The following is a 57,671-nucleotide window of genomic DNA, read 5'->3' as shown; positions in this document are numbered from 1 at the left end:
TAACATTGGATATTTCTGTAAAATATAAATGTGTCTTTTGTGATGATATTTTATAGGGTTTTTATTAAAGGCTAATCCACGAAGATTTATTTTTTTATAAAGCAATAGTGTTCTGGATTACGAATCTTAATTTCTAGATATACTATTTAAGATAATATAAGAAAAATGAAGAAATTTGTAGAAATTTGTAGAAAATTAAGGGGATAATGGTAAAAAGGAGTAAATATTAAATTTTTCTTTCTTATTTTTGTCCTTTATAATGAGCTATGAATACGACATACGAGGGAAATAATGTATATTTCCTCTCCCTAACTTTGATATACACCTTTTTCCAACCTCCGTGTTAATTGCTATTATTTTGTTATGCCGATTAGCGAAGGGAAAAGGGTGTATCTTTTTTGTATGAATAGTCCTAATAGATATTTTGGGTAGAAAGCATTTCTTGTTTTTCGTGACAAAAACAATGGAGAATGGGATAATAAGGACAGTGCGTTGGTGGTATGACCAATTTGGTATATAAGGAGAGAATGATATGCTAGATATTCAACAGATTAAAGAAATTATTCCACATCGTTATCCATTTCTACTAGTCGATCAAATTTTAGAAGTAGAAGAAGGAAAGCGTGCGGTTGGGATTAAAAATGTAACGGCAAATGAGGAATACTTTAATGGACACTTTCCAGATTATCCTGTGATGCCAGGTGTTCTAATTGTAGAAGCATTAGCGCAGGTGGGTGCTGTTGCGGTACTGAAGAAGGAAGAAAATCGCGGTCGCCTTGCATTCTTTGCTGGCATTGATAACTGCCGCTTCAAACGTCAAGTTCGCCCAGGTGATCAACTTCGCCTAGAAGTCGAAATGACACGTGTCCGTGGACCGATTGGAAAAGGAAAAGCAGTAGCAACTGTAAATGGTGAAATCGCTTGTGAAGCTGAAATCACATTTGCAATTGGTGATAAGAAAGAATAAAGATTTGTTAACATAACTTTACGTTGGAAGATGAATGAAGAGAGTATAGTCATTCATCTTTTTTATTGTTATTGAAGCGAATTATGAAGAAATGGACGAAAGGTAAGAGGATTTGTCGATAGGTAAGTTCTCTTACTTTTAAACAAACGTTTGATTAAAAAAATAGGGGACTTTCGAAAAAAGTTTATCAACTAAAGTCTGAAAAAGATATCAAAATATTAAGAAAAAACAAAATAAAAATCAACAATGGTAAGATTTTTATAAATAAGATAGTATAAATACACAGATCAATCAATGGTATATTCACTAGTAATACTAATAATCCCCATATATCGACAGTATATAGCAAATGAAAATCTATACATTAAAAACTGTGTCGAAATTCGTCAGATTCGGTAGTATAGTATTTGTCAATTTCTCCAACAATTTTCTCAACCATTCTTGCTATACTAATGTAAGTTATGTAATATGTTAAATAGTTATCTATCGCTAAACAACTTTAGGACTAGATACCAGATTTTTGTTGTCAGCTTAAAACCTGACAAATTATTTATTTTCGGAAGTTTTTATAACAAATTATTGAAAGCTGGAGGAAGGCATGGAAGAAACAATAAGTTTGAAAGAGTTATTTGCTATTTTAAGAAAACGATTAGTTATGATCCTTGTAATTACGATTGGTGCAGCACTTGTAAGCGCGATTGTAAGTTTCTACTTTATAACGCCGATTTATCAGACTTCGACGCAAATTCTTGTTAACCAAAAGAAACAAGATGAGAAAATCATTCAGTATAACGAAGTGCAAACCAATGTGCAATTAACTAATACATATAAGATCATTGTAAAAAGCCCTGTAATTTTGGATAAGGTGAAGAGTGAATTAAAGTTAGGCATGTCTACTCAAGAGTTAAATGGAAAAATTAATGTAGAAAATGAGAAAGATTCACAAGTAATAGCAGTTACAGTTCAAGATAAAGATGTAAAACTAGCTCGTGATATCGCAAATACAACAGCGGAAATATTCAAAAGTGAAATTGCAAAAATTATGAGTATTGATAATGTAACGATTTTATCAAAAGCAGAAGTAGCAGAAGGTCAGTCACCAATCAAACCAAATAAAAAGTTAAATATAGCAATTGCATTTGTTGTTGGATTAATGACTTCTGTTGGAATTGCATTCTTACTAGAGTACTTAGATAACACGATGAAAAAAGAAGAAGATATTGAAAAACAACTTGGTGTACCAGTTCTTGGCGTCGTTTCTCATATGGAGGAAGATGGCACAAAGAGCGGTAGTTTATTAGCAACGAAGAGAGTAGGGGGGCATACAATTGGTTCTTAAGAAAAAAATATTACGTGCTCGCCGTCAGCTGATTGCATATGAACAACCAAAATCATCTGTGTCAGAGCAATACCGAAATATACGAACAAATATTGAATTTGCATCTGTTGATAAGAAGATTCGTTCTCTTATCGTAACATCTGCGAATCAAAGTGAAGGAAAGACAACAACGGCTGCTAATATTGCAATTGTTTTCGCACAACAAGGTAAGAAAGTATTACTTATCGATGCAGACTTACGTAGACCAGCATTACATCAAATGATGCAAGTGGATAATATATTTGGCTTAACAAACGTATTAACACGTAGTAAAACACTAGAAACATGTGTGACACAAACGAAAATCGGTAATTTAACATTTTTACCATGTGGTCCAATCCCACCAAATCCAGCGGAATTACTGGGTGCAAGCTCGATGAAAGATTTACTTTCAGAAGCTTATGGCACGTATGACCTTGTCATTTTTGACACATCACCAATCTTACCGGTTACAGATGCACAAATTATGGCAAATCAATGTGATGCTTCTGTACTTGTTATTCGAAGTGGTGCAACAGAAAAAGAGGCGGCGCTTAAAGCAAAACAATCATTAGATAGCGCAAAAGGTACATTACTTGGCGTTGTCTTAAACGATAAAGAACAAAATGGATCCGAATATTACTATTACGGTTCTAACTAAATGCAAAAGAAGGAAAGGTGAACATTCATCTTTTCTTCTTATATTCAGTATGTGAAGAATATGTGGAGAGGGGATGAAATAGAATGATTGATGTACATTGTCATATCTTGCCTAATGTCGATGATGGAGCACAATCAATCGAAGACAGCATTGCAATGGCAAAGGCAGCATGCGAAGAAGGAATTCATACAATCGTTGCTACTCCTCATCACCAAAATGGGGTTTATATGAATCTAGCAGAAAGCATTCTTCATCAGGTAAAGCAGTTAAATGAAAGATTAAAAGAAGAGGATATCAATTTAACCATTTTACCTGGTCAAGAAATCAGGTTGTACGGAGAGTTATTAGAGGACTATGATTTGGGACGTATTGTTACACTGAATCGTACCGATAAATATATATTAATTGAATTTCCAGCAAACCATGTCCCGCGCTATGCAGAAAAAATGTTATATGAATTACGTGTGAAAGGGATCACGCCGGTTATTGTTCATCCAGAACGGAATATGGAAATTATTGAACGCCCCGATGTGTTATATAAGTTCGTCAATCAAGGGGCACTAACACAAATTACCGCAGGAAGCGTGACAGGGAAGTTCGGAAAGAAAATCAAGAAGTTTTCATTGCAACTTATTGAGCATCATTTAACACATGTCATATCATCAGATGCTCATAACACAACAACGCGGTCCTTTCACTTGCAAGCTGCGTATGAAACAGTAGAGAAAACATTTGGGAGTTCTACATTGTACAACTTCAAGGAAAATACGTATGAACTAATAAGTGGAAAAATGATTTATCGAGAAGAGCCTGAGAAAATAAGACGAAAAAAAATATTCGGTCTCTTTTAAAGAGAAAACAACTTGGTGATGCCTCCTAACCAATATCAATGGAGACACTCGGCTATGCTGTGGGTAGAGTAAATTTCTACCTTAGACGCGTTTGTTGTCAAAAGCATGATGTGAGGTAGGGTTAGATGCCCATAATTTATTTATGATAGAAACTCTACCTATGGAGTTATAAATATGACTCTATAGATAGGGTTTTTGTTATCGCTACATACATATATGCGGAAAAAATGTTTGGGGGTACTGATTTGAAAAAAGTAAGGAAAGCAATTATTCCAGCTGCTGGACTGGGGACAAGGTTTTTACCAGCTACGAAAGCAATGCCGAAAGAGATGTTACCTATCGTTGATAAACCTACGATTCAGTACATTATAGAGGAAGCAATTGAATCTGGAATTGAAGATATTATTATCGTTACTGGAAAAGGAAAACGTGCAATTGAAGATCATTTTGATCATTCTTTTGAGCTAGAACAAAACCTTTTAGAAAAAGGGAAATATGAAATGCTTGAAAAAGTACAAGCGTCTTCAAAAATTAACATTCATTACATAAGGCAAAAAGAGCCAAAAGGATTAGGTCATGCAGTATGGTGTGCACGCAAATTTATTGGAAATGAACCATTTGCAGTATTACTTGGTGATGATATTGTACAAGCTGAAACACCATGTTTACGCCAATTAATGAACCAGTATGAAGTTACACGATCTTCCGTTATCGGTGTGCAAACAGTGCCAGAAAATGAGACGCATCGTTACGGCATTATTGATCCAATTGAACAAAATGATCGTTGTTATCAAGTACGTCAATTTGTAGAGAAGCCAGCAGACGGTACAGCACCATCGAATTTGGCAATTATGGGACGTTACGTATTAACACCAGAAATCTTCATGTTCCTTGAAGACCAACAAACAGGTGCTGGTGGAGAGATTCAGTTGACAGATGCGATTCAACGTTTAAATGAAATTCAGCGTGTGTTTGCATATGACTTTGAAGGTAAACGTTATGATGTTGGAGAGAAGTTTGGATTTATTAAGACGACAATTGAAATGGCATTGCAACATAAAGAATTAAAAGAACAGCTCATGGAATATATGGATGAACTAGTACATAAAGAAGCAATCAAATAATTGTAGGGGAGAGGGAATATGAAGACTAGTGAAAATGTAGCGAGGGAGTATCGAATTGCATCTGATTCTCAAACTATTCAAGTGGAAAGTAATCAATCTAAAATCTATTTAGGAGTTAAGTATTTATTAGATGTTATGTTTTCTTTAGTAGGATTAATAGCATTGATGCCCGTTATATTGATATTTAGTATACTTATTTTTTTAGAATCCCCGGGGTCTCCTTTTTACCTACAAGAAAGATTAGGATTGAATGGGAAGAGATTTAAAGTTATTAAATTACGCTCCATGCGTAATGATGCAGAAAAAAATGGGGCAAAATGGGCAGAAAAGAATGATCCACGTGTTACAAAAATAGGATTATTTATTCGTAAAACAAGAATTGATGAACTACCGCAATTATTTAATATTTTAAAAGGTGATATGTCTCTTGTAGGACCGAGACCAGAAAGACCGATATTTACGGAGCAATTCGAAAAAAATATACCTGGATTTAAGAAAAGATTAGAAGTCAAACCTGGATTGACAGGATGGGCACAAGTAAATGGTGGATATGAAATTACACCAAAAGAAAAGTTGGAATTGGACATTTACTATATTAACCATGCTAGTATTTTGTTAGATCTAAAGATTATTACAAAAACTGTTAAAGTTGTAGTTACTGGTGATGGAGCTAGGTAAAAAAGGAGGTAATATAATTGATAAGAATGTTTATTTCTGAATATGAAAGGACATTAAGGCTTTCTTCTTATCTTATATTAATTATTTTAGTTGGCTTATTATCTCAACAGATAATTTGGAGCGGTATATTTATATTACTTTGTATTTTACCAATCGTTGCACTTATATTTTTTAGAAATCCCTTTTTGGTATTGGGGTTACTGCTTCCTTTGGAATCTATTTATATAATTCCTATAGGCATAACTAAAGCAGTTAAAGTACTTGTATTAATAGCCTTTATTCTTACTATACTTTATAAATATAGGGAACGGTTGAAAGGTATAAAAGAGTATCAACAATCTAGTTACAGCTATGTTATGTGGCTATTTTCTTTATTGGGTATATTGAGTTCTTTACTAAGTGATTCTATATTCCAAAGCTTGTTAAAAGTATTTCAATATATGCTCGTTTTTTTATGTTATTTTATTTTATTACAAATAAAATTTAATAAGAAAGAGATTAAAGCAATATGCAACTATTTTATTTTAGGGATGGTTTTTTCTTCCTTTATTGGTTTGTTACAAAAATTCACTAATATTCCTTGGTTATGGTCTCAATCTGTAATAAATTCTTCAACTGGTACAGGACGAATTACAGCCTTTTTTAATAATACTAATGGGTATGGCGGATACTTATGTATGGGTTTAATAATACTGTTAGGTAATTTACTATTAGAAAAAAATAAAATGAAAAGCGCTTTGTTTCAAATTTCTATTTTTCTTCTCCTTCTGGCAAATCTTATATTTACAGATTCAGCAGGATCTATAATTTCATTCGTAATATCTACATTTATTATATTGCTTTATAAAATCATAGATGTAAGAAAGGTCTTCCTTATAGTATTGCCAAGTATAATATTTATGCTGCTATTAAGTTTTAATATTATTAATACTAATTTTTCGCAATTACTAGTTAATGTATTGGTAGAACAAGAAAGATGGGTTTTGTGGGAGGGTGCTACTAGGATTTTTCTGGATAATCCATTTTACGGGATAGGGTTTTATCAATTTCCAGAGGTCTTAAAAGAGTATGGAATATATTCTAAATACGGGGCCGCTTGGCCACATCCACATAATTTATTCCTAGATTTAATTGTTACAGTAGGGATATTAGGAAGTGTAATTTTTATAATGTTATTAGTTTGCATTATAAAGCATGTACTAACGATGAAGAAGGATATTTGGTTTAATAATCATTTTAAATTGATTTCTTTAGCGATTATAATAGGTGCTTTTATACATGATTTGATAGACGGCGGATTTTTATGGGGAACTAGTTCCTGTGCTACATTATTATGGATAATAGTTGGGATTATTGAAGAATAGATAAAATAATGAAAGAAGGCCAGGAATGAAGTTAATGTCTACATCTTTAATTATGTTATTGATTTCTGTATTTAGTGCTATCTTAGGACTCTTAAGAGAGACCTTATTAGCTAAGTACTTTGGTATATCAAGGGAAATGGAAGCTTTCGTTATTGCTTCCTTTCTTCCACTTGTAGTTTTACCGGCAATTGGAAAGGCGCTTACAACATCTTTTATACCCGTTTATCTAAACTTAAAAGAGGAATCAGAATCAAAGGCTTTAAAGTTTTATGAACAAGTTAAAAAATGCATATCATTTTTAGGTATAGTATCGATGATTGTATTAGGTATTGGATCAATCTTATATGTATATGGAATAGGTGAATTTCAAAATTCAAGTATGAATGATTTGCTATTATATATGATATTAATATTATTACCTACAATATTAATGTTTAATATACATGGCATTGAAAGAGGGAGACATCAAGCAGAAAATAGTTATTTGTTTCCCTCTATTTCTAATTTATTTATTAATGTATTTTTTATAGTATCTATTATTTTTGGGGCCTATTTTAATGATATACGCTACTTGTGTTATGGATTATTAGTAGCAAGTTTTTCTCAAATGTATCTTCTTTTAAAAACAAAGAGAACTAGACTGCATACTACAGTTAGAGAGAAATGGTGGAGATCCCAGGGGGTTAGGAGGTTTTGGGGTTTTTTCTTCCCAGCTATTCTTTCGAGTATAGCGCCAACAATACCAATGTTATTGGCAAGATTTTTGACAGGGAATTTTAGAGAAGGAGCTTTAGTTAGTCTAAATTATGCCTTTACAATAGCTAGTTTACCTATCTTGTTGTTAGCGATGTCATCTTTTTCGATATTATATACATTATTCAGTAAAAGTTTTGTATCTAAAGAATTTAAAAAAATTGGAATTCAACTTAATAATAGTATAAGTTTCTTAACAATAGTATTAATTCCCTCAACTGTTTTTGTGATCTATTTTAGTGAAGAAATAATAAGGGTTTTGTTTGAACGTGGAGCCTTTGACGAACGAGCAACGTTGTTAACGGCAGCATCTTTAAATATTTTTATATTGGGACTATATCCGACAGCGATTCGTGAGTTATTATTACGATTTTGTTTTGCTACATCTAATAAAAGAACGCCGTTTATATCAAGTGTTATATTACTAATAACGAGTATGGCTTTTACAGTGCTCTTTTGTTTAGAATTTAATCAATATGGTGTACCATGGGCTATTTTTATAGCCAATATAATTACGGTAGTTTATATGTTTACAAAGAATAAAGAATATATGAGTTATAGTTTGATATGGACATTAATAAAAAAATTAATATTTATTTTGATAATTTCTATAGTGAATATTTTGCTAGTTAAAAATTTAATAGAGAATAGTTGGCTTTTAAAGTCTGGACCAATAGTCATTTTAATATGCTCAACGCTTCTATATTTCACTTTTTATATAGTCAGTCTTTGTATATTTAAAAATAAGGAGATTATGTTAGTATTAAAAACCCTCCGATCAAAAATTAAGAAAAATTAATATTTTTAGGGGAATAGATGGTCTATAACAAAGATGTAGATAATTTTTATAGAGAAGGTGTTCCGGATTGGAAAATATATTACTTGAATATAAAAGAGGTAAAATTAAAACGAATTTAAAGATTGAGAATGTAGAGAGATTTTTTATTTTTCCATCAAGGATAGACAGTCAACAATTGTATACAACTTCTTCTGATAAATTTTTTAAGAGTGAGGATATCCAATTTATTAATTATGATTTAAAAAAACAGAGAATAATAATAAACAATAGTTGGTATGGAGAGTATCCTTTATTTTATTATTATGATAAGGTTATGGACCTAATATTAATTGATTATAATTTAATAGAGCTTGTAAAAGCAATTCAGAAAAATCATATTAAGCTAGAACTCGACCGAACTGCATTTTTTGAAGAATGTATAATAGATAATCCGTTAAGAAATCGAACTTTATTTAAGAATGTATATAAATGTATGGCTGGTGAAGAAATTTCTTTTGACTTAAAAAAATTTGAAGTTAAGAAAGAAAGAGTATTCAAATTGCAATTTAATGGTAATCACTCTGAAAAAAATGAAGAGTTATATTTAAGGGATGCAAAAGATATATTAGGAAGTTTATTTGATAAATATGAAGAAGAGCTATTACATTGTCAAGAGGAAGATATCTTAATCCCCTTAAGCGGAGGGTATGATTCAAGACTATTAGCTAGTCTTGCTAATAGAAAAGGATTTAAATTTAATAGCTTAGTATTTGGGCCGAGTCATTCTAATGAGATAACGGTAGCGAGAAAAGTAGCTGAAGAGTTGAATTTAAACTTAAATGTTGAGGAGCTCCTCAATAGTTATTATGAAAAATATGGGGAAGAAGTTGTTGGATTAACAGGTGGATTAAGTAGTCCGATGCATTGTCATTTATATTCTGTCATGCAAGAAAAACAAATTTCACCTAAGTATATTATTCATGGATTTTTAGGTGGAGAGTTTGCTGGCGCAAATCAAACTAAAATTGCGGAAAACTTTTCTATGACAAAAGAAGAAGCCATAGAGGATGTAATAAATAGGAGATTTAAAGGTCATACACTTTGGGCTCAAATTGATACAAAAGAAAAAGAAGAAATAATTAATGACGTAAAGAAATTAGCTGAAGATTGTTGTCAGGTTAATTTACCTTGCCATTTAGATGAATATATTAGGAATGTAGACAGACAAAATTCTTTGATAGCTAATATTTTTGCACCATTAGAGAGGGAATCTAGAATAATTAGACCATTTGCGTCTAAGGATTATGCAAAATTCTTTAATGGACTACCATATGAATTAAGAGAAAATAGATATCTTTATAAAAAAGCCTCATTAAGTTTATTTCCTGAAACTTTTGAGATTCCTGATCAGAAACTCCCTTCGAATATACCGATACCTAAAAAACTTCAGCCTAAGGTCAGAAAACTGTTTTTAGGCGCTTTTGTTTTAAGTTATTTAGTATCTAAGGGGAAAATACAAATAGGAAAATCTATGGTATATGAGAAGCACCACGAGTTACTAGATAATGAACTAAAAGATGTTTTAAATAAGTCTATAGAATTTTCAACAGAGTATACAGGAATAGATTTTTATAAGTATGCAAAACCTTCATATGTTCGTTTTAAAGAAACGTTGGTACCTTTTCGATTGATTACATTATATTATTTACAGGAGTATTTTAGGGCTTAAAATACATTTATAGGGTATAGTGTTAAAAATATTGATGAATTTATTAGAGGAGAATTTATATGGAAAATAATAAATTTGAAATAGTTGATAACTCACTAATATCAATAATCATTCCTACTTATAATGCAGAAAAATTTATATTACATACGATTAATTCTGTAAAAGCACAAACATATAAAGAATGGGAAATCATTGTAATTGATGATTGTTCTTCTGACAATACAATGAAAATAGTTGAAAAACAGGAAGAGATTGATAAAAGGATTAGAATAATAAAACTAGAAAACAATAGCGGGGCTGCAATTGCTAGAAATACTGGCATTAATCATGCAAAGGGAAGATATGTAGCTTTCCTAGATAGTGATGATTTATGGCTACCAGAAAAACTAGAAAAACAATTAGCTTTTATGCAGAATAATGATATAGCTTTTTCATTTACTAGTTATCAAATTATGAATCAAGAGGGTACGCTCACTGATAAGGTTGTACATGTGCCAGAGAAAATTAACTATAATGGATTATTAAAAAACACAATAATTGGCTGTTTAACAGTTATGTTGGATATTGAGAAGTTAGGGAAAGTACAAATGCCTAATATTAGAACCCGTCAGGATACTGCAACATGGCTGAAAATATTAAGACAAGGTCATTATGCTTATGGCTTAGATGAAGTTTTATCTAAATATAGAAAAGTTGAAAACTCTATTTCTAGTAAAAAATTCAAAATGGCTAAAATGAATTGGAAATTATATAGAGAAATTGAAGGATTGAGTGTTTTAAAATCTGCTTGGTGTTTTGGAAATTATGCGCTAAATGGAGTTATAAAGCACTTTGTTAAATAAGTTTTTAAAAGCCTTTTTCTCAAAAAGGCTTTTTTTGTTAATAACTAAGGAGGATTTAAAATGAATATTGCTATTTTTGGTACAGGTTATGTAGGGTTAGTAACAGGAGTGTGTTTATCGGATATTGGGCATCGTGTAACATGTATTGATATCGATGGAAATAAAGTGGCAAAAATGAAAGAAGGTATTTCGCCAATATATGAACCTGGTTTAGATGAATTGATGAGTAAAAATATTAAAGAAAATAGATTGCTATTTACAACGGATTGTCGTCAAGGGCTTGAAGAAGCGGATGTTATTTATATAGCAGTAGGTACACCACAGCAAGCAGATGGTTCAGCTAATTTACAATATATTGAGCAAGTTGCGTTGGATATTGCTAATAATCTAAAAAAAGATTCGATTGTAGTAATTAAAAGTACAGTTCCAGTTGGTACAAATGATCATGTTAAAAATTTAATTCAACAAAATTTAAAAGCAGATGTGAAAATTAGCATGGTATCGAATCCAGAATTTTTAAGAGAGGGTTCTGCAATTCACGATAGTTTCTATGGAGATCGTATAGTTGTTGGGGCTGATGATGCCAAAACTGCAGATGTTATGGAAGAAGTGAATAAATCTTTTAATGTTCCTGTTTTTAAAACAACAATTAGAAGTTCAGAAATGATTAAATATGCAGCAAATGCTTTCTTAGCTACAAAAATTAGTTTTATTAATGAAATTGCTAATATTTGTGAGAAGTTGGGCGCAGATGTTGAGCATGTGGCCAATGGTATGGGGTTAGATAAAAGAATTGGTACACAATTTTTAAAGGCAGGGATTGGATATGGTGGCTCTTGTTTCCCAAAAGATACACATGCTTTAATACAAATTGCTGGTAATGTAGAACATGATTTTGATTTATTAAAATCGGTTATTACAGTAAATAATAATCAACAGGCGTCTCTAGTTGAAAAAGTGAAAAGTGTATTGGGTGATATGAAAGGAAAACATGTTGCCATGCTTGGATTAGCTTTTAAACCAAATACAGATGATATGAGAGAGGCAGCATCTATTGTTATTGCTGAAGAATTGGTAGGATTGGGGGCTAAGGTGGTTGCTTATGATCCTATTGCAATTGAAAATGCTAAGAAGTTATTACCAGGTGAAGTAGAATATGTATACTCAGTAGAAGATGCTATTCAACAAGCAGATATTACTCTTATTGTAACTGAATGGGATGATATAAAAACATTTCCAATTGAGAAGTACATAGAATTAATGAAAGAACCTATTATTTTTGATGGACGTAATTGTCACGGATTGGAATATATTCAACAATTTGACATAGATTATTATTCAATAGGAAGACCAGCAATAATTCGTGAGACGGTTGTTTTATAAGAATATTTCAAACGAAGAGATTATTTGTTATAAACTCAACTATTTTAAAGAATAGTTGGGTTTATTTATATATTTTCACAAGAGGAGTTTGAATTTCTGGGTGCTAACAAATATGCAAATTTGGTGTAATATATCAGAGAGTAATTTGTAGTTGAATCATGATTGGAATTTAGGAAGATAATTATTAATTTTATATTAACAATGAAGCTTTTCTGGAGTGGAATTTAAGTATCAATATCATTCGGAAATTATGTTATATCGATAATAAAGAGTGGGGATAATTATGGAAATACTTGTAACAGGTGGAGCAGGATATATTGGTAGTCATACATGCATAGAGTTATTGAATAATGGTTATGAAATTATAGTAGTGGATAATTTGTCAAACAGCTCGGTGGAGTCTTTAAATCGAGTAAAAAAAATAACAGGGAAACAATTTAAGTTTTATAAAGAAGATGTATTAAATCATGAAGCGCTTGATACGATTTTTGAAGAAAATACAATCGAAGCTGTTATTCATTTTGCGGGCTTTAAAGCCGTGGGGGAATCAGTAGCAATCCCATTAACATACTATCATAACAACATTACAAGTACATTAGTACTATGTGAAGTGATGGAGAAGCATAATGTGAAGAAGATGATCTTCAGTTCATCTGCAACGGTATATGGTATCCCAGAAACATCACCAATCACGGAGGAGTTTCCATTAAGTGCAACAAATCCGTATGGTCAAACGAAATTAATGATTGAACAAATTATGCGTGATGTAGCATTTGCGGATGCAGAATGGAGTATCGCATTACTTCGTTATTTCAACCCGTTTGGTGCGCATGAGAGTGGACGTATTGGAGAAGATCCAAATGGAATTCCAAATAACTTAATGCCATATGTAACACAAGTAGCGGTAGGTAAGCTAAAGGAATTAAGTGTATTTGGAAATGACTACCGAACAAAAGATGGCACGGGTGTACGCGACTATATTCATGTTGTAGACTTAGCAAACGGTCACGTAAAAGCACTTGAGAAGGTCCTTGATACAACGGGAATAGATGCCTATAACCTAGGTACCGGTACTGGTTATAGTGTATTAGAAATGGTTGAAGCGTTTGAAAAAGTTTCGGGAAAGAAAGTTCCATATAAAATTACGGAGCGACGTCCTGGTGACGTGGCAGTATGTTTTGCGGATGCATCGAAAGCGAAGCGTGAATTAGGCTGGGAAGCAACACGTGGATTAGAAGAGATGTGTGCAGATTCTTGGAGATGGCAATCTAAAAATAAGGATGGATATCAATAAGTAAGGCAAGTATGTTAACTTTAATTTTCGAGAAGGAGAATTAAAAGAAATTCATTAAGTTATAATATAGTTTGGCTACATTATCTTATTGCATGTATAATGGATTTAAAATTTTGTTGTGAAATTAATTTGATAGTGATACACGAAGAAAGAAGGGTAAGATAATGAAAAAGAAAATCCTATTTTGGATATTAGGAATCATAGGAGTATTAATTATAGGTGGAGGAGTCTATGCTTATAATATATATTCTTCTGTTTCAAAAACATTAGATGAAGTTCATAAACCTTTAAAGCGTGATCAAAATAATAAACAAGAAGAAAAAATCAATAAATCTGAACCTGTTTCAATCCTATTACTTGGTGCAGATGAACGCGGTGAAGATAAAGGACGTTCTGACTCTTTAATGGTTATTACTTTAAACCCGAAGAACAATTCTATGAAGACGTTAAGTATCCCTCGTGATACGTATACGGAAATTGTCGGTAAAGGAAAAAGTGATAAAATTAACCACGCTTATGCATTTGGTGGAGTAGATATGTCTGTCGCAACGGTCGAAAAATTCTTAGGTGTGCCTATCAATTACTACATAGAAGTTAATATGGAAGGATTTAAGGATATTGTTGATGCTGTGGGCGGTGTTGATGTAAATAATGATTTAGAATTCTCTCTTGAAGGAAAGCACTTCCAAAAAGGGAATATTCATTTAACAGGTGATCAAGCTTTAGCGTATACTCGTATGCGTAAGGAAGATCCACGTGGTGACTTCGGTCGTCAAATGCGTCAACGCCAAGTGATGCAAGCAGTAATTAAAAAAGGTGCAAACTTATCTTCTTTAGCAAATTATGGAGATGTACTTACAGCAATCCAAAAGAACGTGAAAACAAACTTAACACAAGATCAAATGTTTGATATGCAAAAAAATTATAAGAATTGCTTGCAAAATAGTGAAGATATTCAAATCCCAGGTGACGGACATAAAGCAGCTGACGGTATTTGGTATTACTATGTTCCAGACGCAGCGAAGCAAGATTTAACAAATAAATTAAAAGCAAATCTTGAGCTAAAATAAGTAATAATACGGATAAACCTAACTCTTTTGGAAATAGTTGGGTTTATTTTTGTTTTTATATTAGTAATATATGATGTAAGACTATTAGACGAAGTGAATCGATGAGCAAGAAAGCAATAACGGTCCTTGTTATGTTAGTATTGTTTGTAGCTGCTATTGTAAGTGGTAAGATACACTGGAGTAAGAAAGTTGCGAATGCAACAGCACAAACAAATGAGGTAAAAACGACAAAGACTAAAGTAGAGAACAATAAGACGAACAAAGAAGAGAAACAAGATGCAAAGGCATCTTTTAATGAAGCATACGCAAAGAATTTACCAGATGCAGTGAAAGAGAAGTTAAAGAAAGCTGCTGAAGATAAAAAGGCAGTAAATCTTGTTATTGTTGGTGATGAGGCTTCTTCACCTGCAAAAGACGCTTTGGTATCTAAGTTTGTATCTAACTTGGATGCAAGTTACGGTAAAGGTTTATGGAATGTGACTGTTAAGGAATATAAGAATGAAAGCACCGAGGAGCTAATTGCAAATAAACATGCTCAATATATTGCGAAAGCAAAACCAGATGTTATTTTATTTGAAGTACCGTTCATTACAGACAATAATAAAATGGGTAATGGAAACTCTGTTGCTAATGCACAAAAGTTTGTTGGAGAACTTTCGAGCAGTGCGAAAGATGCTACGATTATGATCCAACCACCAAACCCAGTATATGGTGCGAAAAATTATCCGAAAGCAGTTGAAGCATTAAAGCAATTTGCAAAGCAAAATGGTTATGCATATGTTGACCATTGGGAAGCATGGCCAAATGCAACTACGAAAGAGATTTTACCGTATTTACAAGAGGAATTCAGTTTCCCAAATGCTAAAGGATATGACGTTTGGGCGCAATATGTGACAAATTATTTTGTAGCTAAGTAATTTGTTTATGTAAAAGGTATGCGATTAATCGCATACCCTTTATATTAGGGAGATAATATGTAGGAGGAAGAAAGATGAATTCAATTTTAATCTGTGGTGGAGCTGGCTACATCGGTTCTCATGCTGTAAAAAAATTAATAGATGAAGGCCTATCTGTAGTAGTAGTTGATAATTTACAAACTGGTCATGAAGATGCGATTACAGCGGGGGCAAAGTTTTATAAAGGGGACCTTCGTGATAAAGGTTTTCTAAGAGATGTTTTTAAACAAGAAAATATTGAAGCGGTTATGCATTTTGCTGCTGATTCTTTAGTCGGCGTTAGTATGGAGAAGCCTCTTCAATATTATAACAATAATGTGTACGGCGCACTTTGTTTGCTAGAAGTAATGGATGAGTTCAAAGTAGATAAGTTTATCTTCTCTTCTACTGCAGCAACTTACGGTGAGGTAGATGTTGATCTTATTACTGAAGAGACGGTAACAGATCCAACGAATACGTATGGAGAGACGAAGTTAGCGATTGAAAAGATGCTCCATTGGTATAGCCAAGCTTCTAATTTGAAATATAAGATTTTCAGATACTTTAACGTAGCTGGTGCAACTCCAAGTGGCATTATTGGTGAGGATCATCGCCCTGAGACACACTTAATACCTCTTGTTTTACAAGTTGCATTAGGTCAACGTGAGAAGATTATGATGTTTGGTGATGATTATAATACGCCAGACGGTACTTGTATCCGTGATTATATTCATGTTGATGATTTAGTGGAAGCACACTTCCTTGGACTTAAGGATCTACAAAATGGCGGGGAAAGTGATTTCTATAACTTAGGGAATGGTAATGGCTTCAGTGTGAAAGAAATCGTTGATGCAGTTCGTGAAGTTACGAATCATGAAATTCCAGCAGAGATTGCACCAAGACGGGCAGGAGATCCAGCGCGTTTAGTAGCTTCTTCTCAAAAGGCGAAAGAGAAATTAGGGTGGAATCCTGAGCATGTAAATGTGAAGACAATTATTGAGCATGCTTGGAATTGGCATCAGAAGAAACCTCATGGCTATGAGAAGTAAGTAGAAATGGAAAAGAGAGGGTATCGTCGTTCAACATATGTTCGACAATACCCTCTCTTTTTTTGTATGATTTTTGCTATACTAAACTGTACTATAATACGGGATGGAAGGAGGATGATGATGAAAATACTTGTAGTTGATGATGAATCGAGTATCCGCAATTTAATTCGGATGCAGTTAGAGATGGAAGGATATGAAGTATTGACGGCAGCTGATGGGAGAGAAGCTTTAGAGAGATGGAATGAGCAGCCGGATGTACTCATTTTAGATGTGATGCTTCCTGATACGGATGGGTATGAGTTATTACGTTTATTCCGAGAGAAGGATCGTGATATTCCAGTGCTTATGCTGACAGCGAAGAGTCAGATGAATGATAAATTGCTTGGCTTGCAGCTTGGTGCGGACGATTATGTGACGAAGCCTTTTAATTATGCGGAGCTTATTCTTCGTGTGAAAAATATGAGTCGGCGTGTGAGGAAGGAGGAAGTGTCTTCTACTTATGAGGTGATCCGAGCAGGGGAATTGGTAATTTGTCCAAAGGAAAGAAAGGTACATGTGAGTGGGCAAGAAATTCAGTTAACGTATCGAGAGTTTAATTTATGTCAGTTGTTTGTTTCGAATCCTCAGCGTGTGTTCATGAGAGATGAGTTGCTTGAGAAAGTATGGGGATTTGAGTATATCGGAAATACGAGAGCGGTTGATATTATGGTGCAAAGACTTCGAAAGAAACTCGGGAATAGTGGGGAGCATATTAAGACGATTTATGGTGTTGGATATAAGCTTGATTGCTAAAAGGTGATGATATGTCTTTAAAACGAAATATGGTGTTTGGAATAGTTGGATTGTTGATTCCAATTCTTGTTCTTTTGTATGCGGTTGTTTATATTGCACTGGAGAAGAATGTGTATCATAATGCGGCAGATTCCTTAGAAAAGTTAAGTGTGGAAGCGCAAATTTATACGATGAATTATTTAGAGAAGGAAGCAGAAGTAGAGACGCTAGGTCCTAATTCACTTTTAATCGCTTCTTATTTAGCGAGGCGAATGGATGTCCGGGTACAGATGATTGGGAAGAATGGAGATGTTGTTGCAGATACACAAAAGGGAGCATTACTTCATCGAAATATCGACATTGAGAGTTCTTTGAAGGGAAAGAAGTCTTATGTTTTTGAGGAGGGAGACCCCGCTCCAATTCTTTTGTTTTCAAGTCCGGTTTATTATGGAAACGATGTCATTGGAAGCATTCGTTTCATAAATGAGCTAACGGATGAGAAGGAAGTTTTAACGAATGTGAGTTGGACGTTTTTAATGACATCTCTTTGCTTAGTGGCCGCCGGTATTTTCTTTGCGATTCGTTTGGCGAAGTCTCTTCATAAACCAATTGATCAGTTAAGGCAAATGGCGCATCGGCTTGCGAATGGAGATTATGAAAGTAAGATTGAGTTAAATGAGTATGTGGAAATTGCGCAGCTTTCAGCGTCCTTTAATGCGATGGCTGACGGAATTGAACTACATATTAAACAGTTGAAGGAAGAGAAAGAGAAGCAGAAAGATTTCTTAGATCGAATTACGCATGAGTTGAAAACACCGTTAACAGCGATTATCGGTTATGTAGATTTAATTCCGAAGTTACAATCTAAGGAGGATGTGCAGGAGAGTCTCCGTTATGTGGCTGTAGAAAGTGAGCGTCTATTATCACTTGTAGAGGAATTACTTAAGTCTTCAAAGTACGGGAAGAGTACGTTTGAAGTGTCACCTACAGTCGTGAATATAAAGGAATTGGCGGAAGAAGCAGTTTCGATTGTGAAACTCAGGTTGCGGCAGTTTGAAATTGAAGTTATGAATGAGTTAATGGAAGTACACGTCGTTGCGGATTTTGATAAGACGAAGCAAATTTTCTTGAATGTGCTTGATAATGCGATTAAATATAGTGATGCTACGCGAGTTCGTATGAATGTAATTATAAATGAGCAGGAAGCAAAGGTTTTTGTTCATGATGATGGTATTGGTATGGATGAAGGTGTGCTTGCAGAGTGGAATGGGTCTCCGGATGGTAAGGTGCTTCCTTCTAGTTACGGGAATGGCTATGGTTTATACATTTGTCAGGAGATTATGAAGAAGCAAGGCGGGAGTATGCGAATTGAGAGTAGTGAAGAAATGGGAACTACAATATGTATGACATTTTTACTCCCAAGACGGATGGAAGACATAAAAAACTTGAAAGCGGTTAAATGATACATTTATGAAACAATTATGCGGTATTTTCGAAACAACGTTTTTTTATCTTGGAGGTAGGCAGAAATGAAAAGGCTATCATTTCAAATTCTTGTGTTTGTCTTTTGTATGATCGTTTCTCTTATTTTGTTTTATGTTATTGAGAAGCAAATATATAATCGAATCACGATTGTGGATGACAAACAAGCCGTTTTACAAAGAGTGAATGAATCCCTTCCTACTGAAGTGAAAGTAAGGCATGAGAAGTGGGGAGAAATTGTTGTAACGGATGAAGTTCGTTTGCATACGATTGTTTCATTCTTTGACCGAATTCGAGTAGAACCGAGAGAAGCGAGGAATCAAGAACAAGTATTTACTGGAGAAGTAACGTACTTGAATGGACATAAACGTACTTTTGCAGTAGGTGACTTGTTCCAGTATGAGGCTAATGTATACGGAAAGAATGGTAAGGATCCGATGATCTCAGCATTGCAAACGTATTTGTTAAGTCTGTATTATACACCAGAGCGCATTAGTAATTTCTTTGCGGAGGCAAAGGAAGTTGTAGTGAGGCAAGGGGATGTAATACGTACTATAGATCTTACGCAAATATTTGATTCTATTCGATACGCAAAGCAAATTACAGATTACGGAGAAATTCAGAAATTATTACAATCACAGAATGAGCCGATTGCTTATATTACTGCCTATAAAACAGGCAAGCGTGTAAAGAATGAGCGGGAGGATATTCTAACTATTTCTGTGTATCCATCGTACTTTGTTGTGCAATATCTCGGTGATAATAACGGGAATGTCATGTATATGAAAGGCTCTCTAGCAGAGTTATTCGTAAAGGAGAATGCGTCATGAGAAAGATAGCCTTTTTCTTCTTTTTGCTAGTAATTGGAGGAGCGATGTCTAGTTGCTCTCGAGATACAACCTCTATTAAATATAATAAAAGTGGTCTCCCTATTTTGGATGATCGTCATCTTGTTGCGTATGTAGCGGCCCGCGAGGAAGTTGGTGAAGCTTTGCTTTCATCATTTTGTAAACAACGCGGGTGTACATATGAATTTATTCGTCTATCGACAGAAGAACTTCTTCGGAGAGTAGAAGAGGAAGCTGGAAATCCGAAGGCGGATATTATTATTGGCGGTACAGTAGATGCGCATCAAATGATGAAGCAAAAGAACCTTTCTATTCCTGTTATGAGCCAGCATGCGAACCGTATTTCAAAGTCTGTTAAAGATAAAGATGGTTATTGGTACGGTTATGAAGTGGAGAAACTAGCAATCGCGATTAATAAAGAGCGGTGGAATGAAGAAATAGCGCCGCTCGGTCTTCCATATCCATCAAGGTGGCAAGATTTATTAGATCCGGTATATACGGGGAAGATTGCAATGCCTGATCCAAATGTTTCCGGCACAGCATATACTTTGTTTCAAGCACTTATTGATACTTTAGGTGAAGAAGAAGCGAAAGAGTATGTTAAGAATCTTGCACGGCAAGTTGGTGAAGTAACGGTGAATGGCTATATGCCTGTAGAACTAGTTGCAAGCGGTGAATATATGATAGGCATCAATTTTGCGGGAGATCAGAGAATGCTTCAGAAACAAGGCTTTCCTATTTTAAGTAAGGAACCTGAGCAAACAGGTTTGTCTGTCAATGCGATTTCAAAACTAAAACGTGCACCGAGTGGTATTATTGCGGATTTATTTATTGATTATTGTTTATCAGAAGAAGCGGGTCACATTTTAGAAAAAGTTTCGTTTGGCGTACCGACGATGTTTGCGAAGAATGAGAAAGAAATAGAAGGACAGCCGGTTAGAAGGACGAACCAAAATATATCAAGTAGTGGAATAATCGAGATATGGAATAGACAGCGTCTCTCTCAGAAGTGAGAAAAGGAGACGAGAGTATATGTTTAAATGGCTTAAGCCAGCACCTGCAATTGAGAGATTACCAGCGGATATGATCGCGAAAGTATATACATTACTACGTATTCGTGTGCTAATCGGAATCTCAGTTGGATATGCTGCTTATTATTTAGTGCGCAGTAACTTTACGTTATCAAGTACGTATTTAGTACAAGAATATGGTTTTAGTACAGCTGAAATTGGACTACTAGGTTCAGTAATGGCGATTGTTTATGGATTTAGTAAGTTCTTTATGGGGAATTTATCAGATAAAGCTTTTGCCCAGCGCTTTATCGCAGTCGGATTATTCTTATCAGGGCTTGTAAATATTTGTTTCGGGTTTGCATCTTCATTTGGGATGATCGTTACATTACTTGTCCTGAATGGTATTGTACAAGGTATGGGAGCACCACCTTGTAGTATCGTTATGACGAAATGGTTCTCAAAGAAAGAACGTGGTACGAAAACAGGCATTTGGAATATTTCACATAACGTTGGCGGAATGCTTGTGCCACCACTTGTCGGAATTGGTGTAGGTATTTTCGGTGAAAGTCATTGGCAAGGCGGCGTGTTTATTTTTCCAGCGATTATCGCAATGGTAATTTCAGTTCTTGTTTGGATCAATGCGAAGGATACACCAGAGTCTGAAGGTCTTCCTCCAATTGATGAGTATCGTAATGACTATGAAAATCTTGAAAAAGCAGATAATGCTAACAAGATGTCGCCAAAAGAAATTTTAATGAAATACGTAGTGAAAAATAAATTTGTATGGTTCTTATGTATTGCGAATGCATTTGTTTATTTAATTCGTTTCGGTGTTATTAACTGGGTTCCACTTTATTTAACGACAGTTAAAGGTTTTTCAAAAAATGAAGCACATGCAGCATACGCAATCTTTGAAGGTATGGCAATTCCAAGTTCATTAATCGTTGGTCTTTTAAGTGATAAATTATTTAAAGGGAAACGTATGCCATTGTGTATTATTAGTATGGTTGGAGTTGTTATTGGTACGTTTGTATATTGGCAAGCAACTAGCGTACTTGTTGTAAGTATTGCAGTTTCTATTATCGGTTGTTTAATTTACGTACCACAGTTTTTAATCGGTTTAAGTGCGATGGAATTAGTACCGAAATTTGCAGTAGGTACGACAGTTGGTATGTGTGGTCTGTTCGGTTATGTAGGCGGAAGTCTTGTAGCAAACGCAGCAATTGGTGTTATTGTTGATCGTTCTGGCTGGGATGGTTGCTTTATCTTACTATTAACAGGTGCAATTTTATCAACAGTCTTCTTGTTCATCGTTCAACGTGGGCATGAGAGAAAAGATCCTAAAGCGGCGTAATATTTAATATAGAAAAGCTATCCAATTATCATTTTGGATGGCTTTTTCTATATAATATAATCTTTCCTTAAAACTATCTTAAAAGATAGGATGTCATATTTCTAATCATTGGAATTTTTGTTACAATATAAATGAATGTGTAAAACTTTGTAAAAAAAATGTAATAATATGTAATTTGTTTTCAGAAAGTTTTATACAATTTGAGTGTTTATTAAACTATTAATTTATAAAGGGAGAGAGAATATGGTACCAAATACGGTTCGTACTCCAAACAAGAAGAAGAAATGGATCATTATGGGTGTTATCGCACTAATTGTTATTGTGGCAGCAGTTAATATTTTTATTATGCAAGGCAAGAAGAAGGGTGCATCAACAACGGCTGATGCTGTAAGTTTTGAGAAAGTAACAGAGCGTAAGCTGAATAATACGAAGTTAATTTCTGGTCAGGTGAAGCCGGGTAATATTGAAAGTTTCTATGCGGATCCGACCAAAGGAAAAGTGAAAGATATTGCGGTAAAAGAAGGGCAAGAGGTAGAGAAAGGTACGAAGTTATTCTCTTATGATAATGAAGAGATTAATTTGCAAATGAAGCAAGCTGAGCTTGATCAAAAGATGGCAGATATGCGTTACGATCAAGGGAAGAAGAAGATTGATTCGTTGAAGAAAGAAATTAAGAAGGTGAAAGATAGCGGAGCTGGGAAAGAAGTAACAGATCCGATGGAAGAGCAAGTAAGTGAGTTAGAGATGACGCAGAAAACAACTGATCTTGAGAAAGAAAAAGGGAAGTTGCAAAAAGAAGAGTTAAGTAAAAAGCAGAAAGAACTTACGATTTATAGTAACTTTACGGGTGTTGTTCAAAAGTTAGATAAAGATGCAGCACAAAGTTCATCACAAGCATTAGGTGGTCAAGGAAAAGCATTCTTACAAGTAGCTTCTAAAGATCCGTTCCAAGTTCAAGGGACTTTAACAGAGCTTCAGAAGTCACAAATTCAAAAAGATCAAACATTCACTGTAACTGCGAAAGCAAATAATAAGAAGAAGTGGACAGGTAAGATTACAGAGGTAAGTGAATTCCCAACGAGTGCAGAGATGGCTCAAGCTGGTGGTGTAGGCGAAGCGACTCAAAATATGTCTCAATATACATATAAGGCAAGCCTGGATAGCCAAGATGGTTTATCTCCAGGGTACCATGTTTCATTGCAAGTAAATTTAGAGAATAAGACGATGATTGCTGTCCCAAGTAAGAGCATTGTAGAAAAAGGCGATGATGCATTTGTTTATGTTGAGGATAAAGGAAAGCTTCGTAAACAAAATGTGAAAAAAGGTTCTACTGATGGAGATTGGACAGAGATTACTGAAGGCGCAAAAGTGGGGCAAAAGGTGGTTAAAAATCCTTCCGACGACGTGTATGACGGAATGGAAGTGAAAGAGAAATGATTACGTTAAATAATATTGCTAAAACGTATTATCAAGGGAAATTGGCAGTGCCGATTTTGCACGGTATTAGTTTAACGATTCAGAGCGGTGAATTTGTTTCGATTATGGGGCCGTCTGGTTCTGGTAAATCAACGCTTATGAATATTATCGGTTGTTTAGATCGTCCAACAGAAGGTGAATATATGCTGAATGATGTGAATATCTTAACAGCAGACGAGTCAAAGCTTGCTTTAATTCGTAATGAATATATCGGTTTTGTGTTCCAGCATTTTAATTTGCTGCCGCGTCTTTCAGCAGTAGAAAATGTTGAACTTCCGCTCGTATACGGTGGCGTGAAGAAAGCAGAGCGACGTCAAAGAGCTCTGGAAGCGCTTAGTAAAGTTGGTTTGTCCGACAGAGTTCATCATTTGCCGAATGAGTTATCAGGTGGACAGAAGCAGCGTGTCGCTATTGCGAGGTCGATTGCGAATAATCCAACGTTCATTATGGCCGATGAGCCGACAGGTGCGCTTGATACGAAGTCTGGTGAGCAAGTTATGGATATTTTCACGAAGCTCAATGCAGAAGGTACGACGATTGTTATGGTTACGCATGAAGAAGAGGTTGCAGCTTATTCATCCCGCCGTATTGTACTGCGAGATGGGAAAATTACAGAAGATAGAAGGTGTGCGGTATGAGTTTACTAGATAGTATGAAAATCGCCTTATCTTCTATTCTAGCTCATAAACTGCGTTCTGCCCTTACGATGCTCGGCATTATTATCGGTGTAGGTTCTATTATTACTGTCGTTGCGATTGGGCAAGGCGGGGAAGCGATGCTGAAGTCGAAATTCGCAGGTTCTGGCGGTAATAACCTTATGCCAATTCAATTTAAACCAGATATTAATGATGAGTTTGCTATGGGTGGATTTGAAATACCAAAGTTAACTGAAGAGGATATTTTGGAAGTAAAACAAGTGAAAGATGTTTCACACGTTATTACGACAAACCAGAATTCAGAGGTGCTTGATGTAAATGATAAAAAAGCAAATCTGAATGTTATTGGTCTTGATAATGAATATTTTGCAGTTAATAAAGTAAAGGTCGTAAAGGGACGTACTTTAAATGAATCAGATATTTCTCATGCAAATAACGTTGTGATGATTAGTACAAAAACAGAAGAGACGTTATTTAAGGATGTAAACCCAGTTGGACAAATTATTGAGATGAAGGGGCAGCCAATGCAAATTATTGGTGTGTATAGATCCGATAATGAGTTTATGGGCTTTGAAATGGAAGAAGCGTTAATCCCCCTTACGTTATGGCCTGTTTTATACGGAACCGATGATATTCAAAATATCGCAATTCAGGCTAAAAATGTAGACGATTTAGAGGTAGCTGGGAAAAAAGCTATCGATGTATTAAATAGTCGTAAGCCAAGTGAAATTCCAGGTAAATATGAACTGGTGAATTTAAAAGAATTCCAAGAAAATGTTTCTAAAGTAACTGGTATCATGACGATGATCATCGGCGGTATCGCTGGTATTTCATTAGTCGTTGGTGGTATCGGTGTTATGAACATCATGCTCGTATCTGTAACGGAGCGTACGCGCGAAATTGGAATACGTAAAGCACTTGGGGCAACGCGTAGTAAAATTTTATTACAGTTTTTAATTGAAGCCGTTATGTTAACGCTTCTAGGTGGTTTAATCGGAATTGGTCTTGGATATGGTGGGGCATATATCGTTTCTACATTCGCAAAATGGCCACCGCTCGTTTCATGGGAAGTTGTCGTTGGAGGCGTACTGTTCTCTATGACACTAGGTATTATTTTCGGATTAATTCCAGCAAACAAAGCTGCGAAGTTAGATCCGATTGAAGCACTGCGTTATGAATAAGTTGTAGTAGAGAGGGACTCTCTACTACACATTACCGTTCTAGTGGGCGGTTCGTAGCCTCTAAATGAGGATGTGAACCGCCCGTTAGAACGGGATATATAAATAGAAGGAGGCGTTATAATGGAAATGAATATTAATACGCAAGATGAAGGTGCGAAGAAGCCGTCATTATTTGGAATGGTTACTTCTCCAGGCTTACAGTTTGAGAGAATGAAGACGAAAAGCCCAGTCTGGGGAGGATTTTTCTTATTTCTTTTAATGGGGACAATCTTATCAGCAGCGGTAGCTTATTTAGGGTTACTTAATACTCCGGAGCTAGCGAAGCTGGTTAAGGATGATACCACGGGGATAATGAAATGGACTACACTTGGATTTGGAGCTATTGGAGGTCTAGTTGGAACAGCTGTTGGTCTTTTTGTGGTAGCAGGATTTTATAAAGTTATTATGATGTTTATGAGCAATGATACTCCATATATGAAGATATTATCTATTTATATATATGCCAATGTTGTCTTTTATGTTGGTAGTCTTCTCAATGTAGCTTTAGGATATATTCTTGGTGGGAATGGCGCTGATAAATATACAAGTTTAGGGCCTTTATTTGAACAAGGAACAATTGCATATGGCATTGGTTCTGCATTTGAAGTCTTTAACATTTGGAGCTTAATTTTAACTGGCTTAGGCTTGCATATCGTTGCTGGTTTAAGTAAAAAACAAGCAATAATTTTAATTTCTATATTCTTTATCCTTACAATTGGGTTTAGTATATTGGTCGGTATGTTCTCTGATTTTGGCGCATAATATGTTATTTTGAAAAGGTGGCTCTTCCTAGAGTCACCTTTTTTGTTTTTACCCCTATTTCAAGTTAACCCCATTCAAATTTCAATATAAAATGATTTGGATTATTAATGATACATTTAACCTAACGGCTTTTTCTACGACTGTAAACCCTTATACTTACAAGCTCGTCGACATTCTATCCATATTTTTTTATGTTAGATGGATACACATATTAGTTTGATTGATCAAAAGAAATCTAAGAATATTTTTGAAATTATTGGTATCAGCTTTGACTAACAAAGGGTAAGTTCTGACTAAGTTGATATCAGCCTTATCTAACAAAGCGTAAGCTCTGACTAAGTTAATATCAGCTTTATCTAACAAAGGGTAAGTTCTGACTAAGTTGATATCAGCCCTATCTAACAAAGGGTAAGTTCTGACTAAGTTGATATCAGCTTTGTCTAACAAAGGGTAAGTTCTGACTAAGTTGATATCAGCCTTATCTAACAAAGGGTAAGTTCTGACTAAGTTGATATCAGCTTTATCTAACAAAGCATTAGTTCTGACTAAGGTAATATCAGTTTTATCTAACAAAGTGTCATTTTTAAAAAGATGGAGGAATTTATTACACCATAAGAGCTGTGTTTTTATTCACTGATTATCATGAAAAAGTTTTTTGTTTGTAAAATAGGTGGACTATTGTCTCGTTATTTTTGAGGTATTTTATGGACATGTATAAGTTCGTTTTTTTTAAAACGGCTATAAATCAACTTCTTTTATGCAAAAATGATAGAGTCTCGTAAAAAGTGTGTCAAAAAAGTACACACTTTTTACGAGACTTTTGTCTACTTGTCTGTGCTACCTTAAAACAGTTTCGATAGATATGGTGACCTCTATGAGGTTAGTTTGCAGTGTTCTCTTTTATATGGAAAAGCGTAATAAACGTTGATACATCAATATTTTTGTTGCTTTTTGTATATTGATGGCGTGAAAATAAAAGTAACTTAATACGAACGGAAAATAAAAAAGGATGTTATCTATACCTAGAAGTCTTGTAAACGTATAGGGCATTTGGGTATACCTTTTAAAAACGGGTATTGTGTGAAGCCAGGGGCTTTTGTAGATACGGTTGTTTTGTAAGAAGGTATGATTGCAAATCAAATAAAGAGGTTAAATATTTATCAAGATTATGAAGAGTATTATCACTGTGGTTTAATTGGTCTTTGGTATGCAAAGGGAGTTTTCCTGCTTATGCTGTCGTAACGGTGCGTGGTTATATATTAGAAAGGTTGAAGAAAGAACGTGTAGTACAAGAGAGGTACATTATTTCAGAACGATTTTTTGCAGGTAAAAAGATGGGAGAGATAGCCATTGAAATGGGGATGACGTACTATCAAACGAGATGGTTATATCGACAAGCGCTTGAGAAAATGCGAGATAGTGTAAGGGGATAAGAATAATAAATAGAATGGAAGGCAAGGAAAATATTGCTTTCCATTCTATTAATTTTAAGGCAGTAAATGTAGCATGAGTTTTTTTTAGTGTAGTGAATCTTGCATGTTCATCCGTGATAATACATATCCAGCTTTCAATACTTGCCGTCTTAACTTATGGGAACTTATTCGTATTGTTACGGTAGTTCGGTTTGAAAAATGAATTTTAGCTTTTTTAGTTTTTTTGAAAAACTCTATATCATTTATATGGTTATAGAACAACCAAATACAGTTTGGAGACGAAGGAGATTCTGTTGGGAAAGTAAAAATATATTCCCTATGATTAATTGGAATCGGAACATTCTGTTTGAAATTAAATTTTGCTTGGACTGCAGCACGTCTACCTTGATAAGTAGAATGAACACTTGTTAGACAAGATTCCTTTATGAGTTGGAGAGCTGTTTGGCATGAGTACAGGTGGTTTTCCCACTACTGTCGATAATTTTTGTACGTTAATAAGAGCGTTTGTATGGCTCAAGCATTATTGTAGAACTAGAAATAAAAATATTACTTTCATTATCCATAATTCTAAATCCTCCCTTATATAAAAGTTATTATTAATCTTCTGTTGTGTATTGTAAATTTTTACTGTTCGTTTACAATCAATAGATGATAGTCTTTCTAATTTGCATCGCTTGTACATATATATGAAAATAGAAAAGAGTAGGCGGTGAGATAGTATGAAGAAAAAGTATATTATTATGGCTCTTGTTGTTGTTCTCCTAGTTTATTTAGCAAACAGTAACCCAAGTAAAGGGGAATATACGGATTGGGCAGCGAAGCAGTTTATGAAACGTAATGATGCAAGTAAGAAGCTAAATGAGATTGAAAAAGAAAACCAGGATGGTCTCCTTGGTGATTTAGCATCTGCTGGTAAGAAGTTGGCGAAAAAGTATGTTGAGCCACAAGTTGGGCTATTAATCGATCATTATACAAAGCGAAATGATTATATTTTCTTCTCAACATATAAGACAGAGTTTGATTTAGGTGGGGAAAATTATAAATATGTTTGCGTTGGTTTTTCAAAGATCTTTATCCCGATTGAAATGCCGAAGAAAAAAGACGAATCTGCAAAATGATGCAGATTCGTCTTTTTGATTTACGGAGTAATATGAACTTCAGATACAGTTTTTTCGGTTCTGGTGCAAACGCTCCAAAACGCTTGTAAGAAATCTCCTAAACTTGGACATACTGATACTGGTACTCTAAAAAAGGATGTGATTGGTATGGAAGAACAAAATCCATTCAAGTGGAAACATTATCAACCGGATATTATTTTATTAACCGTGAGATGGTACCTACGGTACAACCTTAGTTTTCGTGATTTAGTCGAAATGATGGAAGAACGAGGGCTATCCCTTCCTCAAAACAATTTGACCTCTCGTCAAACGAAACTACCCTTTCGCTAGACTAAGCTGATACTTCGCTAAACTGAGCTGATTTTCGTTAAACTGTGGACAAAAATTAAAACCTTATGATAAAACAAAACTATAACTACATTGAATTGAATAAAAAACGAAATTTATGGTATAATAATTCCGTCAAAAAAATAAAAAAATCCTCTCGGTGTTGGTCGCACCAAAAGGATTGAATAAATCTAATCTACATATAATTTAGATACTTAAATCAAAAGTTATTATTTAAAGACAAGTTCTTGGAAGGAACTTGTCTTTTTTATTTTTATCAAATTTATACTCAGACACAACACTCACACCGAAAAACAAGGAGGTGAATTACATGAACGATAGCAAAGAATTTTGTCCTCATTGCAACGCTAATTTGCAAGGTGATCCGATCCCTAAAGAATCACAAAAATCCTATAACGCAACTCATTTCACTAGAAAAATAGGAATCACACACATCGCAATTGATAGAATCATGCAATGGCAATGCCCTGACTGTCTCAAAAAGTGGGAGGTTTAATTCTCCCTTTCTTTTTGTAATAAGGTTTTACTACTTGCTCGATATAGGCTTCTACAATTTCATAACTAGCAATAAGCTGTCTTTCCTTTTTTAACATTCCGTATATCTTCTGTGGCGATTGCTCGCGGTCATAACGTGATCATATCGCTCTTATGATAACTGGCGGTAACGCTTCAGGATTTCGAATATTTTTCAGTTTCCTTGCCCAACTACCACTATTTCTTGTGTGAGCCATTATTTATCACCTCTGACTATTCGCTTTTGGATTCGTTTATTTTATTTCTCATTGTTTTTTGGACTGCTAATCCGATGATGACTGAATCATCTATCTTTAGTTTCCCTTTTGCTTTTAGATTTGCATGATATTCTCTTAATGCATCCCTTAAAGAAACATGGGAACCATCATATCCGTAATTTTCTTGCATGTATCTGAATGTTTTCATGTAATTAACTTTGCGTTTATTATCTTTTGTTTCTTTTGCATTAGCCATTAAATATTTATGTGCAATTTCTAATGTTTTTTCGTCTGTAACCTTAGGCCTACCAACACCTTCTTGTTGGTATTCTTCGAATTTACTCCAACGCTCTTTCAAAGCATCTAACTCATTTTGTAACTCTTCATTTTTCTTTTTTTCTTTTTCGTATAAGGTCCTATTTTTTTTTCGTTGATTATCAAGAATTAATAATATTTTTTCGATTTCATTTGCTAATACATTGTGAAGATAAAAACCATTTTCGATTTGTACTACAGGAAACGAAATATCAATTTCTTCTAACTCTATTTTTTTAGGTTCCACTTTTTTCGATAGATCAAATAAATTTAAACAACGCTTTTCTTTAATTTTTCTATCGTTGTTTTTTTGCATTTCCCAATACCTTCTTTCGTAATTCATAATGAAATTTTAAACTATTGTATCATTGTTTAAAAAAAATTATAAAGATGGTTTAGCTAAAAATAATTCGGTTTGGGAAATTCATTGAAGGAAATACAGGTAAAAAAACAGATGAAGAAAGAATTGTATCCATTACTTGATTTACTACTTGTACATTTATGGGTGTGATGGGATTATCGATAAAAAAACAAGTGTTTTTCCATCTTCCTTCACGAAAATTAACTCTAGTACTTGCGTGCGTTATTCCCTCCTTTTTATTTATAGGTTATATAGATCTGACGTGCTAACAAGTTGTACAGCATGAAGTGGTGATCCTTGTAATGAAGCAAGAGCACGTGCTACAGCATGTACTTTCCATAAATCTGCATTTGTTTTAACATGTTTGAATTGCTTGTTCTTAAAAACTGTTTTTCCGTTCTTGTCTAATCCACCGTTTAATACGAGACGTAAAGTTAAGTCCATAACGATCGTTTCAACTGCCATGTTTATCACCCACTTTCACTTTATAAATAGGGAGTAAATGTCATGTTTTGGCGTGAAATTTTTTCTTTTTTTTGGTACTCTTAATAGAGCAAGAGAGGGGCTTACGGAAGAATGAATCGTAAATGGTTATTTTGGATTCCTGTATTAGTATGGATGGGGATTATTTTCTATTCCTCAGCACAGCCATATAAAAAACAGGATATGCGCTCGGATATTGAGCAATCCGCAAATGTTGAGTTTGTGAAAGAGCATTTTTCAGGGGTATCTATCGATTATGGTGGAGGTACACCTGTTAGTATCGCAAATAAAGGTGTAGGTGGTTTTATCGAGTTTTTCCTTCGTAAAGGTGCTCATTTTACGGTGTTCTTTATACTCGGCTCATTGACGTATTATGCTTTTTATAAATCTGGTTACTCGAGAAAAAGGTGCTTTATATATGCACTTCTTTTCGTTGCGGGATATGCAATATTTGATGAAATTCATCAAGGGTTAACAGGAGGCCGTACACCGATGTGGCAGGATTCATTGCTCGATACGTGCGGCGGGTTAACAGGAATTATAATAAGTAATTGGTTTTGGCATAGAAAAAGGAGCTAATCTCATTTCGAGATCTGCTCCTTTTTTGTTTATCCCGCTATTTGTGGGAGCCTTGCTGCCCGTAAAAAAACAGATTGGTGAGGACTAATAATCAGTGGGGGATGGAACCCCCCACTGATTAAAGTTTCAATTTATACGCCAAGTAATTCTTTTAGTTCGTCTGTTGATAGTTCGGTCATCCAACTGTCGCTTGTAATGACGGCGTTGTTTAATGATTGTTTTCTTTCTAACATTTCATCAATTTTCTCTTCAAGCGTTCCTGTTGTAATGAGTTTATGAACGTGAACGAAGCGTTTTTGACCGATGCGATATGCACGGTCTGTTGCTTGGTTTTCTACAGCTGGATTCCACCAGCGGTCATAGTGAATGACATGGTTGGCAGCAGTTAAGTTCAATCCTGTTCCGCCGGCCTTTAATGATAAGATGAAGATGTCATACGTTCCGTTTTGGAACTGCTCGATCATCTTGTCACGTTCTTTCTTCGGTACACTACCGTTTAAGAAGAGGACACGCTGACCGAAATGTTCTTCTAGCACATGTTTTAGCATGTTCCCCATACCAATGTATTGAGTGAAGATTAGGCAACTTTCATTTTGCTCTTTTATATTTTCGATGAGCTCCATTACCGTTTTTGTTTTCATAGAGCGTTCGATGATATCTTGTGGTTCTTCTTCTTTTAAATAAAGGGCCGGATGGTTACAAATTTGTTTTAGCTTGTTCAGCATAAGTAATATAAATCCGCGTCTTTCAATTCCGCTTAATCCTTCTACATTTTGTAATGTATCTTGAACAAGTTGTTCATATAAGGAAGCCTGTTCACCAGTTAGTGGACAATAAGCTTTCTGTTCTTGTTTATCTGGTAAGTTTAATGCGACTGTTTGATCTTTCTTCGTACGACGCAGTAAAAATGGCGAGATAAATCGTTGTACTTGCTGGATTTTTCCTTCATCACGGTCCTTTTCAATCGGTGTGACGAAGCGGCGCTGGAATTGTCCTAAGCTTCCGAGATACCCATGATTGATAAAGTCGAAAATAGACCAAAGCTCAGCAAGTCGGTTTTCCATTGGTGTACCGGTTAAAGCAATTTTGTGATTTGCTTGTAGGTTCCTTACTGCTTTCGACTGTTTCGTATGTGGGTTTTTTATATTTTGAGCTTCATCTAAAATAACGGCATCCCAGCATAAGGTACTAAGTTCTTCTTCATCAAGCTGAGCTAATGCATAAGAAGTTAATACAACATCTGCTGATTGAAGGAAGTCTTTAAATGACTCATCCTTAGCTCGGTTACCCCCGTAATGTAATTGAACACGTAAATTTGGTGCGAAACGCTCAAATTCTTTTTGCCAATTTCCAAGGACTGATGTTGGTGCAACAATTAATGCAGGTCCTGTTTGGAGATTGTTTTCTTTAGCGTATAGTAAGTAAGTTATCGTTTGAATACTTTTTCCAAGTCCCATATCATCGGCTAATAATGCTCCAAATCCAAGCTTTCGTAAGTATAGCAACCATTCAATGCCGTGTTGTTGATATGGACGGAGTGTTGCTTGTAGCGAAGAGGGTACATCTACTTTTGGAATATCTCCAATGTGCAGAAGTTTTTGGAAAAGCTCTTCATAATATCCATCTAGTTCGATTTCAATATCGGTAAACGGACTATCGTCTTCTACAATTTCTGTTTCCGCGGTGCTAGATAAATGTTGCTGCAACACGTCTTTCATTTCTAGTCCATATTTATCTGCACGGTTCATTAGTTTTTTTACTTCTTCAATAAAAGCAGGATCAAGTCTCATCCATTGACCATTTAAATTGAAAAGGCGTTTGTTCTGCTCAACAAGTTCAAAAAATTCGCTTTCTGATAAATCAATTCCGTCCGTTGAAATGCGCCAGTCGAAATTAACGAGCGTATTCATGCCGAAGAAAGATTGTGTTTGTGCTGTACTTTGCTTCAGCTGTACACGTAACTTCGGTTTTGTTGCTTTTAAATTTTGCCACCATGATGGTAGTAAAATTGTAATACCTGCTGCGAGTAATTCATTACTTGCTTCGGTTAAGAAGTTCCAAGCTTCTGTTTCAAAGAGTTCTTCCCTGAACTTGTCGTCCTCTTTTAGCCACGGTACGAGCTTACTGAATCCTTCTTGTGTTTCATGAATACGTTCTTCGTAATCGTGCCATCTTTTTGGCAAGGAATCGATATTCTCATATACATATATGCGATGCGCACCACGTTTTGGCGTAACGATTGTTTCGAGCTTCCACATTTCAAATTCTTCTTGTGGTTCTTGAAGTCTTAATCCAACTATAAATGGAAGATCATCTTCAATGTAACCAATTTTTCGAAGCCAATCTTCTTCATGTAGTGCTGCTTCCAATTGTCTTTTCGTAAAGTCGTAATGTTCATATAGTCTCTTTGCATCTTCCCAGCCATCATTTGAGCGACTATCTTGCAAAATACTTTCGTTCACCGCTGAAGTGAAAAGTGATGCTAACGTGTCATCTTCAATTGGGGTATTCTGCACTTTCCAAGATGGCTGCTGCGACCAACGCCCCATATCGGGTACGAAGCTTCCACTTACGAAAGCGTCCCATAATTCATTTGCATCCTTTGTAAGTGCTGTAATAGGACCATTCATTTGCATATTTGCAAATGAGTTCATCGGTTTATTTGCGATGTATTCAAATGCTTGCACATTCGTTAGCATAACGCCTTGTTTACCTTCATACGTTGCTTCTTTTAGAAAAGTGCCGTAGAAGGAAGTAGAGTGCCATGTGAATGCATTTTGTTTCCAAATTGCTACGGATAAGGGAGCACCGCTATCATCTTCTCCCCAAAGGAACCAACCTTGACTAACGTGCTGGAGCCTAATTGTTACTTCAGTTTGTATGATCATCGATTAATTTTCCTTTCCGTAATTCCTCTTGTAGTGCGCGCAGACGTGAATGTAAATTAGCAATGTGAATAATGAAGGTATCCCATTCATCAGTTCGTTTCAGTCGTTTATAAAGCATACGTAATTTCTTTAAGTAACGAACGGCACGTCTGTATGATTTGCGATTCCGTTCTTCAATTGCTTCTGTTGCGGCAAGGTGATAAAGAGGAAGTGCTGCTTCAGGCGCTTCTTTTTCAATATCTTTCAATGGTTCTTTCAAAAGTTCGATTGCCTCAAATCCAAATAAGAGGTGAAGTTCTGCCCATGCACGGTATTGTTTCTTCGCTAGTACGTATTGTTCGTAATTTGCGAAACTATACGGCAGGAGTTCTTGTAAAATCATTTCTAATCCAGCTTGTTCATTCGTGTGTGTTGCATACGTTTCATACATCATTACAAATAACCGAACGATATCTTGTATGAAGACGGTATTTTCTTGTTCGAGTATTGTTTTCTTTACTTGTTTATACGTAAAGGAAAGCCAGTTTTTCCCGCGATCCCACTGCATTGCACCTAATAACTCTTCTAACCAATAAAAATAAAGGCTTACGACAGAAGCAGGCTGTTTTTCGAGTAATTCCATTGCCAATAAATCTTCATTATTTAAAAAGAGCAGATGAGAAGAGGCTAATGCTTTGGAAAGTGGATTAATTTTAGTATCGATCCGTGTTTCTTCTTCTTTTAGCTGTGCCTCTGTTCTTAACAATTCACCCCATATGTGACGATAAATGAAGAATCGCTCTTGTGTATAGGCATCGATAGAGAAGAATACTTCATGCGTGAGTCGAGCTGTTTCTTGTAAAATCGGTTCGGATTCCGCCGGAAGCGCTTCTGTTTTTAAGTCCCTAACGATAGATTCAACTTTATCAACGAATAGACGAACGACGTTAACTGGTTGGTGATAAGAATATAGTTTGTTTGCTTCAAATTCTTGAATTTCTTCTAATAATTTTTGAAAGCAATAAAGTGCCGCGTGCAATTTAAATAATTCATGAATAGCAATGACGCGTGGAGCTTTCCGTTCTAATTTTGTATAGAAGTCTGTAAAAAGACTCATAAGAAAATACATTTGTTTATAAGTGAGCCGAGCCTGTTCCTTTTTAAATGATTCAAATTCATTTTCAAAGTATGTGTGCCAGCTTTTATAATCCATTTCTTCAAAAGCTGATGATTGCAATACTTGTCTTGCAGTTCGAATAGGAGGAAGGGAAGGTTTCGTATTATTTTTAAATAAAGTTAATACGTCTCCTACCTGCCCAAAACTTGAAGCTGCAGATAGTAACACAGCAAGCATATGCTCACATTGCGTTGGCGCAAAGCAATCGCAATAGCTTTCAGCGACATTACGAATCGGGATGTGAATGCTATATACACTACCTTCAGCATCTACAGTTCCTGATAGCGTATAGCCATCAAAGTCAACGTTATAGACAACACCACTACGATATAGGTGCCGAGCTGTAGCGACATGCTCCTGATCAGCAACTTGCTGCGGATCAAGCCCTTGAACGAACTCATTCGCAATCATCATAATTTCATCTTTCGTAATTGAGTGTTGTAGCATAATATTCCTCCGTACACAGATTTCTTTCCTTTACCATTATAAACAAAAAATACTCAAAACAGAAAAAATGAAATTCTAATTACACAATTAGAAAATCATGGTAATATATATGAAGTTAATTTTGCATATTACTATATATTTATAGGGAGAGAGTTAGCTTGTCAGATTTACAGACGAAATTAGGTAGTGGAATGAATAAGTTACAAGAGGGAATAGAACAAGGAAAGCAGAAGTTGCAAATTGCACAAGAAATTGCTCAATTGAAAACGGGAATGCAAGTGCAAATGCAGATATCGCAGAGGTTGATGAAGTAAATGATGGATTCCATTATGGTTTATTATTACTTGTGATTCCGTTATTCCTTATGTTTAGCGCAGGTAGAAAGTTAGCAGAATTACCGACTACTAATATGTATATTACACTAGCGGTATGCAGTGGCTCTTACGCAATTATGATGATTGTAATGAACATAATTTCTAAGTTCCGAATTGATGTATCTGGAAATGTAATGAATTTATTCGAGGCAAGTGGCACGGTGCTATCTATGCAAAATTCATTTATATATTTAACTTTGTTTAGTTTCATTGTGACATATGTAGCGGCGTTCGCTGGAATGAAATTAGCTAAGAAATAGGGGGAGAGCATATTGAAGTTTTGTGGAACTTGTAAAAATCAGGTTGCAGACCATTTGAACTTTTGTCCTGAGTGTGGAAGTAAAATAGAAGAAATTGCTGATCAAACAGCTTCTTCTCATTCAGAAATGCGGAGAGAAACAAAGCGAGTGAAAAGTAAGAAAAACATGTTTTTACTTATAGGTTTTGTCATCGTTGTTGCTATTTTGTTTGGCGCATATAAATTCGGTGCAAGCAAGTTTTCGAAGGAAAAGCAAGTAAATGCAATGATCGAAGCATTCCAAAAGAAAGATGTGAATGCAATCGATGAGTTTTTGAAAGTAGACGATCCAAGCTTAAAAGTGAAGACAGAAGATATTAAAGCTTACATACGTTATTTAAAAGATAATCCTTCGTACAATAAAGCATTACTGTCTTATTTACAAAAAGAAACAGTAAATCAAAAGTTAGCAAGTGATAATGCATCTTTTAAAGATGGGCAAATTATAGAAGACGAGAAAGAGTGGTTCTTATATCCGAAGTATAAGTTCAGCATGAAATCTTATTACATGAGTGTTAGCACAACTGCAAAGAATGCTGAAATATATGTAAATGATAAAAAAGAAACAGAGCTTTCTAGTGATAAAACCTCAAAAGAATTGGGTCCATACTTCCCAGGTACTTATGTTGTAAAGGCGAAGGTGAAGACAGAACTTACTGAATTGGAGACAGAAAAAGAAGTAGATCTAGCAGACGAAAAGAATGGGACAGTAGAAGTGAATTTGTCACTTGAAGGAAATTATGTAACCATTTCTTCCGATGAAAGCGACGCAACTGTTTTTGTTAATGGTAAGAAACGTGGAAAATTAAGTTACGGTAGCTATAAACTTGGTCCTGTACCGACAGATGAAACGGTAGAAGTACATTTAGAGAAAAACACTGATTTTGGTGTCATTAAATCTGAAAGGATCAAAGTTGGAGACCAAAGCACATATTATTTAAGGTTCCCGAAAGAAGCTTCAAGCTCAGCGGTTGGTGACTTTGTACAAAATCATATTTATAATAACGTGCGTGCAATTGCATTAAATGATTTTAGCTTAATTGAAAATGATTATGATAAGAGCGGGAAATCGTATAAGGAAGACCGTGATTACTTGCAATATCTACACAAAAAAGGAATTACAGAAGATTTATTAACAATGGAAATTCGTAATGTAGAGCGTCAAAGTGAAACGAAATATAAAGTAACGACATATGAAGAATATCATATTCGTTATGGTGATGGCTCTGTAAAATTCAAAAGCTTTAATAATGACCATATCGTTACTGTTAATGGAAATGGAAAGATATTGTACCAGTCTCTTGGAGCGAATAATACGCTGAAGTCAGAGGAAGTATCTGGTCCGACTCGTTAATATAAGAGAGCGACTGTTCAATTTTGAACAGTCTATTTTTTATGTAGCGCCGCTATTTTCAATCTTTGTCGGTAAATCGATATTTCATGTCGAACCGTTGATATATTGTAAGTTATGATAGATATATTCGAAAAAATCATTGATATAATTTTCTCTACTCGTGTTTACTAAGGAAAAATAAAAAGGATATCACTTAGTCGGAAAATTCTACCAGTTGATACCCTTTTTTGCAATTAGGATCGTGTTTGCTTTAATATCGCTTGTACATATGGATCCTGTAATATTTGTTCTATAAGCGGTAGCATTCCTTGCTCGAATGGAATATCAATAGGAAATGGCTTTTGAGAGCCTGGCTTTATTCCATATTGTACGATTTTGTAATGTGTATTTTCTTCAGACTTGAGCACAATTAATTTATAGCGATTGTCATCATTTGCGAGTGAGAAGTCAATTGCGATAGCATCATAGGTTATATCATCTTTATATATGTACGGTTTTGGTGTACCGACCCAGTCTACCTTAGCTTGTAAATTCATGGACGTCACCTCCTTATATGTATTATATAAAAAATAAAAGCCAGCTCTCAACAAAGAGAACCGGCTGTAATTTAGCAGTCATTGGTTATTTTAAAATTTTCACTTTAACAGTTTTGCGTCCCCATTTTTGAGCAGCGCTATCTGATCCAAGTAGAATGTCGATACGGTTACCTTTAATTGCACCGCCAGTATCTCCAGCGATAGCTTCTCCATAACCTTCAACCCATACTTTAGATCCTAATGGGATTACTTTCGGGTCAACAGCGATCATTTTCATGTTTGGGTTCGCTGTTAGGTCATGACCCATTGCAGTTAATACACGGCCGCCATATGTGCCACCGTTTTCGCTCGGATGAGCTGTATATGCTGTCGCTACAACTGTTAACTCACGACCATTAGAAGGTTCGTGAGTTTCAGCAGCTTTCACAGCAGGCTTAACAGCTGTTTTTACTGGCGCAGGTGCTTGAGCCTTAGCTGGTGCTTGAGCTTTAGCAGGAGCAGGTGTTTCTTGTTTCTCAATAACAGGTGCTGTACCTGTTAAGAAAGGAACATGAACGTAAGCCGTTTTCCCGTTATATTCAAATTGTAACCACTCATTTTGTACTTGGTTCGTTGTTTCGATCATATCGTCTTTCTTAAGCGTTCCAAGAATTTCTGAGTTTGTGTTCGCTTCAGCACGTACATTTAATACGTTAGCTGTTACATAGTAAGAGTTCTTTGTAAACTCTGTACTTACGAATGCGTCTTTACCATCTAATTTGATTTGTGACCATCCGTTTTCTGTATTTAGAACATCTAATTTATGACCATTCTGTAATTTACCGACAACTTTTGATTCAGTAGTAGGGTTTTCTCGTACGTTTAGTACGTCTGTTTTTACAACAGTTTCTGCATTAGCAGATGCGGTGAAAATCCCAAGACCAAAAACTGCTGCTGTTGCTATACCAATTAATTTTTTCATGATAGCCTCCATTGCGTTTGTTTTCGTGTCCTCATTATAGCAACAGATTTTTTCGGATTTGGGGAAAACACACAATTACAAACCATTCGTAATAAGTCGTTAACACTTTGTAATATAGCTAGAATGAGAGGAAAGCGTTTTTCATTCTATATAATTAGTAGGTTTCTAGTTATATTCAAAATATTTAATACAACATATTTTTTCGGCGTAAATAAAAATGTTACAGGGTTGTTGCAAAATGATTACTATACAGTTACATTCCTTGAGTATTTTACCGTTTTATGGGTAATATAGTTATATAAACATAAACATCTCGTTTGTGAAGTTATAAACACGCGCTATATACTAGCAAAAAACCGCATAATTGTTACAAGAAGAAAGGGTTGTAAAGAATAAATCTGCCCTTTTTTAAAAACTGTAACACATCCTTTTTTGGGAAAATCTCTTCCCATCCGCATTTTTCTCACACAATTTGACAGTAGGATTCCAATCTCGTAGCTCTTGCAGAGTGAAAAGGTTGTACGGAAGGTAAGGCTGTCCATAAGAACTCTAATTGGTGAAGGCAAAACTAAGAGAGCCGAAAGAAAATCATCACAAAAAACTATGGTTTTCTATCCGATTTAACATATCGGAATTTATGTTATTTACAAGAAATGAAACATACGAAGGGGGATTTGATGAGGAAACTGACGAAAACATTTATTGTCTCATTAACATTATGTATTGCATTTACACTTTGGGGGATTATTCCCGAATCTATTATTGGAAAAGGTAGCTTAGGAAATGTAACGACTGCAATTCAAGCTGCGTTAGTTAGTAAGTTTGGATGGTTCTATATTATTTCCGTTTCTATTTTCTTAGGAATTGCTATTTTCTTAATTGTTTCTAAGTACGGTTCGATTCGTTTAGGTAAAGATGATGATGAACCTGATTATAGTTATATGACATGGTTTGCTATGTTATTTAGTGCCGGCATGGGAATCGGTTTGGTTTTCTGGGGCGTTGCAGAACCGTTGAATCATTTATACACACCTCCGTTTGGAGAGGGTGCGACTGAAGAGAGTGCACGTCTTGCACTTCGTTTCTCATTTTTCCATTGGGGATTACATCCGTGGGGATTATATGCACTTGTAGCATTATGTATTGCGTATTTTACATTTAGAAAAGGAAGAGCGAGTACAATTAGTGCGACAGTGGGTCCACTATTTAAAGGCGGTGAACATGGCCGTATTGCACATACGTTTGATGTTCTAGCTGTATTTGCGACAGTATTTGGTGTGGCAACATCATTAGGACTTGGGGCGAAGCAAATTGCAGGTGGTGTTAGTTATTTAACATCCATTCCGAACTCATTACCGACACAGCTAGTAATCATAGGAATCGTAACTGTTCTTTATATGTTATCTGCACAAACAGGGCTCGATAAAGGAATTAAATATTTAAGTAATGCGAATATTATTTTAGCGTTTGCACTTATGATAATTGTATTATTTGCAGGTCCAACAAACTTTATTATGAATTACTTTACTTCAACAATTGGTTCATACATTCAAGAATTGCCAAGTATGAGTTTCCGTTTAAGTCCATTAAATGAAGGCGGAAATCAATGGATTCAGTCATGGACAATTTTCTACTGGGCATGGTGGATTGCATGGTCACCATTCGTAGGTACGTTTATTGCTCGTGTGTCACGCGGACGTACAATTCGTGAGTTTGTAGTTGGTGTGTTACTTGTACCAACAGTAATCGGTGCACTCTGGTTCTCAGTTTTCGGAGGAACGGGTATTCATATGGAGCTATTTGATGGTGCGAATATATATGGACAAATTAAAGAGATGGGCACAGAAGTAGGATTGTTTGCTATGTTAGACCAAATGGGTAGTATGGGACCGGCTTTATGTGTGTTAGCTATTCTACTTATTTCAACATTCTTTATTACATCAGCAGACTCTGCTACGTTCGTTCTAGCGATGTTAACGACACATGGTAGTTTAAACCCACCAAATCGCATTAAAATGGTTTGGGGCATTGTTCTAGCGGCATTAGCTTCGATCTTATTGTATGTTGGTGGATTAGAGGCGCTGCAAACTGCGTCGATTATTGCGGCATTCCCATTTGTATTTGTTATTTTCTTTATGATTGCAGCACTATTTAAAGAGTTGCAAAAAGAAGGGCGTATGAAGCAACATAAATAATAGAAGGAAAGGGGCTGATTTTATATTAGCTCCTTTTTAATGCACCTATTAGGAAAAGGGTGATATCAGCAGTTCGAAAAGGAAAATCGATATGTTTCGACAATATTCGATATTATGCAAATTATGTTCATATTTTTGACAAAAATATGTCGGAAATGTGTTGTCACTTTTATGTATATGTGCTATATTATTTCCTGTAAGCGATTTCAAATAGTTTTAAATCGCATTCAAGGGGGACATCTAGAATAATGAAACGTTACGAAAGAAAGTGGAAGCATATTTGTTTGAAACGTGTGGCACATCGCAATGTCCAAGAAAGCACGGAACCTAAGACTGAAACGCGCAAAGAGCAGCAAGAAAAGCAACTGGTTCTACAAAAATAGCAATCACTTTTTCGTATATAAATGAAGGTCGATCGTTCGTTGGGGGATGGACGTGAAATTACTTTCAGCTAAGGGGTATTGTCTGATATATAGTATTACGGTAAAAAATAAGCACAGAGCTTACGGCGCTCTGTGCTTATTTTTTATTCCGTAAAAGCCCGATTGATGAGGGCTAATAATCAGTAGGAAATGAATAACCCCCACTGATTAAAGTTTCACTTTATTTTTCCTTTTTAAATCGTACTGTTTTATCCCAGCCAATTACTTGTTTCTTGCTCTTTGCACGTAAGTAAAGAATGAGACTGCGAATAAACAAATACGTAAAGAGCTGTGCGTACGTAAAGTACATAATGACGCTTATGAAAATGTTGATTGGTGTAAAGGTTCGTTCGACGCTCTGGGCACTAAATAATTGAGAAACATATGTAATATATGCGACATACCACATAAATAGTAATGGAATGCTGTATTGAATTTGGAATATCCCGAGCAGTCCAATTACAAACCAAACGTTTGAAATAATTAAGAATAGCCAAAATACGACATATACTAAAACTTGCTGTAAGGAATGGACGAGTAGTTTTCCTTTAAAGAAGCTTAGCGAAGAAAACATTTTTTCTAAAATATATAAGTTTCCTTGAAGCCAACGTGTACGCTGTTTAATAAGAATTTTTAAATGTTCAGGTTCTTGTTCCCATGTAATCGATTCCGGGACGATTGGTAAGAGATAGCCTTTTTGGGTAATTCTCAATGTTAATTCGGCATCCTCTGCAATTGCATAAGGATCATAGCCGCCAAGTTCTTCTAATGCGGAACGACGAAGAAGCATGTTTGTTCCGGTCAGTGAGCCTGTTTGGAATAATAGCCAGCGTCCAGATTGCATAAGGAGCTGGAAAATCTGAAATTCTAATGAAATCATTCGTGTAAGCCAATTTCTCTTTTCATTTACTGTACGAACGTGTCCAACTGCTCCAACGGCATCCTGGATGGTTTCAGCATGTTCTACGAGCATTCGCAGTGCATGTGGTTCAGGTTGATTATCTGCATCGTAAACACAGAAGTATTCACCATCTGAAATGCTAAGACCGTAGTTTAATACACGCGATTTTCCTTTCGGTTCGCCAGGTGGTACACGAATGTGATGAATATGAGCATAAGCTTTGTCGAAATCATCGCCAATTTCAGGTGTTTCATCTTGAGAGTTATCGTTTAATAAATAAACGTTTAATTTGCCCGGGTATTCAATCTTTGCCATCGCTTCTAATGTATCTTTAATAACGACACCCTCATTATGGGCAGGTATTAAAATATCTACACTTGGATAATGTTCTAGCGTACGATCTTTTCGTTTACTATTTCGATGAATTAAGCCCGCGAGTGTTAAGAGAGAGTAGTAAACGAGTAGGCCTGAGAATAGAAAGGCAGTAAAAATAAGTACATATTTGATTGAAAATGTGATGCTAATCCAAAATACGAGTACGCAGAACAGAAGGAATAAAAGGAGTATAACGAGTGTCATCATAATAATGTCTGTCCTTTTGTGTTGATTTGTTCTCGTTTTATTTTAATGTCTTGAATTGCTTCAGCAGCAAGCCATTGCTCCATTTTTGGTTGTAGGCGGTTCATTACAAGATTAGCGCCTGCATCATTTGTGTTTTGCAGTAGAATGACCAGTGTATTGCTATCGTATTCAGCAGCAAGGTCAAAGTTAGCTCTTACTGTATCAACTAATAATGAAGCTACACAATCCATGACACTTTCCTTCGTATATTTACTAAAGGAAGTGAAATCAAAGAAAATAATAATGCCTGTTTCATTGCGACGATTCATCGCAGTCTTTAATAATGCTTGTCGTCTTTCGAATTCTTGTCTTGTTAATAATTTGGATTCTCCAATGTATTGCTCAAGCACCCGCACTCGTTCAGTTAGCTCTCTATTTTTAAGGATAACCTTTTTTAATAAGTGGGTTGAAATATAAACAAGGAAGAAGTTAGCTACCATCAGGAAGTGGGTAATGATATATTCCCATTGATCTGATGTACTCCATAAGTGAAGCCACGCTTCATAAAATAAATAGAATACTGAAATAATGGTTCCCAGTATAAAGAAAATAAATGCTGTTTTATCAGCTAAAAATAGGAATAGTACATTTATGATGACATATATAATTGTAAATATGAGCGCGTGCTCATATTTCGTCACATGTACAGTAGTAAAATAAAATAAAATTTGTAAAATCCACATAGAAAGGACTTTATAGGATTTATCTTTCACGAAACGTTCCTCCTTAAAGATAATTCATGCAGGATATTTGTAGTATGCACAATTATTATTAAATGGACCGTGTAGCTGGAATTCTTTTTTAGCCTACGACATCAAATAGTATCCCTTTTTTTGCAAGAAAAAATAAACAGACATACGAATTATTGTAATATATCATCTAGATATCTAGACATGTGGTGTTTAGTATATACGAAAATTATATTTATAGTATACAAAAAAGTCTCCTCTTTTAAAGAGGAGACTTTATATTAAATTATAGGAACATCATACCTGCAACTGCTGCGTTTAAGAAGTTCGCTAGTGTACCAGCGATAACTGCTTTAATCCCTAATTGTGCAATTTGTTTACGGCGAGTAGGAGCTAATGTTCCTGTTACACCTAATTGAATTGCGATAGAAGAGAAGTTTGCAAAACCACAGATTGCGAATGTTAAAATCAGATTTGTTTTTGTAGAGAACTCTGCCATGTGAGGACCTAAGTTTGCGTATGCAACGAATTCGTTGATTGCAAGTTTTTGACCGATAAAGCTTGCTGCTTGTATAGCTTCACCCGGTGAAACCCCGATTAAGATTGCAAATGGTGATAGTAAGTAACCGAAGATTAAATCAAGGCTAAGTTTAATATCGAACCAAGAACCGACCCATCCTAATAAGCCATTTAATAAAGCGATTAATGCGATGAAAGCCATTAACATTGCTGCTACGTTAATAACAAGTTGCATACCTTCAGATGCACCACGTGCAGCTGCATCGATAACGTTTGCATCTTCACGTTCTGTAGAAAGTTCAACGTTATTATCTACTTTTTCTGTTTCTGGCATAATTAGTTTTGCAATTAATAAACTTGATGGAGCTGCCATAATTGCTGCTGCTAATAAGTGTTCTAACGGAATTCCCATTGCTGCATAGCCGACAAGAACTGATCCGGCAACAGCTGTCATACCACTTACCATAATAGTGAAGAATTCACTGTTAGTTAAACGTGCTAAGTATGGTTTAATTAAAATTGGTGCCTCAGTTTGTCCTAAAAATACAGTTGTTACTGAGTTTAAACTTTCTGCTTTCGAAGTTCCAAGAAGTTTACTTAATGCGCCACCAACAATACTAACAAATTTCTGCATAATACCGAAATGATATAAGATTGCAACTAATGAACTAATAAATACAATTGGAAGTAGTGCTTGAATAACGAAGATAAATCCCCAAGGTCCTTTTGCGTTGACTAAATCCCCAGCAACGAACCTAATTCCCTCGTAAGAAAAATTAATTAATCCTTGAACACCGTCAGCAGCGTGTTTTAAAACTGCTTTTCCAGCATCCCATCGTAATACGATAAATGAAAATGACATTTGTAATGCTAGCGCGATTAAAATTGTGCGCCAATTAATAGCTTTGCGGTTGGAAGATAATAAGAAAGCGATTGCTAATACCCCAATCACGCCGCCAATTCCCCATAAAACATTCATGCAGTGTATGCTCCTTCCTCATAGTAAAAAAGTGTATAAACCAGTTGTCTATACTTTTGCGAATATAACATCTTAAGTAACTTATCATAATGGACATCGGAGGTCAAACGTCTAACGAAAAGTTTAAATAAAAAGAAAATTCTTTGAAAAAACACATATAAAATGAATTGACATGAAATAGGTTATGTTTTTTGTGGAAATATATACATTGTGATAACGTTTTGGACAATTTTTATAGAATATAGTGTATGAAATAGGGAAATGAACGCATAATTTTTGCGTAGAGAGAATGAAAGGGGATTACTATATTGAGCCCTTTAAAAAAGAGCCTTCTAGTAAACTAGAAGGCTCTGAAACTATCACTTAAGGTGCTTTTGTATACCCTAAGAAATGGCTTTTCCAATAAGAGTTGTTTAATGAAACGATTGCTACACCTTTATCTCCAGATTGGATAAACGATCCGCCGCCAAGGTAGATACCCATGTGAGAAGGACCTGCTTTATAAGTATTTTGGAAATAAATTAAGTCGCCTGGCTGTGGACTTGAAGTTTTTGGTAAGCTACTCCAATATCCTGCAACACTTTGGCGGCTAATGTTATGGCCAAATTTCTTAAATACGTGGTAGATGTAACCACTGCAGTCGACACCATTAGCAGAAGAACCGCCCCAAACGTATGGCACGCCTTGCATAGATTTCGCGTATGCAAGTATAGAAGAACTGTCACCGCTATTATTGCTTGTATTGTTATTGTTGTTGTTGTTTTGATTTTCATTAGGCTTATTATCTACTGCGCCCCCAACTGGTGTTTTAGATAGGAAACGTGTTCCGATGTAACCAGTTTGACCATTGTAGTTAATTTTGCTCCATCCAGAGTTTTCAGAGATTACTTGAACCTTCTGTCCTTGTGGAAGTGCGCCTATGATTCTATAATTTGTACCTTCGCCGCTACGTACGTTTAGTGCAGAAGCATTAATGTAGTAGTCGCCAATTGCACCTTGGTTAGGTTGCTCAGGTTGTTCAGGAGTAGTAGTGCCACCTTTAACGAATTTTACGAATTCGCTGCTAACGTAGCCTGTTTTTCCCTGATAATTAACTTTAAACCAGCTACCTTCAGATCCAACTACGTTTAATTTCGTACCATTTAATACGCCACCAATTACGCTATGGTAAGTAGCAGGGCCCGTACGAACACGTAGTGATGTTGCGTTAACGACGTAAGTGCCACCAGTTTGAACAGTTACATTATTGTTTTGTTCCTGGTTGTTACCTTGCGTGGTGTTTTCGTTAGAACCGCCTTTTGTTACGTAGTCTTTGCTTAAGTAAGCTGTTTGTCCTGCATAATTGATTTTGAACCAATCTTGAACTTCGCCTACAACTTGTACGACTTGTCCTTTTTTCACAGAACCTATAGTTGTATGAGAAGTGCTAGGACCTGTACGAACGCGAAGGGAAGATACGTTTACTGTATAGTTTCCACTTGCTGGCTTTACAGTATTATTCGTATTGTTGTTTGAAGAACCTGCATTAGAAGAAACACCAGATACGAATTCGCCACTTACATAGCCAACTTTTCCATTATGGTTGATTTTCACCCAACCATTTTCTTGACCAATTACGTTTAATGTTTGTCCTTCATATACACGTCCTGAAACAGAACTAGAAGTGTTAGGAGCGGTACGTACACGTAATACATCAGCAGTAACTTTATTGTTTCCACCTGTACTTACATTGTTATTTGGTTTTGCACCATTTTTTGATACAAATTCGCCGCTAACGTAGCCTGTTTGTCCATTATGGTTAATTTTGAACCAACCATTTTCTTCTCCAATTACGTTTAAAGTTTGACCATTATAAACGCGAGAGATGACGTCGTGAGAGGTACTTGATCCTGCACGAACATGTAGTACGCTAGCATTCACCGTATAAGATGAACTGTTTGATGCGGAAGCTTGGACAGTTTGTGTAGCAGCTTTTTGTGTATTTTGTTCCGGGGCAGCTTGAACACTATCAATTGTAGGTGCTGCTCCTCCTGCTACAGACACTGCCGCAAGACCGGCAAGGTATTTTTTCATAATTTGTCGATTCCTTTCTGTCTGTAATGTAGTGAAGAAATATTTACCAACTGTTAAAAATTCTAAAGAGCATGTCGATTACTGTCAAGACTTATGCGGTAATCTGAATATGACAAAAAGATTACAAGAAAAAATCAAGGTATAAATCTACACCTTGATTTTTATTTAAATACATATGTTGGATGTAGAGAGAATAGAAATTATTCGTGTTTAAGAAGATGACATGTTGGATTGTAACAAGCTTTGAGAAAAAGATTTTTGTAGCATTTTTGTGATAGGGCCAACTTGACCATCTTGAATTGCAGTTCCATCAAGGTGGGTCATCGGTAAAATTTCAATAGTCGTTCCCGTAAAGAAGCATTCATCTGCTTGATAAACATCGCGAATGCTGAACAGTTCTTCTTGTACAGGAATACGAAGGGTTTTCGCTAAGGAAAGGACATATTGACGAATAATGCCATTTAAAATAAGGTGATTGGCTGGATGTGTGTAAAGAGTTCCATTTTTTATGAGAAAGAAATTAGAACAGCTCCCCTCAGTTACAGTACCGTTTCGTACGAAAAGAGCTTCTTTACAACCTTTGCGTTCAGCTTTTGTAGCAGCTAATACATTGGGTAATAAATTTAAAGATTTGATATCACAGCGTAGCCAGCGCGTATCTGGTTCTGATATAGCACGTACACCATATTCAATCCATAAAGCTGGTCTTTCCTTCTTTGTAATATAGGCATAGATTGTCGGAGGGACGTCATATGAGAATACATGGGTACGAGCTTGTACACCACGAGATACTTGCAAATAAATAGTACCATCTTCGTGGAAATTATTACTTTCAATTAGTTTGTAAAGTAGGATAATAAGCTCTGCTTTTGAGAAAGGAAGTGATAATTCTATTTCTTCCATGGAGCGATATAACCTTGTGATATGCGGATCTAATAAGTGAAAGTTCCCTTTATATAGGCGAATAACCTCATAGACACCATCTCCAAACTGCAAGCCTCTTTCTTCAAGTTCTATGTACGCGCTATGTTTCGTTGTATCAATAACTGCATCATTCCATAGTACAAATTTTTCGTATGCCAATTTTCGTCCCATCCTTTCGTTAGTACATGAATAAAAAGCACTCTAGTTATTTTTATGTGAGCAATTCTCTTCATATGACGTATATGTATTTGAAAATTATAGAGAAGTAGTGGTGATTTATAGCATTTTGTATATACAAATTCGAAAATGAGAAATAAGAATCCTGCTTTTTGAAATAAAAAAAGCAACATTCGTATTGAATGCTGCACAAGGAGGGTAGCTATCTTTCGTAGGGACATCGTCTTATTAAAAGTTTTAGTAAGACAATTATAAGAAAGTTGAAAACAAATGGTGCACATATTTCTCTAAGGGATCTTATCACAGATGAGAGATAAGAAATATGTGAAACCTCGTTTGCATATTTTATTATAAAGATACTTCATTAATGTAGTGTAAATATTCGGTGAAGGTTATGTAATTTTAAAGTTAATGAATAGGAGAGGAAGGATAGTAGAAAATAAAAAAAGAGGCTGAGATTACTCAGCGCTCTTCTTTTCTTCTTTAATAGCTGTCTTTACTTCACCAGTTTTGATCTTGTTACTTTCAGAGAAGCGAAGTAAGTCACCTTCAATGATTTTGTCAGACATGTTCAATTCATTTTGGGCACGATCAATAAGTGGTTGAGATTCTTCTTTCGGTAATTGTACAACTTCGCCAGTGTTACGGTCGTAGAATGTACTGTTCGTGTACATGTACTTATCTGTAACGAAGCTACCGTCACGAAGAACAACGAATCCTTTATTATCAGGTGAGAATACATCATGACCGAATTGAATTTGATTCGTAGAATCTACACCAAGTAAGTTTAGAATCGTTGGTTTAATGTCAATTTCACCAGTTGGTTTTGAAATTGTTTTACCTTCTTTTTGACCTGGAACGTGAATAAACATCGGTGTTTTTTGTAAGTTCATATGGTCAAATGTAGTGATTTCTTCTTTTCCTAAGAACTGTGCCATTGCACGGTTATGGTTTTCAGAAATACCATAGTGATCACCGTAGAATACGATCACAGAGTTGTCGTAGATACCTTCAGCTTTTAGACGCTCAATAAAGTGTTTCATTGCTTCGTCTAAATAGCGAGCAGTTACCATGTAACGGTCAAATACGCCATCACCAGAATTGTATTCATCGATTAATTTCGTACTGTCATCATAAGTGAATGGGTAATGGTTTGTTAAAGTAAGGAAGCGAGTATAGAACGGTTGCTTCACTTCTTTTAACATATCGACAGACTGATCAAAGTATTCGATATCTTTTAGTCCCCAGTTTAGTTTTGTTTCTGGCGTAATTTTGTAGTCAAGTTCGTTGTAGTAACGATCATAACCAAGTGCCGGATACATAATATTACGGTTCCAGAATGTTGCGTTGTTTGCGTGGAATACCGATGTGTGGTACCCCTGCTGGCGTAAAATTTCTGGAGTCGCTGTGTATTCGTTGTTACCGTGTGTGAAGAATACAGCACCACGGTCTAGTGGATACATTGAAGTATCTACTAAGAATTCAGCATCAGATGTTTTTCCTTGCCCAGTTTGATGGAAGAAGTTATCAAAGTAATAACTTTCTTTCGTAAATTGGTTTAAGAATGGTGTAACTTCTTGTCCGTTAACTGTTGCACCAATTAAGAATGTTTGTAATGACTCAAGAGAGACAACGATTACGTTTTTCCCTTTTGCAGTACCGAACATATTTGGATCTGGTTTACTTTGTGTTGTTTTTACATAGTTTTCTGTTTCTTGTAACTTACTACCGTCGGCAAATGCTTTTTGCGAACTTGATTTTGCTTGTAAGCCAAGATCGTATGCTTGGTGTACATATAATCCTAAGTTTTTAACAAGCATAACGCGGTCGAATGAACGTGTTAATAGTTCTGGACGCTCAGCTTCTGCAAATCCTAGGTTTACGAAGAAAATAGCAATTGTTGACACGAAGTATAGGGAACGCATCGGACGTGCTACACGCTCTGTCGGTGCAAAATTTTTCTTCTTCTTCAATAAAATGAAGAATACAATAATATCCGCAAATGCAAGGATGATTTTGTAGTTAAATAATTCTTTCACACTAGAACCTAAACTTCCGAAATTAGACGTTTGTCCTAGTACTGGTAAAGTAACGAAGTCATTGTAGAATCCGTAGAACATTACGTTACCAACAAGAATGAACGTTAAGATAAAGTTAATTCCTAGTGCTATATAGTTACGTTTTTTTCCTTTTGCAAATAATGCAAGTCCCACAAACAGTAATGATGCTGCTAATGGACTAATGAATAAAATGAATTCTTGCATGAAAGATTCAAGTTTTAAATCAAAGCTAGTGCGTGTAATGATGTAGGTTTTTAGCCATACGGCCAAAGCTACGAATAAAGTGAAACGCACATTTTGAAATTGTGATTTCAAGGTTTCTTTCATTCATTTCCACCCTTTCTCTATCAGGCTTGGTCGATTTTGGAGCGAAAAATGTTAAAATAAAAAATACATAGTTTCTTTTGCCATAATTAGAGCTTCTATATTCACCCATATACGACTTTAACTATGCATACCCTTTTTTTGGTTTCTTTTGCTGCTCATAAGCATAACGTCATTTCTGTATTATACAACAAAATTCAATTCTGAGAAACACTATAACATTTTACATTTTTTGTATGTGATTTGTCACTACCAGAGAAAACTTTAACATTCGTTTATATGCCCGTCAACTAGAAAATATAACAAAAATAGAAAAGAATGTTAAGTGGAATTGAAAGTTTTTTGGTTGAGAAATATGGAATAGAAACTTTAAAATCGGTATCTAGAAAACTATTATATGAAGGAAAATGTAGAAAATTAACGAACACTTGTTCTTTTTGGTTTTGTTTGTTACAATTAAATTTCATTGGTAGATTATGTGTAATTTTGATGAACTTTTACTGATAACATAGTGTAGCTTATTTTTTTGAAAAATAGGGAGGCTTTTGAATGAAACAAAAATTTTCAGTTGAAGCGTTTTGGAAAAAAGTAAAACATGTTGCGAAGCAGGCAGGGCAATCGGTAATTTATGCGAGTTTATTGTTGTTTTACGTTTTGCAAAGACCTGATGTTCCAAAACGAGTGAAAATTATTGTAATTGGAGCACTTGCTTATTTCATTGCACCGATCGATGCCATTCCAGATTTCATTGCTGGAGTTGGTTATACGGATGATTTAGGGGCGTTAATGGCTGCATTATTACAAGCGTCGTTATACGTTAATGAAGATGTGAAAGATAAGGCACGAGTGAAGTTGGCAGAATGGTTTGATTCGGATATAGACACATCATTTATCGATCAGAAATTAGATCAATAGGTGAGAACTGTCATAGAGTGACAGGGCGAACGTAAGCGAGGAAGTGCATTATGCCATCAGGAAGAACGCATACGAAAATAAACTTAATATCCCTTCCGGTTGTTTTGTTTATGCTCTTTTCGTATGGATTAACAAACTTTGATTTTTTATTAACTTTTGCAATTGGCTTTTTAATAGGTACTTCATTTTTAACGCCGGATTTAGATACGTATAGTAATGCCTATAATAAATGGGGATTCCTGCGTATATTTTGGTATCCATATAAGAAGGTCATGCCGCATCGCTCCTTCTTTACACATACAATTATACTGGGTGATGTGATTCGTATCGCATACATGTTAATCGTATTTTCTCCGTTTTTATTCCTATTAAATGTAATCGCACTCGATGGGAATTTAATAGAAATTGCGAAGAAACATGAGGTTGAAATTGTAACGTTTGTAATGGGCATTGTAGTGGCGAGTACGCTCCACATTATAGCGGATAAAGTGAATACACGCCGCAAGAAAATGATGAGAAAAAAGAAGAAACGCAGAAGATAAAGAAACCGTCCCAAAAGGTATTTTGGGACGGTTTTTTCTTATTAATAGGTAGGTTATGCTTGTCGCATTTTATAGTTAAGCTTTCAGTACTTTAATACCTTTTACGATATTCCAAATGAAGTAGTATAAGCTAACGATTCCGCAAATACATAGAACAATCATTGCTCCAATTCCAAGTGTTACATCTGGCTGATCAGATCCGATGCCCATAATTCCTAGAATAATAAATCCAATAAATGACGCGATACTTGGAATAATGTGCGTCCATAGGGCGCGTTTTGCATGTGGTTTTGTTTCAGAATCGCCTACAATCCACACGATAATAGGGAATAAGATAGGCGCGAATAGTACGCTAAAGTATGATAAAGCTGCTAATATTTTGTTTCCGTTCATATATATCACCTCATAAGTAATGTCCGTTGTTTATACCTTTAGTATGCAGTAAATTTGGCGAGCTTCCTATCGATTAACATTACAAGAATGTGACTCTTTTGTAAGATTTCTGTTTTAAATAATAAAATTTTCAAAAAAATCTTTTTAAATGAAAATTGTTGTGATAAAATTAATGAAAACGTTTTCTTAAACGTTTTTTTATTTTAGGCTTAAAGGTATGATGACCTGATAGTCTATTGATAGGGTTATGTTTATTTAAAAGGGGATTATTGAGGGGGAGAGAACTATGAACACATGGACACAAGTTTATGATCCGTTCGGGAACATTTGGATTTCTGCAGCGGTCGCACTTATTCCGATTATCTTTTTTTTCTTAGCTTTAGCAGTTTTCCACATGAAGGGGTATGTGGCAGGATTTATTACAGTTGTACTTACAATTTTGGTGGCGTTATTTGCATATAAAATGCCATTCACAATGGCAATGGCAGCGACGGGATACGGTTTCTTATACGGATTATGGCCAATTGCATGGATTATTATTATGTCAGTATTTTTATATAAAATTTCTGTGAAAACAGGTCAATTTGATGTTATTCGTGCATCTGTATTATCAATTACGAATGACCATCGTTTACTTGTTATTTTAATCGGTTTTTCATTTGGAGCATTTTTAGAAGGAGCAGCAGGATTTGGTGCACCAGTAGCGATTACGGCAGCGCTTCTTGCAGGTCTTGGCTTAAATCCTTTATATGCGGCTGGTCTTTGTCTAATCGCAAATACTGCACCAGTAGCATTCGGAGCGATGGGGATTCCGATTACAGTAGCTGGACAAGTAACTGGTATTGATCCGCATAAAATCGGGCAAATGGCTGGACATCAATTACCGTTCTTATCATTATTTGTTCCGTTCTTTATCGTATTTTTAATGGATGGATTTAAAGGGGTAAGACAAACATGGCCTGCTCTATTTGTAGCGGGTAGTTCATTTGCAATTACACAGTTTATTACAGCGACATTTTTAGGACCAGAACTTCCTGATATTACGTCAGCACTTGTAAGTTTAGTGAGTTTATCTCTATTCTTAAAAGTTTGGCAGCCGAAAGAAATTTATCAATCTAAAGAAGCGAATAGTGAAGTAGCCGCGGCGACGACAACGACATCTATGCCGAAACTAACGGTAGGAAAAGTAGTAAAAGCATGGTCTCCGTTCATTATTTTGACTGTGATGGTAGTCATCTGGAGCCAGAGTTTCTTTAAAGCGTTATTCGCTCCGGACGGCGCTTTAGAAAGTCTCGTATTTAAATTTGAAGTTCCAGGCTTGCATAATTTAGTAATGAAAGCAGAGCCAATTGTAAATAAACCGACGCCTTATGAAGCAATCTTAAAATTAGATATTTTATCAGCGACGGGAACAGCAATTTTAATTGCTTGTATCATTTCTATCTTTATTTTGAAAATGAGTGCAAAAGATGCAGTAGTAACATTTAAAGAAACGTTAAACGAACTAAAAATGCCAATTCTATCTATCGGATTCGTATTAGGATTCGCATTTATCGCAAATTATTCTGGTTTATCTTCTACATTAGCGTTAGCACTTGCAGGAACTGGTGGACTATTCCCGTTCTTCTCACCATTCCTAGGCTGGATCGGTGTATTCTTAACGGGATCAGATACGTCAGCGAATGCACTGTTCTCGAATTTACAAGCAATTACAGCGCAGCAAGTCGGTGTATCTGAAGTGCTTCTCGTTGCAGCAAATACAACGGGCGGTGTAACAGGAAAAATGATTTCTCCGCAATCGATTGCAATTGCTTGTGCGGCAGTTGGCCTTGCTGGAAAAGAATCAGATTTATTCCGCTTTACAGTGAAGCATAGTTTGTTCTTCGTAATTATTGTTGGTATTATGACGTATGTTCAAGCATATTATTTAACGTGGATGATTCCATAAAGTGAAACTTTAATCAGTGGGGGTTTTGTTCATCCCCACTGATTATTAGTTGAACCAATCGGGGTCTTACTGCCCGTTAATGCGGGATAAACAACAAAAGAAATAACATTTGCATTTTTCAGATTATCGTGTATGATGGGAAAGTATTGAAAATTAAATCAGTGATAAACTAGGGGTGCCTAACGTATGCGTAGGCTGAGAGAGAAGCGCGTGAACTTCTTAACCCTTTGGACCTGATCTGGCTCGTACCAGCGTAGGGAAGTTAACGGCTTTACATAATTATGTCTTTATGAGCCAGGTCCTTGTTTTTTTATGGACCTGGCTCTTTTTATTTTGGCATACGCTGGCCATATCTCGTCCGTGTCACGTACAGGGGGGCAACAAAAGTTATGAAACAATCTGTTTCAGCTGAGCAAATTGAATTGAAATCGAGTTTACCAGGAAGTAAGAAAGTATATGTGGATGGACCACGCGAAGGTATGAAAGTACCGATGCGCGAGATTGCACAAAGCGAAACGAACGGTGTCCCAAATCAGCCAATCCGTGTGTATGATACGAGCGGTCCTTATACGGATCCTGCGTATAAAGTGGAGCTGGAAAAGGGGATTCCAACGCCGCGTCATTCTTGGATTGTTGAGCGCAGAGATGTAGAAGCATACGAAGGACGTGAAGTGAAACCAGAGGATGACGGCGTGAAAGTGGCTTCGAAACATACACCTGTTTTCCCGCAAATGGATCGCCAGCCGCTTAGAGCAAAGCAAGGTGCAAACGTTACGCAAATGCATTATGCACGTAATGGCGTTATTACGTCTGAGATGGAATATGTTGCGATTCGTGAAGGGGTAGAGCCTGAATTTGTTCGTAAGGAAATCGCGGAAGGTCGCGCGATTTTACCAGCGAATATTAACCACCCGGAAGCAGAACCGATGATTATCGGACGTAATTTCCATGTGAAGGTAAATGCGAATATCGGAAACTCTGCCGTATCTTCTTCTATTGCAGAAGAAGTAGAGAAGATGACGTGGGCGACTCGCTGGGGTGCAGATACGATTATGGATTTATCTACAGGTAAAAACATTCATACAACACGTGAGTGGATTATTCGTAATGCTCCTGTACCAGTTGGCACTGTGCCTATTTATCAAGCGCTTGAAAAAGTAAACGGAATTGCAGAGGATTTAACGTGGGAAGTGTATCGTGATACGTTAATTGAGCAAGCGGAGCAAGGCGTTGATTACTTTACGATTCACGCCGGTGTATTACTTCGCTACATTCCAATTACTGCAAAGCGTACGACAGGTATTGTTTCGCGTGGTGGTTCGATTATGGCGCAGTGGTGTTTATTCCATCATAAAGAAAACTTCTTATATACTCATTTTGAAGAGATTTGTGAAATTATGAAGCAGTACGATGTTTCGTTCTCTCTTGGAGATGGATTACGTCCAGGTTCGATTGCAGATGCAAATGACGAAGCACAATTCTCTGAGCTTGAAACACTGGGTGAATTGACCAAAATCGCTTGGAAACATGATGTGCAAGTTATGATTGAAGGACCTGGGCATGTACCGATGCACTTAATTAAAGAGAACATGGAGAAAGAGCTTGATATTTGTCAGGGCGCGCCATTCTATACACTTGGGCCGTTAACGACAGATATTGCACCAGGTTATGACCATATTACCTCAGCGATTGGGGCTGCGATGATCGGCTGGTTTGGAACGGCGATGCTTTGTTATGTAACGCCGAAAGAACATTTAGGTTTACCGAATAAAGATGATGTTCGCGAGGGAGTTATTACGTACAAAATCGCTGCGCATGCAGCCGATCTTGCGAAAGGGCATAAAACGGCTCATCAGCGTGATGATGCACTTTCAAAAGCGCGTTTCGAATTCCGCTGGCGCGATCAATTTAATTTATCTTTAGATCCTGAACGCGCAATGGAGTATCATGATGAAACATTGCCAGCAGAAGGGGCGAAAACAGCTCATTTCTGTTCAATGTGTGGACCGAAGTTTTGTAGTATGAGAATTTCGCATGATATTCGTGAATATGCGAAAGAAAATGATTTAGAAACGACAGAAGCAATTGAAAAAGGAATGAAAGAGAAAGCGGTAGAATTTAAAGAAACTGGTAGTCATTTATACCAATAACACGTTACACCTCTTTACTTGATTGATCACACTGTAGTAC

General features: G+C 35.7%; 47 protein-coding genes, 6 pseudogenes and 1 riboswitch. Of the genes and pseudogenes, 38 read left to right on the top strand and 15 right to left on the bottom strand.

Going from position 1 to position 57,671, the window contains the following annotated elements:
* The first annotated feature begins 532 nt into the window (after positions 1 to 532).
* The 25 genes and pseudogenes from fabZ to BAU23_RS14190 all read left to right on the top strand — a co-directional run bounded on the left by fabZ (position 533) and on the right by BAU23_RS14190 (position 27,850).
* Entirely contained in the window at positions 533 to 967 is a 435-nt protein-coding gene (fabZ, locus tag BAU23_RS14315) for a 3-hydroxyacyl-ACP dehydratase FabZ (RefSeq protein WP_002184592.1), read from the top strand.
* Between the two features lie 598 nt (positions 968 to 1,565).
* Positions 1,566 to 2,306: a YveK family protein gene (locus tag BAU23_RS14310; RefSeq protein WP_071734709.1), complete on the top strand. Its 741-nt coding sequence runs from the start codon at positions 1,566 to 1,568 to the stop codon at positions 2,304 to 2,306.
* Positions 2,296 to 2,985, top strand: a complete 690-nt coding sequence (locus BAU23_RS14305; protein ID WP_016130925.1) for a CpsD/CapB family tyrosine-protein kinase — start codon at positions 2,296 to 2,298, stop codon at positions 2,983 to 2,985. The genes BAU23_RS14310 and BAU23_RS14305 overlap by 11 nt, the downstream gene beginning before the upstream one ends.
* Positions 2,986 to 3,068: 83 nt before the next feature.
* On the top strand, positions 3,069 to 3,836 hold the full coding sequence (locus BAU23_RS14300; protein WP_071734708.1) for a tyrosine-protein phosphatase: 768 nt from the start codon (positions 3,069 to 3,071) through the stop codon (positions 3,834 to 3,836).
* Between the two features lie 245 nt (positions 3,837 to 4,081).
* Entirely contained in the window at positions 4,082 to 4,960 is an 879-nt protein-coding gene (gene galU, locus BAU23_RS14295) for a UTP--glucose-1-phosphate uridylyltransferase GalU (RefSeq protein WP_071734707.1), read from the top strand.
* Between the two features lie 18 nt (positions 4,961 to 4,978).
* Entirely contained in the window at positions 4,979 to 5,638 is a 660-nt protein-coding gene (locus BAU23_RS14290; RefSeq protein WP_071734706.1) for a sugar transferase, read from the top strand.
* A gap of 26 nt (positions 5,639 to 5,664) precedes the next feature.
* On the top strand, positions 5,665 to 7,002 hold the full coding sequence (locus BAU23_RS14285) for an O-antigen ligase family protein (RefSeq protein WP_244159716.1): 1,338 nt from the start codon (positions 5,665 to 5,667) through the stop codon (positions 7,000 to 7,002).
* A 25-nt stretch (positions 7,003 to 7,027) separates the two neighbouring features.
* A complete protein-coding gene (locus BAU23_RS14280) occupies positions 7,028 to 8,554 on the top strand; it encodes a lipid II flippase MurJ (protein WP_071734704.1) in 1,527 nt (508 codons plus the stop codon).
* Positions 8,555 to 8,621: 67 nt separating this feature from the next.
* Positions 8,622 to 10,262 (top strand): asparagine synthetase B family protein, encoded by a 1,641-nt coding sequence (locus BAU23_RS14275; protein ID WP_071734703.1) that lies wholly within the window; start codon positions 8,622 to 8,624, stop codon positions 10,260 to 10,262.
* A gap of 59 nt (positions 10,263 to 10,321) precedes the next feature.
* Positions 10,322 to 11,104, top strand: a complete 783-nt coding sequence (locus BAU23_RS14270; protein ID WP_071734702.1) for a glycosyltransferase family 2 protein — start codon at positions 10,322 to 10,324, stop codon at positions 11,102 to 11,104.
* A gap of 60 nt (positions 11,105 to 11,164) precedes the next feature.
* On the top strand, positions 11,165 to 12,487 hold the full coding sequence (locus tag BAU23_RS14265) for a UDP-glucose dehydrogenase family protein (protein ID WP_071734701.1): 1,323 nt from the start codon (positions 11,165 to 11,167) through the stop codon (positions 12,485 to 12,487).
* 283 nt (positions 12,488 to 12,770) lie between these two features.
* On the top strand, positions 12,771 to 13,781 hold the full coding sequence (gene galE, locus BAU23_RS14260) for a UDP-glucose 4-epimerase GalE (RefSeq protein ID WP_071734700.1): 1,011 nt from the start codon (positions 12,771 to 12,773) through the stop codon (positions 13,779 to 13,781).
* Positions 13,782 to 13,945: 164 nt separating this feature from the next.
* Positions 13,946 to 14,851 (top strand): polyisoprenyl-teichoic acid--peptidoglycan teichoic acid transferase TagU, encoded by a 906-nt coding sequence (gene tagU, locus BAU23_RS14255; RefSeq protein ID WP_071734699.1) that lies wholly within the window; start codon positions 13,946 to 13,948, stop codon positions 14,849 to 14,851.
* A gap of 101 nt (positions 14,852 to 14,952) precedes the next feature.
* Positions 14,953 to 15,768: an SGNH/GDSL hydrolase family protein gene (locus tag BAU23_RS14250; protein ID WP_071734698.1), complete on the top strand. Its 816-nt coding sequence runs from the start codon at positions 14,953 to 14,955 to the stop codon at positions 15,766 to 15,768.
* 74 nt (positions 15,769 to 15,842) lie between these two features.
* A complete protein-coding gene (galE, locus tag BAU23_RS14245; RefSeq protein ID WP_071734697.1) occupies positions 15,843 to 16,835 on the top strand; it encodes a UDP-glucose 4-epimerase GalE in 993 nt (330 codons plus the stop codon).
* Between the two features lie 120 nt (positions 16,836 to 16,955).
* The gene (locus BAU23_RS14240; RefSeq protein WP_071734696.1) at positions 16,956 to 17,627 is read left to right on the top strand and encodes a response regulator transcription factor; all 672 of its coding nucleotides are present in this window, start codon (positions 16,956 to 16,958) and stop codon (positions 17,625 to 17,627) included.
* A gap of 11 nt (positions 17,628 to 17,638) precedes the next feature.
* Positions 17,639 to 19,069, top strand: coding sequence for a HAMP domain-containing sensor histidine kinase (locus BAU23_RS14235; RefSeq protein WP_071734695.1), 1,431 nt, complete (start codon positions 17,639 to 17,641; stop codon positions 19,067 to 19,069).
* A 66-nt stretch (positions 19,070 to 19,135) separates the two neighbouring features.
* Complete coding sequence (locus BAU23_RS14230; protein WP_071734694.1) at positions 19,136 to 19,918, top strand: DUF3919 family protein; 783 nt, start codon at positions 19,136 to 19,138, stop codon at positions 19,916 to 19,918.
* Positions 19,915 to 20,949, top strand: a complete 1,035-nt coding sequence (locus tag BAU23_RS14225; protein WP_071734693.1) for an ABC transporter substrate-binding protein — start codon at positions 19,915 to 19,917, stop codon at positions 20,947 to 20,949. Before BAU23_RS14230 ends, BAU23_RS14225 begins: the two co-directional genes overlap by 4 nt.
* Positions 20,950 to 20,968: 19 nt before the next feature.
* Positions 20,969 to 22,303, top strand: coding sequence for an MFS transporter (gene pgtP, locus BAU23_RS14220; protein ID WP_000477572.1), 1,335 nt, complete (start codon positions 20,969 to 20,971; stop codon positions 22,301 to 22,303).
* 243 nt (positions 22,304 to 22,546) lie between these two features.
* Entirely contained in the window at positions 22,547 to 23,740 is a 1,194-nt protein-coding gene (locus BAU23_RS14215; protein ID WP_000249052.1) for an efflux RND transporter periplasmic adaptor subunit, read from the top strand.
* Positions 23,737 to 24,417: an ABC transporter ATP-binding protein gene (locus tag BAU23_RS14210; RefSeq protein ID WP_071734692.1), complete on the top strand. Its 681-nt coding sequence runs from the start codon at positions 23,737 to 23,739 to the stop codon at positions 24,415 to 24,417. Before BAU23_RS14215 ends, BAU23_RS14210 begins: the two co-directional genes overlap by 4 nt.
* Positions 24,414 to 25,616 carry an ABC transporter permease gene (locus tag BAU23_RS14205; protein ID WP_000054401.1) on the top strand — a complete coding sequence of 401 codons (1,203 nt, stop codon included), beginning with the start codon at positions 24,414 to 24,416 and terminating at the stop codon, positions 25,614 to 25,616. Before BAU23_RS14210 ends, BAU23_RS14205 begins: the two co-directional genes overlap by 4 nt.
* Positions 25,617 to 25,736: 120 nt before the next feature.
* On the top strand, positions 25,737 to 26,417 hold the full coding sequence (gene yknW, locus BAU23_RS14200) for a YknW family membrane protein (protein ID WP_071734691.1): 681 nt from the start codon (positions 25,737 to 25,739) through the stop codon (positions 26,415 to 26,417).
* 1,125 nt (positions 26,418 to 27,542) lie between these two features.
* Positions 27,543 to 27,850: pseudogene (locus tag BAU23_RS14190) on the top strand (sigma-70 family RNA polymerase sigma factor).
* A gap of 84 nt (positions 27,851 to 27,934) precedes the next feature.
* Here the strand turns inward: BAU23_RS14190 and BAU23_RS14185 are convergent.
* Positions 27,935 to 28,413 (bottom strand): annotated as a pseudogene (locus tag BAU23_RS14185) (competence protein ComK).
* 156 nt (positions 28,414 to 28,569) lie between these two features.
* Here BAU23_RS14185 and BAU23_RS14180 point away from each other — a divergent pair.
* From BAU23_RS14180 to BAU23_RS14170, 3 genes and pseudogenes are all read left to right on the top strand, one after another.
* A complete protein-coding gene (locus BAU23_RS14180) occupies positions 28,570 to 28,968 on the top strand; it encodes a DUF4359 domain-containing protein (RefSeq protein ID WP_000731401.1) in 399 nt (132 codons plus the stop codon).
* Between the two features lie 147 nt (positions 28,969 to 29,115).
* A pseudogene (locus BAU23_RS14175) lies at positions 29,116 to 29,265 on the top strand (IS6 family transposase); the annotation flags it as partial.
* Positions 29,266 to 29,626: 361 nt separating this feature from the next.
* Complete coding sequence (locus BAU23_RS14170) at positions 29,627 to 29,812, top strand: hypothetical protein (RefSeq protein ID WP_001000011.1); 186 nt, start codon at positions 29,627 to 29,629, stop codon at positions 29,810 to 29,812.
* Between the two features lie 251 nt (positions 29,813 to 30,063).
* On the opposite strand, the gene BAU23_RS14165 is transcribed toward BAU23_RS14170, so the two are convergent.
* The 3 genes and pseudogenes from BAU23_RS14165 to BAU23_RS14160 form a co-directional block, all read right to left on the bottom strand.
* On the bottom strand, positions 30,064 to 30,678 hold the full coding sequence (locus BAU23_RS14165; RefSeq protein WP_240524402.1) for a hypothetical protein: 615 nt from the start codon (positions 30,676 to 30,678) through the stop codon (positions 30,064 to 30,066).
* A gap of 79 nt (positions 30,679 to 30,757) precedes the next feature.
* Positions 30,758 to 30,924, bottom strand: a pseudogene (locus tag BAU23_RS29800) (DUF2922 domain-containing protein).
* Between the two features lie 39 nt (positions 30,925 to 30,963).
* Positions 30,964 to 31,188 (bottom strand): DUF1659 domain-containing protein, encoded by a 225-nt coding sequence (locus tag BAU23_RS14160; protein ID WP_071734688.1) that lies wholly within the window; start codon positions 31,186 to 31,188, stop codon positions 30,964 to 30,966.
* Between the two features lie 111 nt (positions 31,189 to 31,299).
* Between BAU23_RS14160 and BAU23_RS14155 the strand changes: the two genes are divergently transcribed.
* Entirely contained in the window at positions 31,300 to 31,785 is a 486-nt protein-coding gene (locus BAU23_RS14155; RefSeq protein WP_001080721.1) for a VanZ family protein, read from the top strand.
* Between the two features lie 131 nt (positions 31,786 to 31,916).
* Here the strand turns inward: BAU23_RS14155 and BAU23_RS14150 are convergent, their stop codons facing one another.
* On the bottom strand, positions 31,917 to 34,673 hold the full coding sequence (locus BAU23_RS14150; RefSeq protein WP_071734687.1) for a DEAD/DEAH box helicase: 2,757 nt from the start codon (positions 34,671 to 34,673) through the stop codon (positions 31,917 to 31,919).
* Positions 34,657 to 36,276, bottom strand: a complete 1,620-nt coding sequence (locus BAU23_RS14145) for an SWIM zinc finger family protein (protein WP_071734686.1) — start codon at positions 36,274 to 36,276, stop codon at positions 34,657 to 34,659. Before BAU23_RS14145 ends, BAU23_RS14150 begins: the two co-directional genes overlap by 17 nt.
* 158 nt (positions 36,277 to 36,434) lie before the next feature.
* On the opposite strand from BAU23_RS14145, the pseudogene BAU23_RS30210 reads away from it, so the two are divergent.
* From BAU23_RS30210 to BAU23_RS14135, 3 genes and pseudogenes are all read left to right on the top strand, one after another.
* Positions 36,435 to 36,566: pseudogene (locus tag BAU23_RS30210) on the top strand (zinc ribbon domain-containing protein); the annotation flags it as partial.
* 2 nt (positions 36,567 to 36,568) lie between these two features.
* Positions 36,569 to 36,910 (top strand): annotated as a pseudogene (locus BAU23_RS14140) (zinc ribbon domain-containing protein); the annotation flags it as partial.
* Positions 36,911 to 36,922: 12 nt separating this feature from the next.
* Positions 36,923 to 38,302: a zinc ribbon domain-containing protein gene (locus BAU23_RS14135; protein WP_071734685.1), complete on the top strand. Its 1,380-nt coding sequence runs from the start codon at positions 36,923 to 36,925 to the stop codon at positions 38,300 to 38,302.
* Positions 38,303 to 38,535: 233 nt separating this feature from the next.
* Here the strand turns inward: BAU23_RS14135 and BAU23_RS14130 are convergent, their stop codons facing one another.
* Both BAU23_RS14130 and BAU23_RS14125 read right to left on the bottom strand, forming a co-directional pair.
* Positions 38,536 to 38,838 carry a DUF3910 family protein gene (locus BAU23_RS14130; protein ID WP_044738119.1) on the bottom strand — a complete coding sequence of 101 codons (303 nt, stop codon included), beginning with the start codon at positions 38,836 to 38,838 and terminating at the stop codon, positions 38,536 to 38,538.
* Between the two features lie 85 nt (positions 38,839 to 38,923).
* Positions 38,924 to 39,799, bottom strand: a complete 876-nt coding sequence (locus BAU23_RS14125; RefSeq protein WP_071734684.1) for a cell wall-binding protein EntA — start codon at positions 39,797 to 39,799, stop codon at positions 38,924 to 38,926.
* A 677-nt stretch (positions 39,800 to 40,476) separates the two neighbouring features.
* Between BAU23_RS14125 and opuD the strand changes: the two genes are divergently transcribed.
* Positions 40,477 to 41,994: a glycine betaine transporter OpuD gene (gene opuD / locus BAU23_RS14120; protein WP_001230126.1), complete on the top strand. Its 1,518-nt coding sequence runs from the start codon at positions 40,477 to 40,479 to the stop codon at positions 41,992 to 41,994.
* Between the two features lie 248 nt (positions 41,995 to 42,242).
* Positions 42,243 to 42,377 (top strand): hypothetical protein, encoded by a 135-nt coding sequence (locus BAU23_RS30820; RefSeq protein ID WP_000833065.1) that lies wholly within the window; start codon positions 42,243 to 42,245, stop codon positions 42,375 to 42,377.
* Positions 42,378 to 42,597: 220 nt separating this feature from the next.
* Here BAU23_RS30820 and BAU23_RS14110 read toward each other — a convergent pair whose 3' ends face one another.
* From BAU23_RS14110 to BAU23_RS14085, 6 genes are all read right to left on the bottom strand, one after another.
* On the bottom strand, positions 42,598 to 43,899 hold the full coding sequence (locus BAU23_RS14110) for a glycosyltransferase family 2 protein (RefSeq protein ID WP_071734683.1): 1,302 nt from the start codon (positions 43,897 to 43,899) through the stop codon (positions 42,598 to 42,600).
* A complete protein-coding gene (locus BAU23_RS14105; RefSeq protein ID WP_071734682.1) occupies positions 43,896 to 44,651 on the bottom strand; it encodes a diguanylate cyclase in 756 nt (251 codons plus the stop codon). The genes BAU23_RS14110 and BAU23_RS14105 overlap by 4 nt, the downstream gene beginning before the upstream one ends.
* Before the next feature lie 262 nt (positions 44,652 to 44,913).
* Positions 44,914 to 46,125, bottom strand: a complete 1,212-nt coding sequence (locus BAU23_RS14100; RefSeq protein ID WP_071734681.1) for a NupC/NupG family nucleoside CNT transporter — start codon at positions 46,123 to 46,125, stop codon at positions 44,914 to 44,916.
* Positions 46,126 to 46,488: 363 nt separating this feature from the next.
* Positions 46,489 to 48,198, bottom strand: coding sequence for a C40 family peptidase (locus BAU23_RS14095; protein ID WP_071734680.1), 1,710 nt, complete (start codon positions 48,196 to 48,198; stop codon positions 46,489 to 46,491).
* A 210-nt stretch (positions 48,199 to 48,408) separates the two neighbouring features.
* Positions 48,409 to 49,293, bottom strand: coding sequence for a D-amino-acid transaminase (locus tag BAU23_RS14090; RefSeq protein ID WP_071734679.1), 885 nt, complete (start codon positions 49,291 to 49,293; stop codon positions 48,409 to 48,411).
* A gap of 464 nt (positions 49,294 to 49,757) precedes the next feature.
* Positions 49,758 to 51,686: an LTA synthase family protein gene (locus BAU23_RS14085; protein WP_016130883.1), complete on the bottom strand. Its 1,929-nt coding sequence runs from the start codon at positions 51,684 to 51,686 to the stop codon at positions 49,758 to 49,760.
* Positions 51,687 to 52,232: 546 nt separating this feature from the next.
* Between BAU23_RS14085 and BAU23_RS14080 the strand changes: the two genes are divergently transcribed.
* Positions 52,233 to 52,598, top strand: coding sequence for a YkvA family protein (locus BAU23_RS14080; RefSeq protein ID WP_071734678.1), 366 nt, complete (start codon positions 52,233 to 52,235; stop codon positions 52,596 to 52,598).
* A gap of 50 nt (positions 52,599 to 52,648) precedes the next feature.
* Positions 52,649 to 53,140 (top strand): metal-binding protein, encoded by a 492-nt coding sequence (locus BAU23_RS14075; protein WP_001139080.1) that lies wholly within the window; start codon positions 52,649 to 52,651, stop codon positions 53,138 to 53,140.
* A 75-nt stretch (positions 53,141 to 53,215) separates the two neighbouring features.
* On the opposite strand, the gene BAU23_RS14070 is transcribed toward BAU23_RS14075, so the two are convergent.
* Positions 53,216 to 53,533, bottom strand: coding sequence for a magnetosome magnetite crystal formation protein family (locus BAU23_RS14070; RefSeq protein ID WP_016130881.1), 318 nt, complete (start codon positions 53,531 to 53,533; stop codon positions 53,216 to 53,218).
* Positions 53,534 to 53,819: 286 nt separating this feature from the next.
* Here BAU23_RS14070 and lldP point away from each other — a divergent pair, with 286 nt between their 5' ends.
* A complete protein-coding gene (gene lldP / locus BAU23_RS14065; RefSeq protein ID WP_071734677.1) occupies positions 53,820 to 55,481 on the top strand; it encodes an L-lactate permease in 1,662 nt (553 codons plus the stop codon).
* A 161-nt stretch (positions 55,482 to 55,642) separates the two neighbouring features.
* Positions 55,643 to 55,758: riboswitch (TPP riboswitch) on the top strand.
* Positions 55,759 to 55,870: 112 nt separating this feature from the next.
* The gene (gene thiC, locus BAU23_RS14060; RefSeq protein ID WP_071734676.1) at positions 55,871 to 57,631 is read left to right on the top strand and encodes a phosphomethylpyrimidine synthase ThiC; all 1,761 of its coding nucleotides are present in this window, start codon (positions 55,871 to 55,873) and stop codon (positions 57,629 to 57,631) included.
* Positions 57,632 to 57,671: the final 40 nt, after the last annotated feature.

Source organism: Bacillus nitratireducens, from assembly GCF_001884135.1.
Lineage (GTDB): Bacteria > Bacillota > Bacilli > Bacillales > Bacillaceae_G > Bacillus_A > Bacillus_A nitratireducens.
Note: the sequence above shows the minus strand (reverse complement) of the source record. Positions and strands in the feature narration are given on the sequence as shown.

Excerpts from the sequence above, each read along its gene's own strand:
- fabZ (WP_002184592.1), top strand. The coding sequence starts at position 533 with ATGCTAGATATTCAACAGATTAAAGAAATTATTCCACATCGTTATCCA.
- BAU23_RS14310 (WP_071734709.1), top strand. The coding sequence starts at position 1,566 with ATGGAAGAAACAATAAGTTTGAAAGAGTTATTTGCTATTTTAAGAAAA.
- BAU23_RS14300 (WP_071734708.1), top strand. The coding sequence starts at position 3,069 with ATGATTGATGTACATTGTCATATCTTGCCTAATGTCGATGATGGAGCA.
- BAU23_RS14290 (WP_071734706.1), top strand. The coding sequence starts at position 4,979 with ATGAAGACTAGTGAAAATGTAGCGAGGGAGTATCGAATTGCATCTGAT.
- BAU23_RS14285 (WP_244159716.1), top strand. The coding sequence starts at position 5,665 with ATGTTTATTTCTGAATATGAAAGGACATTAAGGCTTTCTTCTTATCTT.
- BAU23_RS14280 (WP_071734704.1), top strand. The coding sequence starts at position 7,028 with ATGAAGTTAATGTCTACATCTTTAATTATGTTATTGATTTCTGTATTT.
- BAU23_RS14270 (WP_071734702.1), top strand. The coding sequence starts at position 10,322 with ATGGAAAATAATAAATTTGAAATAGTTGATAACTCACTAATATCAATA.
- BAU23_RS14265 (WP_071734701.1), top strand. The coding sequence starts at position 11,165 with ATGAATATTGCTATTTTTGGTACAGGTTATGTAGGGTTAGTAACAGGA.
- galE (WP_071734700.1), top strand. The coding sequence starts at position 12,771 with ATGGAAATACTTGTAACAGGTGGAGCAGGATATATTGGTAGTCATACA.
- tagU (WP_071734699.1), top strand. The coding sequence starts at position 13,946 with ATGAAAAAGAAAATCCTATTTTGGATATTAGGAATCATAGGAGTATTA.
- BAU23_RS14250 (WP_071734698.1), top strand. The coding sequence starts at position 14,953 with ATGAGCAAGAAAGCAATAACGGTCCTTGTTATGTTAGTATTGTTTGTA.
- galE (WP_071734697.1), top strand. The coding sequence starts at position 15,843 with ATGAATTCAATTTTAATCTGTGGTGGAGCTGGCTACATCGGTTCTCAT.
- BAU23_RS14240 (WP_071734696.1), top strand. The coding sequence starts at position 16,956 with ATGAAAATACTTGTAGTTGATGATGAATCGAGTATCCGCAATTTAATT.
- BAU23_RS14235 (WP_071734695.1), top strand. The coding sequence starts at position 17,639 with ATGTCTTTAAAACGAAATATGGTGTTTGGAATAGTTGGATTGTTGATT.
- BAU23_RS14230 (WP_071734694.1), top strand. The coding sequence starts at position 19,136 with ATGAAAAGGCTATCATTTCAAATTCTTGTGTTTGTCTTTTGTATGATC.
- BAU23_RS14225 (WP_071734693.1), top strand. The coding sequence starts at position 19,915 with ATGAGAAAGATAGCCTTTTTCTTCTTTTTGCTAGTAATTGGAGGAGCG.
- pgtP (WP_000477572.1), top strand. The coding sequence starts at position 20,969 with ATGTTTAAATGGCTTAAGCCAGCACCTGCAATTGAGAGATTACCAGCG.
- BAU23_RS14215 (WP_000249052.1), top strand. The coding sequence starts at position 22,547 with ATGGTACCAAATACGGTTCGTACTCCAAACAAGAAGAAGAAATGGATC.
- BAU23_RS14210 (WP_071734692.1), top strand. The coding sequence starts at position 23,737 with ATGATTACGTTAAATAATATTGCTAAAACGTATTATCAAGGGAAATTG.
- BAU23_RS14205 (WP_000054401.1), top strand. The coding sequence starts at position 24,414 with ATGAGTTTACTAGATAGTATGAAAATCGCCTTATCTTCTATTCTAGCT.
- yknW (WP_071734691.1), top strand. The coding sequence starts at position 25,737 with ATGGAAATGAATATTAATACGCAAGATGAAGGTGCGAAGAAGCCGTCA.
- BAU23_RS14180 (WP_000731401.1), top strand. The coding sequence starts at position 28,570 with ATGAAGAAAAAGTATATTATTATGGCTCTTGTTGTTGTTCTCCTAGTT.
- BAU23_RS14170 (WP_001000011.1), top strand. The coding sequence starts at position 29,627 with ATGAACGATAGCAAAGAATTTTGTCCTCATTGCAACGCTAATTTGCAA.
- BAU23_RS14165 (WP_240524402.1), bottom strand. The coding sequence starts at position 30,678 with ATGCAAAAAAACAACGATAGAAAAATTAAAGAAAAGCGTTGTTTAAAT.
- BAU23_RS14160 (WP_071734688.1), bottom strand. The coding sequence starts at position 31,188 with ATGGCAGTTGAAACGATCGTTATGGACTTAACTTTACGTCTCGTATTA.
- BAU23_RS14155 (WP_001080721.1), top strand. The coding sequence starts at position 31,300 with ATGAATCGTAAATGGTTATTTTGGATTCCTGTATTAGTATGGATGGGG.
- BAU23_RS14150 (WP_071734687.1), bottom strand. The coding sequence starts at position 34,673 with ATGATCATACAAACTGAAGTAACAATTAGGCTCCAGCACGTTAGTCAA.
- BAU23_RS14145 (WP_071734686.1), bottom strand. The coding sequence starts at position 36,276 with ATGCTACAACACTCAATTACGAAAGATGAAATTATGATGATTGCGAAT.
- BAU23_RS14130 (WP_044738119.1), bottom strand. The coding sequence starts at position 38,838 with ATGAATTTACAAGCTAAGGTAGACTGGGTCGGTACACCAAAACCGTAC.
- BAU23_RS14125 (WP_071734684.1), bottom strand. The coding sequence starts at position 39,799 with ATGAAAAAATTAATTGGTATAGCAACAGCAGCAGTTTTTGGTCTTGGG.
- opuD (WP_001230126.1), top strand. The coding sequence starts at position 40,477 with ATGAGGAAACTGACGAAAACATTTATTGTCTCATTAACATTATGTATT.
- BAU23_RS30820 (WP_000833065.1), top strand. The coding sequence starts at position 42,243 with ATGAAACGTTACGAAAGAAAGTGGAAGCATATTTGTTTGAAACGTGTG.
- BAU23_RS14110 (WP_071734683.1), bottom strand. The coding sequence starts at position 43,899 with ATGATGACACTCGTTATACTCCTTTTATTCCTTCTGTTCTGCGTACTC.
- BAU23_RS14100 (WP_071734681.1), bottom strand. The coding sequence starts at position 46,125 with ATGAATGTTTTATGGGGAATTGGCGGCGTGATTGGGGTATTAGCAATC.
- BAU23_RS14095 (WP_071734680.1), bottom strand. The coding sequence starts at position 48,198 with ATGAAAAAATACCTTGCCGGTCTTGCGGCAGTGTCTGTAGCAGGAGGA.
- BAU23_RS14090 (WP_071734679.1), bottom strand. The coding sequence starts at position 49,293 with ATGGGACGAAAATTGGCATACGAAAAATTTGTACTATGGAATGATGCA.
- BAU23_RS14085 (WP_016130883.1), bottom strand. The coding sequence starts at position 51,686 with ATGAAAGAAACCTTGAAATCACAATTTCAAAATGTGCGTTTCACTTTA.
- BAU23_RS14080 (WP_071734678.1), top strand. The coding sequence starts at position 52,233 with ATGAAACAAAAATTTTCAGTTGAAGCGTTTTGGAAAAAAGTAAAACAT.
- BAU23_RS14075 (WP_001139080.1), top strand. The coding sequence starts at position 52,649 with ATGCCATCAGGAAGAACGCATACGAAAATAAACTTAATATCCCTTCCG.
- BAU23_RS14070 (WP_016130881.1), bottom strand. The coding sequence starts at position 53,533 with ATGAACGGAAACAAAATATTAGCAGCTTTATCATACTTTAGCGTACTA.
- lldP (WP_071734677.1), top strand. The coding sequence starts at position 53,820 with ATGAACACATGGACACAAGTTTATGATCCGTTCGGGAACATTTGGATT.
- thiC (WP_071734676.1), top strand. The coding sequence starts at position 55,871 with ATGAAACAATCTGTTTCAGCTGAGCAAATTGAATTGAAATCGAGTTTA.